At 60.9% G+C, this 57,671-nt stretch carries 48 protein-coding genes, 1 pseudogene and 4 riboswitches (2 of these 53 cut by a window edge); of the genes and pseudogenes, 31 read left to right on the top strand and 18 right to left on the bottom strand.

The genetic code is table 11. From position 1 onward, the window contains the following. Positions 1-926 carry the 5' portion of an ABC transporter substrate-binding protein gene (locus M2368_RS11975; RefSeq protein WP_388024584.1) on the bottom strand. 706 nt of this gene lie to the left of the window's left edge, so the window shows 926 of its 1,632 coding nt (coding positions 1-926); the start codon lies at positions 924-926; the stop codon falls past the left edge of the window. 123 nt (positions 927-1,049) lie between these two features. Further along, positions 1,050-1,141: riboswitch (SAM riboswitch) on the bottom strand. Between the two features lie 285 nt (positions 1,142-1,426). Here M2368_RS11975 and M2368_RS11970 point away from each other — a divergent pair. The 3 genes from M2368_RS11970 (at position 1,427) to M2368_RS11960 (ending at position 5,580) form a co-directional block, all read left to right on the top strand. Next, positions 1,427-2,290, top strand: a complete 864-nt coding sequence (locus M2368_RS11970; RefSeq protein WP_498724535.1) for an NAD(P)H-binding protein — start codon at positions 1,427-1,429, stop codon at positions 2,288-2,290. Between the two features lie 215 nt (positions 2,291-2,505). After that, positions 2,506-4,329 carry a gamma-glutamyltransferase gene (ggt, locus tag M2368_RS11965; RefSeq protein ID WP_426735751.1) on the top strand — a complete coding sequence of 608 codons (1,824 nt, stop codon included), beginning with the start codon at positions 2,506-2,508 and terminating at the stop codon, positions 4,327-4,329. A 144-nt stretch (positions 4,330-4,473) separates the two neighbouring features. After that, positions 4,474-5,580: an IS110 family RNA-guided transposase gene (locus tag M2368_RS11960; protein ID WP_498724534.1), complete on the top strand. Its 1,107-nt coding sequence runs from the start codon at positions 4,474-4,476 to the stop codon at positions 5,578-5,580. Between the two features lie 291 nt (positions 5,581-5,871). Here the strand turns inward: M2368_RS11960 and M2368_RS11955 are convergent, their stop codons facing one another. Beyond that, positions 5,872-7,275 carry an LLM class flavin-dependent oxidoreductase gene (locus M2368_RS11955; RefSeq protein WP_404598738.1) on the bottom strand — a complete coding sequence of 468 codons (1,404 nt, stop codon included), beginning with the start codon at positions 7,273-7,275 and terminating at the stop codon, positions 5,872-5,874. A 57-nt stretch (positions 7,276-7,332) separates the two neighbouring features. After that, entirely contained in the window at positions 7,333-8,664 is a 1,332-nt protein-coding gene (locus M2368_RS11950; protein ID WP_332488315.1) for an acyl-CoA dehydrogenase family protein, read from the bottom strand. A gap of 15 nt (positions 8,665-8,679) precedes the next feature. Next, positions 8,680-8,771, bottom strand: a riboswitch (SAM riboswitch). 267 nt (positions 8,772-9,038) lie between these two features. Then, positions 9,039-9,140, top strand: a riboswitch (SAM riboswitch). A 5-nt stretch (positions 9,141-9,145) separates the two neighbouring features. On the opposite strand from M2368_RS11950, the gene M2368_RS11945 reads away from it, so the two are divergent. From M2368_RS11945 to acs, 4 genes are all read left to right on the top strand, one after another. After that, positions 9,146-9,967, top strand: a complete 822-nt coding sequence (locus M2368_RS11945) for an ABC transporter ATP-binding protein (protein ID WP_332488317.1) — start codon at positions 9,146-9,148, stop codon at positions 9,965-9,967. A gap of 85 nt (positions 9,968-10,052) precedes the next feature. Continuing rightward, complete coding sequence (locus M2368_RS11940; protein WP_404598736.1) at positions 10,053-11,075, top strand: aliphatic sulfonate ABC transporter substrate-binding protein; 1,023 nt, start codon at positions 10,053-10,055, stop codon at positions 11,073-11,075. Between the two features lie 69 nt (positions 11,076-11,144). Then, positions 11,145-11,909: an ABC transporter permease gene (locus M2368_RS11935; protein ID WP_404598735.1), complete on the top strand. Its 765-nt coding sequence runs from the start codon at positions 11,145-11,147 to the stop codon at positions 11,907-11,909. A gap of 76 nt (positions 11,910-11,985) precedes the next feature. Beyond that, positions 11,986-13,947: an acetate--CoA ligase gene (gene acs, locus M2368_RS11930; RefSeq protein WP_426735756.1), complete on the top strand. Its 1,962-nt coding sequence runs from the start codon at positions 11,986-11,988 to the stop codon at positions 13,945-13,947. 80 nt (positions 13,948-14,027) lie between these two features. Here acs and M2368_RS11925 read toward each other — a convergent pair whose 3' ends face one another. Continuing rightward, on the bottom strand, positions 14,028-15,899 hold the full coding sequence (locus M2368_RS11925; protein WP_404598733.1) for a BCCT family transporter: 1,872 nt from the start codon (positions 15,897-15,899) through the stop codon (positions 14,028-14,030). 664 nt (positions 15,900-16,563) lie between these two features. Between M2368_RS11925 and M2368_RS11920 the strand changes: the two genes are divergently transcribed. Continuing rightward, the gene (locus M2368_RS11920) at positions 16,564-16,992 is read left to right on the top strand and encodes a Fur family transcriptional regulator (protein WP_105657951.1); all 429 of its coding nucleotides are present in this window, start codon (positions 16,564-16,566) and stop codon (positions 16,990-16,992) included. A gap of 103 nt (positions 16,993-17,095) precedes the next feature. After that, positions 17,096-19,279: a catalase/peroxidase HPI gene (katG, locus tag M2368_RS11915; RefSeq protein ID WP_332488326.1), complete on the top strand. Its 2,184-nt coding sequence runs from the start codon at positions 17,096-17,098 to the stop codon at positions 19,277-19,279. Positions 19,280-19,377: 98 nt separating this feature from the next. Here katG and M2368_RS11910 read toward each other — a convergent pair whose 3' ends face one another. The 3 genes from M2368_RS11910 to M2368_RS11900 form a co-directional block, all read right to left on the bottom strand. Continuing rightward, positions 19,378-20,007, bottom strand: coding sequence for a methylated-DNA--[protein]-cysteine S-methyltransferase (locus M2368_RS11910; RefSeq protein WP_332488328.1), 630 nt, complete (start codon positions 20,005-20,007; stop codon positions 19,378-19,380). Continuing rightward, positions 20,004-20,501, bottom strand: a complete 498-nt coding sequence (locus tag M2368_RS11905) for an RNA polymerase sigma factor (protein ID WP_332595234.1) — start codon at positions 20,499-20,501, stop codon at positions 20,004-20,006. Before M2368_RS11905 ends, M2368_RS11910 begins: the two co-directional genes overlap by 4 nt. A 112-nt stretch (positions 20,502-20,613) precedes the next feature. Further along, a complete protein-coding gene (locus tag M2368_RS11900; protein ID WP_404598732.1) occupies positions 20,614-21,174 on the bottom strand; it encodes a histidine phosphatase family protein in 561 nt (186 codons plus the stop codon). A 111-nt stretch (positions 21,175-21,285) separates the two neighbouring features. After that, positions 21,286-21,380: riboswitch (SAM riboswitch) on the top strand. 115 nt (positions 21,381-21,495) lie between these two features. On the opposite strand from M2368_RS11900, the gene M2368_RS11895 reads away from it, so the two are divergent. The 5 genes from M2368_RS11895 (at position 21,496) to M2368_RS11875 (ending at position 26,889) form a co-directional block, all read left to right on the top strand. Next, positions 21,496-22,869 carry an O-acetylhomoserine aminocarboxypropyltransferase/cysteine synthase family protein gene (locus tag M2368_RS11895; RefSeq protein ID WP_133834308.1) on the top strand — a complete coding sequence of 458 codons (1,374 nt, stop codon included), beginning with the start codon at positions 21,496-21,498 and terminating at the stop codon, positions 22,867-22,869. Then, a complete protein-coding gene (locus M2368_RS11890; RefSeq protein ID WP_105657946.1) occupies positions 22,869-23,363 on the top strand; it encodes a CoA-binding protein in 495 nt (164 codons plus the stop codon). Before M2368_RS11895 ends, M2368_RS11890 begins: the two co-directional genes overlap by 1 nt. Positions 23,364-23,994: 631 nt before the next feature. Beyond that, on the top strand, positions 23,995-24,582 hold the full coding sequence (locus M2368_RS11885) for a DinB family protein (protein ID WP_404598730.1): 588 nt from the start codon (positions 23,995-23,997) through the stop codon (positions 24,580-24,582). 296 nt (positions 24,583-24,878) lie between these two features. Continuing rightward, positions 24,879-25,625: a CPBP family intramembrane glutamic endopeptidase gene (locus M2368_RS11880; protein ID WP_219844127.1), complete on the top strand. Its 747-nt coding sequence runs from the start codon at positions 24,879-24,881 to the stop codon at positions 25,623-25,625. Positions 25,626-26,619: 994 nt separating this feature from the next. Further along, positions 26,620-26,889: a hypothetical protein gene (locus tag M2368_RS11875; protein WP_404598727.1), complete on the top strand. Its 270-nt coding sequence runs from the start codon at positions 26,620-26,622 to the stop codon at positions 26,887-26,889. Positions 26,890-27,120: 231 nt separating this feature from the next. Here M2368_RS11875 and M2368_RS11870 read toward each other — a convergent pair whose 3' ends face one another. After that, a complete protein-coding gene (locus M2368_RS11870; protein WP_105657943.1) occupies positions 27,121-27,741 on the bottom strand; it encodes a TetR family transcriptional regulator in 621 nt (206 codons plus the stop codon). A gap of 90 nt (positions 27,742-27,831) precedes the next feature. On the opposite strand from M2368_RS11870, the gene M2368_RS11865 reads away from it, so the two are divergent. Continuing rightward, positions 27,832-28,473, top strand: a complete 642-nt coding sequence (locus M2368_RS11865; protein WP_105657942.1) for a hypothetical protein — start codon at positions 27,832-27,834, stop codon at positions 28,471-28,473. A 110-nt stretch (positions 28,474-28,583) separates the two neighbouring features. Here M2368_RS11865 and M2368_RS11860 read toward each other — a convergent pair whose 3' ends face one another. Together M2368_RS11860 and M2368_RS11855 are read right to left on the bottom strand one after the other, a co-directional pair. Then, positions 28,584-28,802, bottom strand: coding sequence for a hypothetical protein (locus M2368_RS11860; RefSeq protein WP_483561579.1), 219 nt, complete (start codon positions 28,800-28,802; stop codon positions 28,584-28,586). Positions 28,803-28,828: 26 nt separating this feature from the next. Next, positions 28,829-29,904: pseudogene (locus M2368_RS11855) on the bottom strand (IS3 family transposase); the annotation flags it as partial. Positions 29,905-30,015: 111 nt separating this feature from the next. Between M2368_RS11855 and M2368_RS11850 the strand changes: the two are divergent. The 13 genes from M2368_RS11850 (at position 30,016) to M2368_RS11790 (ending at position 46,123) form a co-directional block, all read left to right on the top strand. Beyond that, positions 30,016-30,492: a GNAT family N-acetyltransferase gene (locus tag M2368_RS11850; RefSeq protein WP_404598723.1), complete on the top strand. Its 477-nt coding sequence runs from the start codon at positions 30,016-30,018 to the stop codon at positions 30,490-30,492. A gap of 183 nt (positions 30,493-30,675) precedes the next feature. Continuing rightward, positions 30,676-31,509, top strand: a complete 834-nt coding sequence (locus M2368_RS11845; protein ID WP_105658009.1) for a helix-turn-helix transcriptional regulator — start codon at positions 30,676-30,678, stop codon at positions 31,507-31,509. A 117-nt stretch (positions 31,510-31,626) separates the two neighbouring features. After that, positions 31,627-32,469 carry an ABC transporter ATP-binding protein gene (locus M2368_RS11840; protein ID WP_404598721.1) on the top strand — a complete coding sequence of 281 codons (843 nt, stop codon included), beginning with the start codon at positions 31,627-31,629 and terminating at the stop codon, positions 32,467-32,469. Between the two features lie 250 nt (positions 32,470-32,719). Next, positions 32,720-33,583 (top strand): iron-siderophore ABC transporter substrate-binding protein, encoded by an 864-nt coding sequence (locus M2368_RS11835; RefSeq protein ID WP_498724533.1) that lies wholly within the window; start codon positions 32,720-32,722, stop codon positions 33,581-33,583. Between the two features lie 12 nt (positions 33,584-33,595). Further along, the gene (locus M2368_RS11830; RefSeq protein WP_404598718.1) at positions 33,596-35,737 is read left to right on the top strand and encodes an iron ABC transporter permease; all 2,142 of its coding nucleotides are present in this window, start codon (positions 33,596-33,598) and stop codon (positions 35,735-35,737) included. Positions 35,738-35,902: 165 nt separating this feature from the next. Next, positions 35,903-36,889, top strand: a complete 987-nt coding sequence (locus M2368_RS11825; RefSeq protein WP_404598716.1) for a peptidase C39 family protein — start codon at positions 35,903-35,905, stop codon at positions 36,887-36,889. Positions 36,890-38,066: 1,177 nt separating this feature from the next. After that, the gene (locus M2368_RS11820; protein ID WP_105662630.1) at positions 38,067-38,843 is read left to right on the top strand and encodes a DeoR/GlpR family DNA-binding transcription regulator; all 777 of its coding nucleotides are present in this window, start codon (positions 38,067-38,069) and stop codon (positions 38,841-38,843) included. After that, on the top strand, positions 38,840-39,817 hold the full coding sequence (locus M2368_RS11815; protein ID WP_105662631.1) for a 1-phosphofructokinase family hexose kinase: 978 nt from the start codon (positions 38,840-38,842) through the stop codon (positions 39,815-39,817). Before M2368_RS11820 ends, M2368_RS11815 begins: the two co-directional genes overlap by 4 nt. A gap of 2 nt (positions 39,818-39,819) precedes the next feature. Further along, on the top strand, positions 39,820-41,814 hold the full coding sequence (locus M2368_RS11810) for a PTS fructose transporter subunit IIABC (RefSeq protein WP_498724532.1): 1,995 nt from the start codon (positions 39,820-39,822) through the stop codon (positions 41,812-41,814). Further along, positions 41,811-43,493, top strand: coding sequence for a phosphoenolpyruvate--protein phosphotransferase (gene ptsP / locus M2368_RS11805; protein WP_105662633.1), 1,683 nt, complete (start codon positions 41,811-41,813; stop codon positions 43,491-43,493). The genes M2368_RS11810 and ptsP overlap by 4 nt, the downstream gene beginning before the upstream one ends. Positions 43,494-43,545: 52 nt before the next feature. Then, positions 43,546-43,824: an HPr family phosphocarrier protein gene (locus M2368_RS11800; protein ID WP_105657931.1), complete on the top strand. Its 279-nt coding sequence runs from the start codon at positions 43,546-43,548 to the stop codon at positions 43,822-43,824. 129 nt (positions 43,825-43,953) lie between these two features. Continuing rightward, entirely contained in the window at positions 43,954-45,258 is a 1,305-nt protein-coding gene (locus tag M2368_RS11795; RefSeq protein WP_498724531.1) for an MFS transporter, read from the top strand. 103 nt (positions 45,259-45,361) lie between these two features. Beyond that, positions 45,362-46,123, top strand: a complete 762-nt coding sequence (locus M2368_RS11790) for a polysaccharide deacetylase family protein (RefSeq protein ID WP_402741724.1) — start codon at positions 45,362-45,364, stop codon at positions 46,121-46,123. Between the two features lie 19 nt (positions 46,124-46,142). On the opposite strand, the gene M2368_RS11785 is transcribed toward M2368_RS11790, so the two are convergent. From M2368_RS11785 to M2368_RS11765, 5 genes are all read right to left on the bottom strand, one after another. Then, the gene (locus M2368_RS11785) at positions 46,143-46,574 is read right to left on the bottom strand and encodes an SRPBCC family protein (protein ID WP_166650869.1); all 432 of its coding nucleotides are present in this window, start codon (positions 46,572-46,574) and stop codon (positions 46,143-46,145) included. Between the two features lie 142 nt (positions 46,575-46,716). Further along, on the bottom strand, positions 46,717-47,091 hold the full coding sequence (locus M2368_RS11780) for a hypothetical protein (RefSeq protein ID WP_105657927.1): 375 nt from the start codon (positions 47,089-47,091) through the stop codon (positions 46,717-46,719). Between the two features lie 132 nt (positions 47,092-47,223). Then, entirely contained in the window at positions 47,224-48,852 is a 1,629-nt protein-coding gene (locus tag M2368_RS11775) for a hypothetical protein (protein ID WP_498724529.1), read from the bottom strand. Between the two features lie 23 nt (positions 48,853-48,875). After that, positions 48,876-50,159 carry a tetratricopeptide repeat protein gene (locus M2368_RS11770; RefSeq protein WP_498724528.1) on the bottom strand — a complete coding sequence of 428 codons (1,284 nt, stop codon included), beginning with the start codon at positions 50,157-50,159 and terminating at the stop codon, positions 48,876-48,878. 136 nt (positions 50,160-50,295) lie between these two features. Beyond that, positions 50,296-51,951: a thiamine pyrophosphate-dependent enzyme gene (locus M2368_RS11765; RefSeq protein ID WP_498724527.1), complete on the bottom strand. Its 1,656-nt coding sequence runs from the start codon at positions 51,949-51,951 to the stop codon at positions 50,296-50,298. Between the two features lie 368 nt (positions 51,952-52,319). Between M2368_RS11765 and M2368_RS11760 the strand changes: the two genes are divergently transcribed. The 3 genes from M2368_RS11760 (at position 52,320) to M2368_RS11750 (ending at position 56,012) form a co-directional block, all read left to right on the top strand. Continuing rightward, a complete protein-coding gene (locus M2368_RS11760; protein WP_498724526.1) occupies positions 52,320-53,849 on the top strand; it encodes a sodium:solute symporter family protein in 1,530 nt (509 codons plus the stop codon). A 593-nt stretch (positions 53,850-54,442) separates the two neighbouring features. Further along, positions 54,443-54,724: a helix-turn-helix domain-containing protein gene (locus M2368_RS11755; RefSeq protein ID WP_133834948.1), complete on the top strand. Its 282-nt coding sequence runs from the start codon at positions 54,443-54,445 to the stop codon at positions 54,722-54,724. A gap of 1 nt (position 54,725) precedes the next feature. Next, a complete protein-coding gene (locus M2368_RS11750) occupies positions 54,726-56,012 on the top strand; it encodes a HipA domain-containing protein (protein WP_133834949.1) in 1,287 nt (428 codons plus the stop codon). Here the strand turns inward: M2368_RS11750 and M2368_RS11745 are convergent. The 3 genes from M2368_RS11745 to M2368_RS11735 all read right to left on the bottom strand — a co-directional run. Next, positions 55,993-56,106 carry an NUDIX domain-containing protein gene (locus M2368_RS11745; RefSeq protein WP_286172329.1) on the bottom strand — a complete coding sequence of 38 codons (114 nt, stop codon included), beginning with the start codon at positions 56,104-56,106 and terminating at the stop codon, positions 55,993-55,995. The two genes, M2368_RS11750 and M2368_RS11745, sit on opposite strands and share 20 nt — an antisense overlap. Positions 56,107-56,121: 15 nt before the next feature. After that, the gene (locus M2368_RS11740; protein ID WP_402697469.1) at positions 56,122-56,280 is read right to left on the bottom strand and encodes a hypothetical protein; all 159 of its coding nucleotides are present in this window, start codon (positions 56,278-56,280) and stop codon (positions 56,122-56,124) included. Between the two features lie 109 nt (positions 56,281-56,389). After that, positions 56,390-57,671, bottom strand: the 3' portion of a protein-coding gene (locus M2368_RS11735; protein ID WP_133834950.1) for an adenylosuccinate synthase. The gene runs 8 nt beyond the window's last position; the window shows 1,282 of its 1,290 coding nt (coding positions 9-1,290); the start codon falls outside the window, past its right edge; it ends in the stop codon at positions 56,390-56,392.

Raw genomic sequence — 57,671 nt, 5'->3', positions numbered from 1 at the left:
GAGCCAACACGTACTGCTGCGTGGTTGGTGGTCAGGTCTACGCCTTCAGCAGCTAACACCTTGCCACCGTTGGTACCCAGCACTTGTTCGTCCACCGGTTGCAAGCCTCGGACGAGATCTACCTGCGCGGACTGAACTGCCCCGGCACGGCTAGCTACCTCAGGAAGGTATTTGATAACCAAGGTATCCAGGTATGCATCGCCCTGGTTAGAGGCAGATTCTGGTGCCCAAGCGTAGTCATCGCGGCTGGTGAAAACCACTTCTTCATCAGGCTTTTCCGATTCAAAGACAAACGGTCCGGAACCAACGATCTTGGAGATCGAGGACTGCGCGGCGTTATCCAGTTCAAGGGTTTTCGGGGACACCAATCCAGCAGTTACTGAAGAAGTCGCCCGAAGGAAATTGGCATCCGGACGCTTGAGCGTGACCTTGACCTTGTTGTCCCCAACGACCTCTGCCGACTTGTAGGCGGCAAAGTCAACGTTCGGTGCAATCTGAGCTTCCTTGATGCCCTGGCCCAGCGCGTCCAGGTTCAGTTTCACGGCTTTGGCATCCAGTTTGGATCCGTCTGAGAAGGTGACTCCGTCGCGAATGGTGAACGTGAACTCGGTCTTGGCATCGTTGGCTTCGAATCCGCTGGCGATCCAGCCAACCAGCTTGCCAGCTTCCACGTCGTAGTAGGTCAGGCGATCAAGGACGGAATTCAGTACGTTGGCCTTCTCATAGAAACGCGCTGCCTGAGTCTGCCAATTGTTGATGGGGGTAACTTCAGCAAAAGTGAAGGTACCGCCTTCTACTGGTTCCCCTGGATCGGCTGCTGCTTCAGCGGCGCCAGTAGTATTGGCGTTGTTTCCGCATGCAGTGAGTGACAAGCCCAGAACGGCAAGGATTGCAGTGGCCTTCAGGCCAAAATGTGCTGTACGCATGGTTACAGATGTCCTCTCGGTTGGTGCCCCGAGGATTACGCATAGATTCCCTGTACGTTCTGCCTTGATTCCGGGACTACCCACGGCGAGTTTCTTCCGGCAGACCGTTGAGAAATTTAGCAATCTCCATCGGTCCTGGCCTTAGCACCGCTCCCGTTTACGGGTGGTTGCTGCGACTTCAACGAGCCAGGTCTCTCGGTCGCTCTGGATGGGGTGTCCGGCTGTACCGGCCGAACAGTTCAAGTCTGCAACCCCTGAATTCAGCAGACAAGCGTTACGTAAGCAGGGGTCATGAAGTCGCAGAACGCGTCCTGAAACAGCCGATACACGTCATGCTGCGCGTCATAAAATGCAATGCGCCGGACATAAAACGCTTTGTGACGCCAACTGTGGACAGATCCATGCGAATCCTTGCTTAATCGGCATTCCCATTCGATGGTTCCGGGAATTACCTCACGTCCTCGCCGGTTGTAGCAGATGCAGACCAACGAGAGGACCCCATGAAGATCGCAATTACCGGTGCCACCGGACAGCTTGGAAATCTAGTCATCGACGCGCTGCTGGCGCGCGGGGCGAATGCCGCTGATCTGGTCGCCATTGGCCGCTCCGAGCAGAAGCTGGAACCACTGGCAGGCAAAGGCCTGGAAACCCGCGTTGCCGATTACAACGCCCAGCCAACTCTCGTGTCCGCACTCGAAGGCATAGACAAGCTGCTGCTGATTTCGGCCAGCGAGGTGGGCCAGCGCGTTGCCCAGCATGAGAACGTCATCAACGCGGCCAAGCACGTGGATGTCTCGCTGATCGCCTACACCTCAATTGCCAACGCCCTGTCCGGCGGCATGAAGCTCGCCGACGAGCACATCGCCACCGAACGGCTGCTGGCCGGATCCGGCATCGACTACGTGCTGTTGCGCAATGGATGGTACATCGAGAACTACACCGACCAGCTGATGGGCTACCTCAACAGCGGCACGGTGCTCGGTGCCGCCGGCGATGGCAAGATCAGCGCTGCCGCCCGTGCAGACTATGCGGATGCCGCTGCGACCGTGCTGCTTTCCGAGGAGGACCAGAACGGCAGGATCTACGAGCTGGGCAGCGATAAGCCATTCACCCTCGCCCAGCTTGCTGGCGCGGTTGGCGCTGCCGCCGGCCAGGACATCGCCTACCAGGAAATGGATCCAGGGCAACTGGAAAAGATCTACGCTGATGCCGGCGTCCCCGGACCGTTCGCGCACATCCTCGTCGATACCGACATGCGCATTCGAGAAGGAGCGCTGGAAGTGGACTCCGGGGAGCTGGCTCAGCTGATCGGCCGCGCCCCGGCTTCCTTGGGCAAAGTCATCAAGGACAACCTGGACAAGTAGCCCAGGTGCACTAGGGTTCCAGCGGGCAGGCATTGGCGGCGATCGAGGCCGCGGTGCCTGCCCGCCGCTTTAACGCGTCACAACCCGGAATATTCGCGCGGCAATGCCGAAATTGCCGCGCAAACCCATGGTGCTGCGTGTCACAACCGCGCGGCGAGTTCCCGCTCCCGTAAATTTGCGCATACTTCATCCCCACCTGCAGAGGAGATCAAAGCATGCCACGAGTACGTTTAAGATCAGTTGCCTGCGCGGCAGCCATCGCCTTGGGCCTGGGAGCTTTCTCAGCGCTTCCGGCGAGCGCCGAACCACGGCACACCCAGAAGGACCCGACCGCCATCGGCACTGGAGGCGCAGTCTCGTCGGTCGATCCGGAAGCCACCGCTGCCGGCATCGAAATCCTGCGCAAGGGAGGCAACGCTGTCGATGCGGCTGTGGCAACGGCGGCGGCACTGGGCGTCACCGAACCCTATAGCGCAGGCATTGGCGGCGGCGGATACTTCATGCACTACGATGCGAAGTCGGGCAAGGTCAGCACCATCGACGGCCGCGAAACCGCCCCGGCAGGCATTGGGCATGATGCCTTCATCGATCCTGGAACCGGCGAGCCGTATAACTTCACCCCGGAACTGGTCACCAGTGGTGTGGCCGTAGGCGTGCCCGGGACAGTGGCCACCTGGCAGCGCGCACTGGATAATTGGGGTTCGCAGAACCTGAAACAGGTTCTGCGGCCGGCAACCCAGATCGCTTCACGCGGCTTTGTCATCGACGAGACGTTCCGCGAGCAGACCCTGGACAACAAGGAACGGTTCGCCGCGTTCACCTCCACGAGCGAATTGTTCCTGCCCGGCGGAGATGCTCCGGAAGTCGGGAGCATTTTCAAGAATCCGGATCTCGCACACACCTACCGGATGCTGGCCAAGCAAGGCATTGATGGATTCTATGAGGGCGAACTGGCTGCCGACATCGCCCAAACGGTACAGGCGCCGCCAAAGAGCGAAGACACCACCCTCCCGGTTCCCGCAGGGCAGCTGGGCACCGCCGACCTGGCCGGCTACGAAGTGGTGGAGCAGGCACCGACAAAGGTGGACTACCGGGGCTACGACGTCTTCGGCATGGCTCCTTCTTCCAGTGGCGGAACGACCATCGGCGAATCTCTGAACATTCTGGGCGAATTCGATTTGCCAGCCATGGAAGAACCCGATGCCTTGCATCATTATTTCGAGGCAACTGCGCTCGCCTACGCTGATCGCGGCAAGTACGTCGGCGACCCCGCGTTCACCAGCGTCCCGACCCGGACCTTGACGGACAAGTTATTCGGCGCGGATCGTGCCTGCGCCATTGATCCGGATCAGGCCGCAACGAAGCCGGTCGCTCCGGGCGACTTGGAAAACTATGATGGCCAATGCCCTGCGGCCACCAGCGAACCGGTAGTGGAGCAGGATACGGAGAACATCTCCACCACCCATCTGTCGGTCGTGGACCGTTGGGGCAATGCCGTTTCCTACACGTTGACCATCGAGCAGACCGGCGGCTCGGGCATGGTGGTCCCCGATCGCGGTTTCCTGCTGAACAACGAGCTGACCGACTTCTCCACGGTGTACGACCCGCAGGATCCGAACCGCATTGAACCTGGCAAGCGCCCGCGTTCCTCGATGGCTCCGACCATTGTCCTGCAGGACGGCGAGCCGGTGCTGGCCATCGGCTCCCCCGGTGGTTCAACCATCATCACCACGGTGCTGCAGACCCTGGTGAACCGCATTGATCTGGGCATGGACATCAGCGAAGCCATCGCCGCTCCACGTGCTTCCCAGCGCAATACGGCAGTGGTCACCGCGGAACCGGAGTTCATCCAAGTCCATGGTTCGGCGCTCGAAGCCTTCGGGCACAAGCTCGCGCCAGCTGGGGATTCCTTCACTCCGCAGGCGGAAATCGGGGCGGTTGAAGCGGTGGAAATCGCTGCCGACGGCACACTCACCGCCGCGGCCGAGCCCACGAGGCGCGGCGGCGGTTCAGCCATGGTGCTGCAGCCAACCGAATAGGCCCGCAGGCAGACGGCGATGCGCCTAGACCCTATGAGTAAGAGGTTTTTCGCCAGGCCTCTTGCGGATCAGGGCCTCACGGTGCAGATTCGTGGATCATCCCCGAGAACGGCTCGGGGATGCCGACATGCAGCGGAGGCCCTGATGTTTACCCAGCGTACTGCGATCGGACTGGATGTGCACGCACGATCCATCCGCGCAACAGCCCTCGACACCCGCACGGGTGAAGTCCTCGAAGCGAAACTCCCCGGCGGGAACGAAGCCGTCACGACATGGATCACCGGGATCGCTGCCGACCACGGACCCGTCGCGGTCGCCTACGAAGCCGGTCCTACCGGATTCAGCCTCGCACGCACCCTCGCGGGCATGAACTACCCGGTGACCGTCGCGGCCCCGTCGAAGCTCCTGCGCCCTTCCGGGGACAAGGTCAAAACCGATGCCCGCGATGCCCTGCTGCTGGCACGACTGATCAAAGTCGATGAACTCGTGGCAGTGCGCGTGCCGACGCTCGTCGAGGAATCCGCCAGAGACCTCGTCCGAGCACGCGAGGACGCCAGAGTTGAGCTGATGATGTGCAGGCATCGGCTCTCGAAGCTCCTGCTGCGCCATAACTTCATCTATGACGGCAGTACGTGCTGGGGCTCCAGGCATGAGGCATGGCTGCGGCGTATCAGGAAAAACGAGCTCGCAAGCCTTGGCACCGGAACGTTGGCGGCCTTCGACGCTGCCTTCGATGCGGCCACTTTCGGTCTTGCCCGGCGTGACCGGCTCGATGAGCAGATCAGCCAGATGGCTGCCGAATCCCAGTTCACTGCCGTGACCAACAGGCTGTGCTGCCTGCGTGGCATCAACACCCTGACCGGGTTCGCTCTCGCAGTCGAGCTCGGTGACTGGGAACGATTCACCGGCCGCACCATCGCGTCCTATCTTGGCCTGGTGCCCAGCGAATATTCCTCGGGGACCAGCAGGTCCTTGGGCGGGATCACGAAGACCGGGAACACCCATGCCCGCCGGCTGCTCGTCGAGGCTGCATGGCATCACAAACCGCGGTACCAGCCGGGGAAAACCATGACCGACCGGTGGGCCAAGGCATCGGCCCAGGCAGCGGCACGGGGCGATGCCGGGAATCGGCGCCTGAACCAGCGGTGGAATACCCTGGCCAGCCACAAGAAGAAGCACACCGTCGCGTGCACCGCGATTGCCCGTGAACTTGCCGGTTGGTGCTGGTCATTGGCCGTGATGGACGAATAATTCTGCAAGACTCGCCTCTCATATCATGCTAAGTGGAGCATGCAGCGTGAAGAGCGCATCAGCGGAAGGCCTATGAGCAGCATCCCAAGAGGTGCCACGCTCGATCCTAGACAAGCTGGTTGCTCTCGCCGAAACAGGGTCATGCGGTAACCAACCCGCGTATGCCAGACTGACCACGCGTCACCAAGACACGCCGCACCACCGGGTCGATCAGGGAGGTGAAAAGCACCCGCTCGGCAATCCAGCCGAGCGGGTGCTAACCCATGCCTACTTGACAATTACGGGCACATATCAGGCCTGCGCGGCCATCCGGTTGGAGATCTTGTACCGGGCTGCGCGGTGGGTGTCCTTCACGCGGTCGCCGGCGCCGAACATCTTGTGGCGCAGCGAGCCCTCGGTGTATTCGGTCTTGTAGACCCCGCGCGCCTGCAGCTCGGGAACCACGTACTCGACGATGTCCTCGAAGGTGCCCGGAGTGACAGCATAGGCGAGGTTGAAGCCGTCCACGTCGGTGTACTCCACCCAGTCGATGAGCTTCTCGGCTACCTCGGCGCCGGAACCGACGGAGACCGGGCCGAATCCGCCCACGCCGATCCATTCGGCCAGCTGGCGGATGGTCCACGGCTTGCCGGTATCGCCGCTGGCCTTCTTGAAGGTTTCCACCGAGGACTGGATGGCGTTGGACTTCACGTCGTCGCCGATGACATCGTCGGGGCCGTAGACGGACATGTCGATGCCGGTCCAGCCCGACAGCAGTGCCAGCGACCCCTCGATATCCACGTAGGAGCTGTAGTCCTGGAACTTCGCCTGGGCCAGTTCGGTGGTTTCGGCGGTGATGATGGTCTGCATGGCGAAGACCTTGATGTCGTAGCGGCCACGCCCGGCGGCCTCGGCAGCGTCACGGATCTTGCTGACCGCTTCCTTCAGCAGGTCGCGGGTGGGGCAATTGACGAAGATCGCTTCAGCGTTCGACGCGGCGAACTCGGTGCCGCGCTTGGAGGCACCGGCCTGGTAGATCACCGGGGTGCGCTGGGTGGACGGCTCGGTGATGGCGATGCCCGGAACCTTGAAGTACTTGCCTTCGTGCTCGATCGGGTGCACCTTGGCCGGGTCGGTGTAGATGCCGGTGGCCTTGTCATTCTGCACCGCGTCGTCTTCCCACGAGCCTTCGAGCAGCTTGTAGACCACCTCGAGGTACTCATCGGCGTGGTTGTAGCGCTCGTCGTGCTCCATCTGGTCTTCCTGGCCCATATTGCGGGCCGCCGATGGCAGGTAGCCGGTGACGACGTTCCAGCCCACGCGGCCGTTGGTCAGGTGGTCCAAGGTGGCCAAGCGGCGGGCGAAAGCGTACGGGTGCTCATAGGCGGTACCTGCGGTGACGCCGAAGCCGAGGTTCTCGGTCACAGCGGCCATGGCGGAAACCAGCATCATCGGGTCGTTGACCGGTGCCTGCGCGCCGGAGCCCAGCGGGGTCACGTTGGTGCCCTTGTACACGTCGTAGGTGCCCAGCACGTCGGCGAGGAACAGTCCGTCGAACTTCCCCTTTTCCAGCACCTTGGCCAGGTGCGTCCAGTAGCCCAGGGTGTTGTAGGTCGAGGCCTTGTCCTGCGGATGGCGCCACAGGCCCGGCGACTGGTGCACCACGCAGTTCATGTCGAATGCGTTGAATAGGATCTCGCGCTTGTTCTCGCTCATGGCTTTGCCCCCATAGGTCGGTAATCGTGGAAAGTTGCTGGTTTGCGTCGCAGGCCCTCAAGCCCGCTGGGTTGAATCTTCGCCGGTGACGGACAGCCGCTGCGGCTGGACCCCGTTGATCTCGTAGTCCCCGACGATGCGCGCCTTGTAGATCGCCGGGTTATGGGTGGCGATGGTGCGCGCATTGCGCCAGTGCCGGTCCAGGTTGCAGCCGCTTCTGGTGGACGAGGCTCCCAGTCCGTCGAAGAGCTTGCTGGTCACGCCGATGGCCAGTGGCTGCACCACGGTTTGCGCGCGGTTGGCGGCCAGCTCGCATACGGCGTAGCGTTCCTCGTCGTTCAGTCCCGGATCGCCCAGGGCCGCCTCGACTTCGAGTACCGCGCCGATCACCACGGAGTCGGCAGCGAAGGACTCCGCGGAAACTTCGCCCACCAGCTGGAGGACCTGGGGTTCCTGGTATACCGGCACCCCGGTTCCGGTGGTGAAGATGCGGGTGCGCGCCTGCACCGCGTGACGCAGGTCGTTCAATGCGGCGCGGGCGATGCCCGCCTGCACGGCCATGAGAACCAGCTGGAAGATCGCCGCTTCGGAGTCATTGGTCTGCTGCGGCATGAAGCAATCCACCGGGACCTGGTGGAATTCGGTGGTGCCGGTTCCGGTGAGGCCCTGGCCGAACCCATCCCAGTCGTCGAGGATCTTGACGCCGCTGCGCTGGGTGGAGACCACGGCGATCTGGCGGCCGGCGAGCTCCGGGTGGGCCACGGCAACGGTGGTCCAGTCGGCAAAAATGGTGCCGGTGCAGTAGTACTTTTCACCGTCGATCACCCAGCGCCCGTCCACGGTGCTGGCCTTGGTGTTCAAGGTGCCCAGGGCGTTGCCACCGCGTTCGGTGTAGGCGTTGCCGATAATCTGCCCAGCAGCGATGCGAGCGACCCACTTCTTGCGCAGCTCTTCGTCCTCCAGCGCCAAGACGTTCTCGACGAATGCGATATGCGCACGCCACAGCTGGCCTACGTGGGAGTCCGCCTCGGACAGCTCGATGAGCAGACGGAAGACATCCACCAGCCGTGCGCCGTAGCCCCCGTCGGCAACGGAAAGGCGCAGCGCACCGAAACGCTCGCGATTCAGCAGGCCTACCTGCTCGAAAGGAAGCACGCGGTTCAAGTCGCGGTCCTTGGCTGTCGCGGCGATCTGCGCAAAAACGGGACGGAAAATTTCGGCCAGCCGGTCGTATTGCTCATCCGCACTTGGTCCGGGGGTGATTTTCAGCAATTGCCTGGTCGGCAGCTGTTCTTCAAACTTGTCCAGGTCCATTGTGGTGGCCTGCGAAGGGTCACTGAGCTGGTTGAAGTCCAGTCCGAGGGCATTGTGCGATTCACCAATAGGCATCAGGGTTCTCAATTCTTTCCATCGGTCCTGGCGGTAGCACCGTCCCGCTATTGGGGTGGTTGCTGCGGCGTCGTGGAGCCAGATCTCTCAGCCGCTCTGGATGGGTCGTAATTCATTTGTAACGGTAATAAACCGGCGTTTCCAACCCGCGAAGTCACATTTCGTCCCAGTGCCGGCAGTGCCCATCTTCAAATTTCACAGCCTAATCCGCGTCCTGCCGAAGATGAGTTGCAAAGTTTTGCTTAATGTCGAGCAAACCGGCCTGCAATAAAATAAATAACGAAATTTCTGGGCAATGTGACGTAGTTGTCGAAGATTTTTTCATATTACGCAAGATTTGCGTTCAAATCGTTCGACTCGTTGTAATGGACACGTAACCATCCCGAGCGGCCGAGAGATCTGGCTCCACGACGCCGCAGCAACCACCTTTGGAGTTTTGCTCTGCAGGCCGGTGCTACCGCCAGGAACGATGGAGATGAACATGACTCTTTCCTTTGCAGCGCCCGAGGCAGCTCCCGTTGCCTCAGCTTCAAGCGCCCTGGACGTGCAGTTCAGCAACGTGTCGCGAACCTTCACCACCAAGATGGAAAGCCGCACCGTTCTGACCGATATCAACCTGCAAATTCCAGCAGGTCAAGTCGTGGCCATTCTTGGAGCCAGCGGTTGCGGAAAATCCACGCTGCTGCGTTCAGTATCGGGCTTGGACCACCCCACCACCGGCACCATCCGCACCGGCACCCGCGAGGTCACCGGCATCAACGAGTTATGCGCCGTTGCCTTCCAGGAGCCCCGGCTGCTGCCATGGCGCTCGGTTCGCCAGAACATTGCACTGGGCCTGGCACCGGAAACCGATAAGCGCGCCGGCAACTCGCTGATCGATGAGTTGATCGAGCTGACCGGTCTGAGCCATGCAGCCAGCTTGCGCCCACGCGAGATCTCCGGAGGCATGGCGCAACGGGTTTCGCTGGCTCGCGCGCTGGCTCGGCGCCCGGGTGTATTGCTTCTTGATGAACCCTTCGGCGCCCTCGATGCGCTGACACGCTTGAAGATGCAGGATCTGCTGCTCTCGATTCACGCATCGTTCCCCACCACTGTTCTCATGGTGACCCATGATGTGGACGAGGCGTTGACTTTGGCTGACCGCGTGATTGTTCTGGGGCGAGGCGCTGGGCATAGTGCAGCGGGCGTCATCGAGGATCTGTCCATCTCAGCTGTGCATCCACGCCGGCATACCGATGAAAAGTTCGTTGCAGATCGCCTGCACCTATTGCGCCTGCTCGGCGTCGACCCAACCAACCATTAGTCCCGGCCACGCCGTGGGTCCCGAACCATTCGTCCCCTTTGCCTTTTCACCTACACCGCTTGCACGCACAATTCTAGGATTCTCCATGCTTTTGAACCGTCTCACCCGCCGCACTGCATTGTCCGCCGCCGCCTTGATCGTTGGCGCAGTTGCCCTGACCGGCTGTGCTGGCGAAAACGCTACAGCCTCCTCGGATGGTCAGACCCTGTCCATCGACTTTGCCACTTACAACCCGCTGAGCCTGGTACTCAAGGAAAAGGGATGGTTGGAAGCAGCCGCCAAGGAGCAGGGCGTAAATGTCGAATGGATCCAGTCCGCTGGTTCCAACAAGGCCAATGAAGCTCTTCGCGCCGACGCAATCGATGTTGGTTCCACAGCCGGTTCCGCTGCGCTCCTGAACCGTTCGAACGGTGCACCCATCAAGACCATCGCACTGTATTCGCAGCCGGAATGGGCGGCCCTGGTAGTGGATAAGGACTCGAAAATCGAGTCCGTTGAAGATCTCGCTGGCAAGACCGTGGCCGCTACAAAGGGCACCGACCCATACTTCTTCCTGCTGCAGGCGCTGGAATCCGCGGGCTTGAGTGAAGCTGACATCAAGCTGCAGAACCTCCAGCATGCCGATGGACGTACCGCCCTGGCCAACGGCTCGGTTGATGCCTGGAGCGGTTTGGATCCGATCATGGCCGCTGCCGAAAAAGACGGCGCGCAACTGGTTTACCGGAACTTGGATTTCAACACCTACGGTGCGCTGAACGCTCGCGAAGACTTCATTGAGCAGAGCCCCGAACTCGCCCAGCTCGTTGTCGATGCCTACGAAAAGGCTCGTGGCTGGGCAGCTGACAATCCCGAGGAAACCGCAGAAATCCTGGCCGACGTAGCAGGGCTCGAACCAGGAGTTGCTGCCACCGTCATTGAGGAACGCTCCAATCTGGACGTTCCGGCAGTTCCCGACGCCAAATTCACTGGAGTCCTGAGCAAGATTGCTCCCACGCTGGTCGCTAGCGGCGATGTCTCGGAGCAGGAATCCGTTGATGAAGCTCTGGAAACCCTCATCGATGACCAGTTTGCCGTCAAGGCAGACGCAACAAAGATCTCCGGAGAGTAACCAGCCATGAGTCCCTCTAACGTGGCTGGAACCCGCGGAAGCCAAACACCTGCCAAGCAGAAGGCCAGCATGGCCGCAACGATCCTGCGTGCCCCGAAATGGCTGCTTGCGCTGGTCTTGCCGCTGACCACCCTGGCTGTGTGGCAATTTGTCACCGTTACCGGAATCGTTGCTCCGTGGACACTGCCAACTCCGGGTTCAGTGGTTTCTGCTGCCATTGAGCTCTTCCAGGATGGCGAACTCGGAAAGCACATCGGCATCTCCACTCAGCGTGTTCTTCTCGGTTTCGCCTTCGGATCATTGCTGGGCTTGGCGCTGGGTGCGCTTGTCGGACTGTCCAAATTGGCAGATGCATTTCTGGGACTGAGCATCAGCGCCCTGCGTGCAGTCCCTTCCTTGGCTTGGGTTCCGCTGCTGGTGCTCTGGATGAAAATGGGTGAAGATTCCAAGGTCACACTCGTGATCATTGGTGCCTTCTTCCCGGTCTTTACCACCGTCGCCTTGGCGTTGCGCCATGTCGATGCCCACCTGGTCGAAGCAGCCCGCTCCTTCGGGTTGAAGGGATTGAAGCTGCTGCGCACCGTCCAGCTGCCCGCAGTGGTCCCTTCGATCTTCTCCGGCCTGCGTTTGGCACTAGCCCAAGCTTGGCTCTTCCTGGTCGCAGCCGAACTCCTCGGCGCGTCAATGGGCCTTGGCTTCTTGCTCACCGACTCGCAGAACAACGGCCGATTGGACCGCCTGATCATGACCATCGTGCTGCTGGCCGTCTTTGGAAAGATCACCGATGCCCTGCTGTCGATAGCAGAACGCTGGGCTATCAAGCGCTGGACCTGAAACCGGACCCGCTAATACCCGCTAGTACCCGCTAGTACCCGCTGACAAAGCTACCCCTCACCAAAGAAAGTTTGCGATGACCACCGAATTGGCAACAACCTCAACTCAAGTTTCAGAGGCAGCACGCCAGGAATTCTGGGACGAAGCGGCGAACCTCTTGGATTGGGACATCCCGTGGCACACCACCAGCCGCATCATTCCGGCCGATCCGGATGCCAAGCGCGGACCGGAAATTTCTTGGTACCTCGGCGGCAAGCTGAACGCCGCAGTGAACTGCGCCGACCGCCATGTAGCTGCGGGACGCGGGCAGAAGGTCGCACTGTATTTCGAAGGCGAGCCCGGAGACCGGGTAGCCGTCACCTACAAGAATTTGCAGGAGCGGGTCTCCCAGGCAGCCAACGCCTTGGAATCCCTGGGTGTGGTGAAGGGCGACCGCGTGGTCATTTACCTGCCGGTGCTCATTGAAACAATTGTCATCACCTTGGCTTGCGCCCGCATCGGCGCCATCCACTCGCTGGTCTTCGGCGGGTTCTCCGCCGAAGCGCTGAGGTTCCGCGTGGAGGACACCAAGGCAAAGGTCCTGGTCACCACCGACGGCCAGTTCCGCCGCGGCACTTCGGTTCCGGTCAAAGGCAACGCCGATGCGGCCGTTGCCGGCGAGAACGAAATCGAAAAGGTCCTGGTTATCCGCCGCACCGGCGACGAAATCCCGTGGACCGAAGGCCGCGACATCTGGTGGCATGAGGTGGTTGATACCCAGTCCACCGAGCACCACGCGCAGGCATTCGATGCGGAAACACCGCTGTTCATCATGTACACCTCGGGAACCACCGGCCAGCCGAAGGGCTTGGTGCACACCACCGGCGGGTACCTGACGCAGGCGGCCACCAGCTACAACCTGCTGTTCGCCAACCCGGACGAATCCCAGCGCGCCAAGGACGTGCACTGGTGCACCGCCGACCTCGCCTGGGTCACCGCGCATACCTACGAGATCTACGGCCCGTTGGCCAATGGCGTCACCCAGGTAATCTACGAGGGCGTCCCCAACGCCCCGCACCCGGGCCGCCACTTCGAGGTCATTGAACGCTACAAGGTCACCAGCTACTACACCGCTCCCACATTGGTCCGCTCGTTGATGGGCTGGTTCCCGGACGGCATCCCCGCTCAATACGATCTGTCCTCGGTGAAGATCGGCGGCACTGTGGGTGAAGCCGTCAATCCCGAGGCATGGAAATGGTTCCGCCAGCAGATCGGCCGGGACAGCGAAGCAGGACTGCCGATGGTTGACACCTGGTGGCAGTCCGAATCCGGCGCGACCGTGCTTTCCCCCCTGCCGACCGATGGACATTTCAAGCCAGGCTGCGCCGCACGCGCGCTGCCGGGCATCTCGGTGGACATTGTTGACGATGGCGGCCTGAGCGTGCCGGCCAACCAGCAGGGCAATATTGTCATCACGCGCACTGGCCCGTCGATGGCCCGTACCGTATGGGGCAACCCGACGCGCTACTACACCAGCTACTGGGAACAATACGTAGAGCAGGGCTGGTTCTTGGCTGGCGACGGTGCCCGCTTCGATGAGGACGGCGATATCTACATCCTGGGCCGCACCGACGACGTGATCAATATTTCCGGCCATCGGCTTTCCACCATTGAAATCGAATCGGCATTGGTCACCCACCCCGGCGTGGTGGAAGCCGGCGTCTGCCCCACCCCGGATTCCAAGACCGGACACGCTGCAACTGCCTTCGTGGTACCGCTGGACAAGACCCTGGTTGCCGAGTCGCCTGACGAGCAGCTCGTTGCACGGCAGGCCGAATTCATTGCTGAACTCCGCAATACCGTCGCGGTGCAGATCGGCCCGATTGCCAAGCCGCGGGAAATCGTCTTGGTTCCAGATGTGCCCAAGACCCGTTCGGGCAAGATCATGCGCCGCCTGCTCACCCAGCTGTTCGAGGGCACCACGCTCGGCGACACAACGAGCCTGCAGAATGAGCCGTGCATTCCGGAGATCAACGCGATCTGCCGCGCGCGCGGCTAATCGCTGCTCCCAGGCCCCTTGGGGTTAAACAAATGAAGCTTCTTCCCCGGCGGGGGAAGAAGCTTCATTTGATTTGCCGGTTAGGAATCCCCGGTCGTTGGCTTCTGGCTCTGGCCATCGGCCGCAGTGTTCTTGCCGTCCTGCACCGGGTCAGCGGCGGCTTCGGTGGCGAAGAGCTTCCCTTCGGAGGCCTTGCCCTCGGCACTGACCAAAGGAATTTCGGTGGTCATCAAGCTGAACTGGCTGCCCTCATGGCGGTCAACCGCTTGGCCCACGGACTGCTCCAGGACCTTTCGAGCCACCTTGCCGCGAAGCACCAGCGGATCCTTGCTCAGGTCCTTCCACAACGCCACGCAGAGCAGGAGCATCACAATCACGAATGGCAGCGCCGAAACAATGGTGATGTTCTTCAGCCCGGTCAATGCCTCCGCCGGATGATCGCCGCCAGCCAGCAGCATCACCGCGGCCACAGCGCCGGTGGCCACGCCCCAGAAGATCACGGCCTTCTTGGATGGCTCTTCAGCGCCGCGTTCGCTGAGCGCACCCATCACGATCGAGGCCGAGTCTGCGCCGGTCACGAAGAAGATTGCAATCAGCAGCACGGTGACGACCATCAGCACGGTAGCCATCCAGCCCGACAGCGGGAGGCGCCCAAGCATGTCGAAGAGGATCAAATCGAAGTCGATATCTGGTACGCCGTCAACAATGCTGGCCAGCTTTTCCCCGGTTTCCCCGGAGCGTTCAGCGCGTTCCTGAATACCGATTGCGCCACCGCCGAAGATTGCAAACCAAATCAGGGTGACACTGGATGGAACGAGCAGCACGCCGGTGACGAACTGGCGAATAGTGCGGCCACGGGAAATGCGGGCGATGAACAAGCCTACGAATGGGCTCCAAGAGATCCACCATGCCCAGTAGAAGACAGTCCACGAGGACAGCCAATCAGACATTGCGCCATCGCCGGCAGCCGTACGCGAAGCCATCTCCGGCAAGTCGCCGATGAAAGCGCCAATGGCATTGGGAATGACGTTCAGGATGAACAGAGTTGGGCCGCCAATGAAAACGATCAATGCGATGATCAATGCCAATACCATGTTGGTGTTGGACAACCACTGGATACCTCGCTCGATGCCGGAAACGGCAGAAGCGACAAACAATGCCGTCAGAATGCCAATGATGATAACCAGAACGCCGGAGCCGACCTTCTCCATCATCCCGGTGGCCTGGATGCCGCCGCCAATCTGCAATGCGCCCAGACCCAGCGAACAAGCCGAGCCGAAGAGGGTGGCGATGATGGCCAGGATATTGATGGTGCGCCCGCCCCAACCATGGATGGCGCGGTCGCCGAAGATCGAGCTGAACATGGCTGAGAAAAGCTGGGGGCGTCCCAGCCGGAAGCTGCCGTAAGCCATGCCCAAACCAACGATGGCGTACATGGCCCATGGGAATAGGGTCCAGTGGAAGAGCGTGGTGCCCATGGCGGTGCTCAGGGCATCACTGGTGGAACCTTCCACCGTTCCCGGAGGAGGCGACATGTAGAAGTACAGCGGCTCGCCTACGCCGTAGAAGACCAAGCCGATGCCCATGCCGGTTGCGAACATCATCGAGATCCACGAGACCGTGGAGAACTTTGGCGTCTCGCCGTCCTTGCCCAGCGGGATGCGTCCGAAGTTCTTGGCCGCTACGACGATGGCGAAGACCGCGAAAACCGCGGCAGCGATGACAAAAAGCCAGCCAGTGTTGGTGATAACCCAATCAAGGGCCGCACTGGAGGCCTTGCCCAGCCCTTCCGGGGTAGCGAAACCCCAAATGATAAATGCCAGCGCTAGAACGCCGGCAATTCCGAATACCCAGTAATCCGTACCGGAAAGTGAGTACTTCTTAGGTCGTCTGTGACGAACTGAATGCAGTTCCTCGACGAGGTCTACGATTGATTGATCCGTCTGCTTCATTGCGTTCTTCCTTCACTGGTGAGATCCCGCGGAGAAGATCCGGGCGGAATCTGCCGAGCCATCGCCTCTCGAGTAAACGATCGCCATGCAGTGTGATTGATTGCGAATTGCTTTTCGGGTGTCGGTCCGTTGTGTCTAAATCTAGCGTTGGAGCAGCCTGAAAGAAACAGCTATTCTCCGCTGATATCCCGCGAATTATTTCTGCGAGTTGACCCGATTTAGCACGAATTTGACACGATAAATCCCAAAATGGGCCTTTTCCAGCATGGTCGACATCTCATCAAGGGTCAAATCTGTTCCTTGATTTCTCGCCATTTTCGGACCTCCGCCGCCCCAGGATCACGTTGTTTACGCTGGCATCACCATCTATGTGAGCTTCCTCGCCCCATGGAGTTTTCCACTCCTTGCCCCCGCGAAATCATCAAATGACCGGAAATATTCTTGGAGTCAAAATCGCTCATTATTGCCTTTCCTATTCCTGGTGAAATCTCTATGATTCCGCAATTTTTCTCCCCGGAAGCACGTCATGCCTGAACATGTCGGTTACGGAATACTTACTAATGAGCCATTGATCCAACCAGCGAACCGGGGTCCACCAACTTTTAACGTGAAATACACTGAAACTTATCTTGACTGATTCAAAATAAGCAGGCATGCTGGGTACATGACATCACAGGCAGGGATCGAGCAGGTGCTGAAGGCGGCATCGATGCGGGTCACGCAACCGCGCGTTGCGGTACTTTCCGCCGTCGCAGCGCACCCGCACGCGGATACCGAAACCATCATTTCGGCTGTCCGTGAAGATCACCCCAATGTGTCGCACCAAGCTGTCTACGATTCACTCAGGCTCTTCACGAAGCTGGGTGTCATTCGGCAGATACAGCCACAGGGCCATACCGCCCGCTATGAAGCCCGCGTTGGCGACAATCACCACCATGTGGTGTGCCGCCAGTGTGGAAAGCTGGCGGACGTCGACTGCGCTGTCGGCGGCGCCCCGTGCCTGCATGCTTCCAATGACCACGGGTTCAGCATTGATGAAGCCGAAGTGATCTATTGGGGCACCTGCCCGGGTTGCCAGGCTGCGAACGCATAGTTGCTGTCTAAGTAAACCCCTAGATTTGCCATCGTCATCAGCGCAGCTGCTGTGCGATGGATAAAACCAGATAAACCCTAAACAATCCGGAAGGAAAGAGCACATGTCTGAGATGACTGCAGGTCAGTGCCCAGTAGTTGGCGGCGCGGGTCGAATTCACCCTACCCAGGGCAATGCCAACACCGAATGGTGGCCGAATAAGCTGAATCTGAGGATTCTGGCCAAGAACCAGCAGGTTTCCAACCCGCTGGACGAGAACTTCGACTACATTGAAGCCTTCAATGCCCTCGACTTGTCGGCAGTAAAAGCCGACCTGACCGAAATCATGACCCAGTCGCACGACTGGTGGCCAGCAGACTTCGGCCACTACGGCCCGTTCTTCATCCGCATGGCTTGGCACTCCGCAGGCACCTACCGCTCGCACGACGGCCGTGGCGGCGGCGGCGCAGGCCAGCAGCGCTTCGCTCCGCTGAACTCGTGGCCTGACAACGTTTCGCTGGACAAGGCTCGCCGCCTGCTGTGGCCAGTGAAGAAGAAGTACGGCCAGTCGATTTCCTGGGCCGACCTTATCCTGCTGGCTGGCAATGTGGCTCTGGAAGACATGGGCTTCGAGACCTTCGGTTTCGCCGGCGGCCGCAAGGACGTTTGGGAAGCAGATGACGATGTCTACTGGGGCCCTGAAAAGGTCTGGCTGGACAGCGAACGCTACACCGGCAAGCGAGACCTGGATGCTCCTCTGGCAGCAGTGCAGATGGGCCTGATCTACGTGAATCCTGAGGGTCCTGACGGAAATCCGGATCCGCTGGCCTCGGCCGTAGACATCCGCGAAACCTTCCGCCGCATGGGCATGAACGACGAGGAGACCGTCGCGCTGATCGCCGGTGGCCACACCTTCGGCAAGACCCACGGCGCGCATGCCGATGACAAGATCGGCCCGGATCCAGAAGCAGCTCCGCTCGAAATGCAGGGACTGGGCTGGAAGAACGGCCACGGCACCGGCAAGGGCGCGGACACCGTCTCCTCGGGTCTTGAAGTCACCTGGACCTACCACCCAACCCGCTGGGACAACGAGTTCTTCCACATCCTCTTCGCCTACGAATGGGAACTGTTCGAATCCCCAGCAGGCGCCAAGCAGTGGCGCCCGGTCAACAATGGCGGAGCCGGCTTGGTCCAGCCTGCATTCGAGACCTTGGAACACCGCGAGCCACGCATGCTTACCAGCGACCTGGCCCTGCGCTTCGACCCGGTCTACGGCCCGATCTCCAAGAACTTCAAGGAGAACCCAGACCAGTTCGCAGACGCCTTCGCCCGCGCATGGTTCAAGCTGACCCACCGTGACATGGGCCCGAAGTCCCGCTACTTCGGCCCAGAGGTTCCTGCTGAGGACCTGCTCTGGCAGGATCCACTGCCAGCAGCTCCGCAGACCACCTTGGGTGCAACTGAAGTTGCCGCACTTAAAGCCCTGATCAACGATTCGGGACTGACCGTCCAGCAGCTGGTATCCACGGCTTGGAAGGCCGCTTCGACCTTCCGCAGCTCGGATAAGCGCGGCGGCGTCAACGGCGGCCGCATCCGCCTGGAACCACAGGTCTCCTGGAGCGTGAACCAGCCTGAACAGCTCAAGCCGGTAATTGCCAAGCTGGAAGAGATTGTTGACAACTTCAACGCCACTTCCGGGATCAAGGCTTCCTTCGCGGACGTCGTTGTCCTAGCCGGCAACGTCGGAGTCGAGCAGGCAGCCCTGGCAGCTGGCCAGCAGGTCGAGGTTCCATTCACCCCGGGCCGCGTAGACGCAACCCAGGAGCAAACCGACGTTGACCAGTTCGCATGGCTGGAACCAGTTTCCGACGGATTCCGCAACTACGACTCGGGCTTCGTCAAGCTGCCTAGCGAGTACTTGCTGATCGACCGCGCGAATCTGCTGGGCCTCTCGGCACCGGAAGCTACCGTACTGCTCGGTGGACTGCGCGTCATCGGCAATAACTGGGACGGCTCCAACTTGGGCGTCTTCACCGACACCCCAGGCGCGTTGACCAACGACTTCTTCGCGAACCTGCTGGAGCTGGGGTTGGAATGGACCCCGTCCGCTGACGAACAGACCTACACCACCACCGATGGCCGCTGGACCGGTAGCCGCGTGGATCTGGTCTTCGGTGCCAACTCCGAGCTGCGTGCACTGGCCGAGGTTTACGCTTCGGATGATGCCAAGGAGAAGTTCGTCAATGACTTCGCCTCCGCTTGGGCCAAGCTCATGGACGCAGATCGCTTCGAACTGCGCAGCAAGTAGCAGCTGCTGGGCTGCAAGCCCGTAGCAATTAGTGCTGGGCTGCTGCTTCCCGCAAGGGAGGCAGCAGCCCAGCACTTGTTTCATGCGGGAACTGCCCGTCAGAACAGCGTCGCGGCGCCGCTGGCGAAGTCCGGGTTCTCCAGCTTCAGCAGCTCGGACTTGGCTTCCAAGCCTCCCAGGTAGCCGCCCAATGAACCATCGGTGCGCAGCACCCGATGGCAGGGCAGCACGATGGGAATCGGGTTGGTGGCGCAGGCTGAACCGACGGCCCGCACCGCTTTCGGCTTGCCGATCTGCTGCGCCAGCTGGGCGTAGCTCAGGGTACGCCCGTAATCGATATGACCCAGCTCCAGCTGCACCTGGCGGCGGAACTCGGTGGAGAGCTGCAAGTCCACCGGAAGATCGAAGCCATGCCGCTGGCCCGCGAAATACTCATCCAGTTGCCGGACGGCACCATCCAAGCTCGACTTGTCGCGCAGGATCCGCGGGCTGAGCCTTTCCGAGAGCACCTCCAGAATCCGGTCATGGCCTTCGGATTCAAAAGCGACCCGGACCAGCCCGGCATCGGTACTGGCCAGCAGCAAGGCCCCCACGGGGCTATCGACCACGCGATAGGCAACATCAACAAGTTCCCGTGCACGGGCCCGTTCAACGAGCCGGTCCTGCAGCGAGTCGAGGACTTGCGCTTCAGCGGCCGTAGCCTGCTGCCGATAATTTTTTCCGTTCATGGCTGCTCCCGCCATAGTTCTTGGTCATCCATCCGGGCCCGCAGATTCTTGATCCCATCGGCGCCCGAACGCCGGGCGGCAGCTTCGGTGCCGGAAAGGATTCCGGCAATTTGCGCGTAGCTCATTCCGCCCAGGTAGCGGTAGGCCACCACCTGCCGCTGCTTGCCAGGAAGCTGGTTCACCTCATGCCACAGCTGCAGGTTTTCCAACTGCAGATCCGGCCGTTGGGCCGATGGGGCCAGGCTGTCCACGTCTTGGCCGATGAGGATTTCCGGCTTGTTCCTGCGCAACTCGTCAATGGCTTTGTTCCGGGCAATACGCACTAGCCATGCCAGGACATTGGCGTCCTCCGGCAGTTGCGGGTACGCCTTGAGCGCGGCAAGGAACGTTTCGGACCAGGCGTCTTGCGCGCGATGCTCATCAAGCAGGGCACGGCAAACGCGCAGGACGTTCAGTCCATAGTCCTGGACTATCCGCTCGAACGGTGCTTGCATGGCTCTCCTGGAATTTTGCGCCTTCATGGCTTCTCACCATGTAAACGTACGAGGAGACCATTTTGTGAGGCGTGAACGAAAAAAATTCCTTCACGCAGATACCCATGGATTCCTAGAATGCCACCAGATCCAATTCGCTGGCGATCTGCTCAAGGCGGATCAATTCCAGGTGGAGCATTTCGCCATTTTCCACGCCTTGGGGATCCGTGGTTCCGGCCAATGCGTCGCGGATGGTGCGCATGGTGGCCCCATGGCTGACAATCATGACCTTGCGCCCGGCATGCCTGCTGGCCAAGTCCAGCAGCGCTGGCACCGTACGGCTCAAGATCTGGGCACGCGGCTCACGCAGGTCCTTGGCAGCAGCCGATTCCGCTTCGCTGACCTCGGCCATGATCCGGCCTTCCAGCGGGCCGAAGCCGCGTTCAATGAGTTCCGGAACGGCGTTCCCCGTCTCGGCCCCGATCTGCTGGGCAATCAGCGAGGCAGTTTCCCGGGCACGTTCCAAGGGCGAAGCAAGTACCAGCGACCAGTTCTGGCCGATCAGCTGGCGCCCGACCTCGCGAGCTTGTTCGCGCCCGGTATCGTTCAACGGGATATCGGTACGCCCCTGCAGGCGCCCTGCAAGGTTCCAATCGGTCTGCCCATGTCGCACCAGTGCCAGCGAAGTATCCATGACTCCAGCCTAACCGGGGTAATAGTTATCGAAGAATCTCCGATAACAGCTCCAATACGCAACGTTACGACTCATAGTTGGGTCACGAACGGTCATGTTGCGAAGATTATTACACCATCCCGAGCGGCTGAGAGATCTGGTTCGATGACGCCGCAGCAACCTGCCACATCCGGTGGTTACGGTGCTACCGCCAGAAACGATGCAGCCGCCTACCCGTTGGACCACAGCAGGAAGCGACATTGATTCCGGGATTCCTGCCTCGATCGCGGCCCGCCCTGCGGTGCCCGCGAAACCCCAATCGACAAGGAGTCGTAAGCCACCATGGCAGATCACAAGTTTGGATTCCGCACCCGCGCATTGCATGCCGGAGGCACCCCCGATGCCGAGCATGGCTCACGCGCAGTGCCGATCTACCAGACCACTTCGTTCGTCTTCAAGGACGCTGACGATGCGGCCAACCTCTTTGCCCTGCAGAAGTACGGCAACATCTACTCGCGTATCGGCAACCCGACCGTGGCGGCTTTCGAAGAGCGCATGGCTTCGCTGGAAGGCGGCATCGGAGCGGTAGCCACCGGCTCGGGCATGGCCGCGGAATTCGTCACCTTCGCGGCCTTGGCCCAGGCAGGCGACCACATTGTGGCTTCATCGAAGCTCTATGGCGGCACCATCACCCAGCTCGATGTCTCGCTGCGCCGCTTCGGCATCAACACCACTTTCATCGACTCCAATGATCCCGCCGACTTCGAAGCGGCGATCCAGGAAAACACCAAGGCCGTCTACACCGAGGTGGTGGCCAACCCGTCCGGCGACATCGCTGACCTGAAGGGCCTGGCCGAGGTGGCGCACCGCCACAATCTCCCGCTGGTAGTCGATTCGACGCTCACTCCCCCGTACATCCTGCGCCCTATCGAGCACGGCGCGGACATCGTGATCCACTCGGCCACCAAGTTCATCGGCGGGCACGGCACCACCCTGGGCGGCGTGGTCATCGAGTCGGGCAAGTTCAACTGGGGCAATGGCAAGTTCCCCACCATGACCGAACCGGTTGCCAGCTACGGCAACGTCTCCTGGTGGGACAACTTCGGCGAGTACGGCTTCCTGACCAAGCTGCGCAGCGAACAGCTGCGCGACTTCGGACCGGCTCTGCCGGCCCAGTCCGCATTCCAGCTGTTGCAGGGCCTGGAGACCTTGCCGCAGCGCATGGACAACCACCTGTCCAACGCGAAGCAGGTCGCTGCCTGGTTGCAGGCCGATGAGCGCGTGACCTACGTGAACTATGCCGGCCTGGAATCCCACCCGCAGCACGCGCAGGCCAAGGAGCTGCTGCCCATGGGCGTCGGCTCGGTCTTCAGCTTCGGGGTGAAGGGCGGGCGCGAAGCCGGCTCGAAGTTCATCGAAGCCCTGCAGCTGGCCAGCCACCTGGCCAACATCGGCGATGCCCGCACCCTGGTGCTGCACCCGGCCTCCACCACCCACCAGCAGCTGAGCGCCGAGCAGCTGGTCTCCGCTGGCGTGCCAGAAGATCTGATCCGGCTGTCGGTAGGACTGGAAGATGTCGAGGACATCCTCTGGGATCTGGACCAGGCGCTGGCCGCTTCGCAGGAAGCGATTGCCGCTTCCGCCGCAGGGTTCGAGGCTCCGGCCTATGACGGTTCCGCCTGCGCATTGCCAACCGCTTCGAAGGGAGCAATCTAATGACTGCCGTTGATACCGCTTGGGAAGGCCCTGGAGCCGCACAGCGCCTGGAGATCCTGCGCGACACCAAGTCCATCGCCATTGTCGGTGCCTCGAACAAGCCATCGCGCGCCAGCTATTTCGTGGCTACCTACCTGCTCTCCTCCTCCAAGTACAAGGTGTATTTCATCAACCCGGTACTCGATGAGATCCTGGGCCAGCCGGTGTACAAGTCGCTGGCCGATCTGCCGGAGACCCCGGATCTGGTCGAGGTTTTCCGCAAGCACGATGACCTGCCTACCGTGCTGGACGAGGCCCTGGCCGTAGGCGCGAAGACCCTGTGGCTGCAGCTGGGATCCTGGCATGAGGAAGTGGCCCGGCGCGCCGAGGCCGCGGGCATGAATGTGGTCATGGACCGCTGCGTGAAGATCGAGCACGCCCGCTTCCACGGCGGCCTGCGCCTGGCTGGATTCAATACCGGCGTCATTTCCTCCAAGCGCCAGGTACTTGCCTAGGGAGTCCAAGATTCCAGGAAATGGGTGCATGCAACATTGCGTTGCATGCACCCATTTTTGCCGTCGCTACCGGAGCTCTTCTTCGGGAGCTGTGCGTACTAGGCCACCTGCCCAGGGGCATTGCTGAGTTTTGCGGCTCGGCGGACTGCTCACGACAACGACCGGCCGGCTACGGCCAGTTATTAGAAACCATCTGGTGCCAGCTCTCCAGGTGTCCGGCACTCGGCCCGAGAACCGCAATCGCAAATAGCCCTTGAATTACTCGTTGGTATCCTCCCACCGCCTTGCCTAGCAGCAACGGCTGCTTTGCAATGCATTTGCATGGGCTGGAGAAAATGGGACGCGGCAAGATCTTTTGGAGGCCGGAGGTACTGGCGACTGGCAATTGCCTAGCCAGATGAACTCGAAATTTCGGCGGACCCGTACGTTGCTTCCTATGCATGCCCTTCACGAAAACGCTATCGATCGCTCACCCGGATATGCCCCCTTGCCCGAATTAGGCGAATGCCTCTCCGTGGGAACCTGCGGTGCGACTGCCGTTTATTTCCCGTCAAACAAGCCGGGCGGAATCTTGGGCATTCGGTCCAGCATCCTTCGGGGCATGACCCCTGCGCGGCATTAGACTCAGCACATGGCAATTGGCAATAGCGGCACTGGGGCCCATCTACGCGAATATCTGAATGATGCCCGCGAAGCAATCTTGTGGAAATGCGAAGGCTTGAGCGACACCCAAGCGCGTACGCCCTTGGCACCCACAGGAACCCATGTCATGGGGTTGCTGCTTCACCTAGCCGTCACCGAATCAGAGTATCTCGTCGGATGCCTCGGACAGAAAATTGAGAATCCCATTATCCGAGACATTTCCGAAGACGAAGACGCCCAGGCCGACTTCCGCCCGCCACCGAACATGACCTTAGCTGATGCCATGAATATCTACCGCGAGGCAACCACCGCTGCCGACGTAGTTTTGGATTATTTGGATCTGGATTCCCCTGCCGTTGTTCCCTGGTGGGGAACGCATCGGCATACGACAGTGGAACGTCTCCTGATTCATATGATCGCCGAGTCTCATCGCCATGCAGGACACATGGATATCGTACGCGAGCAATTGGACGGTTTCGTCGGGTTACGCCCCTCAGCACCCAACATTCCAGATCTGACGCCCGCGCAGTGGGAAGAACAACGCCTGCGCATAAAAGAAATAGCCGACAACGCCTAGCGCATCATCTACTTTCTAAGCCTGTCAGAGGCCAGAGATACCCAAGAAGAAGTTGATGGATCGCTCGGTATGCCCGCGTCACGCAGATGATTTTCAGATTGGACCGCTGACAACTCCCTGATTGTCCGCTACGTTTATAGGCCGAGACCCGCGGCTGACCGTGACGAATTAGCTGTTCTTGACTGCAATGCTCGACTAACGGAGGCACCCCCACGATGACAGGGCCTGAACCGAAAACCGCACAAGAGCAACGGATACCGCTACCACTCTGGTCGGTTCTAGTTCGCATCGCTTTCATGATCGGAGTCCTAGTAGGTACGCTTCTGCTCGCGGTGGCACTTAACAACTCGACCGACCCGACCGCACACGGAACCCTCTGGACGCGCATCCTGAGCGGCTTCGCCATTTCTGGCCTCGTGATCGCCGTCCTTGTGATCCTCGTTCGCTGGTCAGGGCGACGTTCTCTCAGCGCTGCCGGCTTCACGACAGCCTCCGGCGATCTGCGAGCGTTTGCCCTGGGCATCGCCTCGTGGTCTGTACCTGCGGTCGCCACTTTCTTTGTTCTCAGGCTACTTGGCAATCCGTTACAGATTCCCGTGGCCGCCGCCGAATTTTGGCTTGTATTCGGCCTGATCTTTTTCGCGGTGCTCTTAACTGAGGCGATTCCCGAAGAGCTTGTGTTTCGCGGCTACGTGTCCGCGGTTCTTGCAGAACGTCTGCCATCGTGGTGGGTCATCGGCGTGCAGACTGCACTCTTCGTTGCTACTGCGGTCTTCCTCCGTGGCGGAGTCAGCCCACTCGACGTATCACTGTTCGCGGCCATGGGAATTGTACTGGGCTACGTTCGACTCGTCACTGGCAGCGTGTGGACCGCTGTCGGCATCCACGTCGCTTTTCAAAGCGCATCCCAACTCGTCTTCACCCATGGCATCATCGAATTCGGCGGTTCACCGGAACTCGCCATGATCGCTCTCGGCGGGGTGCCATTCACAGCGGCCGCTATCCTGGTCTCAGTACTTGACGTCCGGAAAACCCGCGACTGAGGAACCAACCTCCGGCGCGACTGTACCTAAGCTATAGACGAAACTGGGCGGATCCATATTTGAATCTCCCCTATTCCCCTCTCGAGAAAATATCTGGCGTAGGTACTTTGAATGGGCTTCATCCCGGATGTTCTTCATCGGATGATCACTTCTAGTACGTGAATATTGAGCCGGGCTTGCGTCCCACTCAGTACGTTCGGTCTCCGAGCTGCATCTTTCCGGGGACGGATAGCATTGCGATAAGCCCGCCACTCCACCCTCACATTAGGAGCTACCTTCAAGGATTCCCCGACCAAGCTAACGAGATGCACTTGCATATTAGCCCAAGCTCACGGAACCTACAGCAAAATCCAAGACATTCTCAACGCGGGGCCCGAATTGATGATCTCTACATTTATCAGGAGTTATTTGATGCGCTGGACCGACGGCCCGGGTTGGATGAAGCACTCGACTTGTTCCACCCAATGATGCTCTGGTGATCACCAACTTGTATCGGCTGGGATGCTCTACTTTAAAAAGCTCGAACTCGCCGACGAGCTGCTCGAACGCACCACCAGTCTTAGCACCAAGCGGCGAAGAAAGCTTTGGCGGATGCCCCCTATTACGAGTGTACCGGCTGGCCTCAGCCCGTCCCACGCTGCTCTGGCAGAATCCATCCTTTTGGCAGAGTGATATCCGAGGAGAAAAGGAATGCACAAAGGACTGTTGAATGTCAGCCAACTCGCCCGAATGCATTCAGGCACGGAGAGCGGCATGAATGGATCCGGGAATTTTGTCCTGACGCAAATCACTCGCGAAGCTGCCTGGGATTCCTGTCGAATTCAAGGCATTCTCGCCCCGGGCCTTTGCCGTACCGACGCCTTGCTCCTTAGTACGGTTTCCCGTCAGCTGAGGCCGCACAGATGGCGAATCACGGAGGACAGACTCGAGTCGTACGCTGCTTCGGTTGCGCGTATCTCCCACCATCAATCCGGCATAACCCCAGCCGCTTGCATTGGAAGATCCGGCCTGGTGGTGGACTACGCTCTCGTACGTTACTGGCGAAGTGCGCGCGGCCAAGCTGGCCGAGCAGTTCGCTTCTGGCTCTCATGACCCCGGTGCTGAGACCAGTTGCTATTTCGACTCGGCAGGCCAGGACCTCTCGGCCGGCCTGCTGCTGGCTGCGGCTTTGGATCACCGGGCCATTGCCCACGTGTACACGTGGCTGGCTCGTCCCACCGATGACACGGCGGTGGGGGCCTCGGCAAACTTGGTTTCCGGTTGACCTCCGATCCGGCGGCTGATGTGATCGAGGCTCCCGCAAAGCGTCGTGGCGGCGTGCCTGGCGCGGCGCGGCTGATACACGGCCGTATTCCAACGCTCAACAGCCTGCAATCAAAGTCGGCAGTCCTGGCCTTGCCAAGCTCCGACACTTGCCAGAACCTGGCCGGAGGCATGCGCCTTCACGCCGGAAGCTCCGCTTGCTGACGATTAAGTATTCCCGCACTGGAGCCGCTTAAGCCGCATTCCATGCGGTCGTCACTGCGTGTACGGCAAGACGGAGCGTTTCCGCTTCAGCTTCAACCCGTACCGCTTCGGAGGGCAGAGCACGCTCCGTCATGAGGCCGCTGATTACGGTCGCGAGGAATCGTGCCCGCTGCTCAATCTGGCCGGCGGGAATTGCGTCTTCCTCAATAAGCGCACCCAACCACCGCTCCACACGATGACGCCCCATCCGCTCGAGCGCGAGGTAGGTTCTCGTCTCATCTTCGGACGGTGCGGAGGCTACGTACGCGTCATACAAGAATCCCCATTGCTCCCGGGCGCGATCGCCGGCACCGAACTGCGCGAGGAGCAGCCGCAAACATGCGGTCAGGCGCTCGGCCGGCATGAGAGCCCGATCGTTGATCGGATCGTCGGGAATGTCGACGTCGTAGATTCCGGCGACGACAGTGTCGACGAGGGCACGCTGCGTGGGGAAGAAATGCCGCAGCGAACCCGTACTCACTTCAGCGCGAGCGGCGACCGCCCGAACACTCAAGCGCGCGGTTGGATCCTCGCCGAGCATCGTCGCCGCAGCGATCAGGATCTTCTCACGCGTGCCCACTTCTCTCGATGCATCAGGCTGGCTGCCCATGGCGTCCTCTCGTTACAAAACTATTACAGTGTGCTAGTCTATCCCATTATTGACTATTACGGCGTACTAGTCTGGAAGCGAGGACGGAAAATGAAGTTCAAAAGGTGGTTGAACCATCGCGTGCGTGCCGGATCCGGCGAGCCGGTGAAGCGCTTGCGCTGGTGGCAGATATTCAGCAGGTCCTTGCGCACCATCGCCCTACCCTCTCCCGATGGGACAGCATCCACCTACACGGTTGATGTCCGCCACGGCGGCGACATGGCTGATGGCGTGATCAGGGCCCGCCTCTATGTGAATGGATCGTTGCACTCGTACTCGAAGATGCCCGCGCGCTTCCCAGTCCCAGGCGGCCACATCGAAGTCGCTGCCAACGGCTTCGGACTCAAGCGCTGCCACTATATGCCTGCAGGCGGCAGCGAACTGCAGCTGGCCCCAGATCCCGCATCCGCGGAAGGGTGCCGTGCCAGACTGCATCACAGGCATCCGGGCCTGAGCCGATTCATCGGCATCGTCTCGACCGCGCTGGTCCTCGCCGGCCTGTGCATCACGGTGCCTCAGATCCTTGAATCGATATCCCAGTTTCCTCCCATCGCCGATTCGATAGGCACCTTCACTTCTCCTGTGCAACTCCCGCTCCAGGGCAACCTTTTCATCGGATTCGCGGCCGTCCTTGGCAGCACGGAACGTGCCTTGCGGATGCGATCGAGCTGGATCGACGAACTCGCCAGCTAAGCCCGCGAAAGGAAAACAACTATGCCGAACGCCGCCTCAAACTGGCTCCTCCAAATCGACGAACCGATATCAGCTTCCCGTGTTCCGCCCGCCGCCGAATACCACCGCGTCTACGCGGGCGAAAAACGCAGGATCCCGCGCGGGATCCTCGCGATCGCCTGATTCTCGTGGGCTTTGCAGGTTTCGCGCAGCTGTCCCTCATCGGCGCCCGTCATATCGACACCGAAATCCTCGGGCGTGCCGGCTTCACGCCGCTCCAACAGGTCGCCGGCTCTCTCTCCCTGGCCTTGCTCACCCCTTACGGTGAGCTGGTCAAGTTTTTGGGACACGAACTTTGATCTTTTTGTACATTTCCTCAAGCCGTCAAAGCTAGAGGATCCCTTTCCTGATACGAGTCCAGAACCGCCTGGGGGCTAACTCCGCCATTTGCCGTATACGGGCGCTTCCGGTTGTACCAAACCGCGATGCACTCCTTCACTGCGGCACACGCAACCACCCTGCTGCTGAAGAACCTGTGGTGGAACATTTCCTTCTTGATCGTCAAGAAGGCTGACTCGGCGACGGAATTATCCCAGGGACACCCCGGCGCGTCCCGTCGACTACTGCACCCTGTGCGCAGCACACCACCTCTGGAACGCGCCGAGGTACATTGGGGCCTCGGTCTGAATGGAACACACTACCAAACTGGATGAACGCCTGCGACGCAGCAAGCCCCCTCGCGTCAATGGCCAACTACGTTTACATGTTCTTACCCATTGACCAGCCCACGATCTGTCGCGAATTCAAATCGATCACCGTCGCCAAATACAACCAGCCTTCACCGGCGCGCAGGCAGGCAATATCGCCTAACAGTTTCGCCGCAAGCCGCGAGGAGCGGAAGTCACGCATGCCGAGATCGTCGACCCTATGGTTTTCTATACGCACCGTCCGGGATTGGCGCTCACGCACGGTCGTGGTTTTGAAGGCGCTCATCCGCCTGGCCCGGATTCTCAGCTCTTTCATGAGCGACATCACCGTGGATGTCGAGATGTCTTCCTCATGGTTTTTGCGGATCAAATCCACTGATTGTCCGCCACCGGCGACCTGGTTGGACGCCTCACACTCGTCCTGGAGCAGTTTCGTGCGGTGTGCTCGCAGGACTTAGGCTTCGCTCAGCTCTTGGCAGGCGTTCAGACATCGGTAGTGACTGCCCCTGGAATTCTGGGTTTCCTGCCCATCCAGTTCACTGGATACTCGCCTATGTGGGCTTCGATGAAGTCTAAGACCGCGCTTACTCCTTACTGTTCGAGGCGCGATAGGCTCCGACAACTTTTATGAAGTCGTTCTCCCGTTTCACCTTCAACAGTTCTTTGCGCAGGTTCTCGTTGTGGACCGTTTCACTGGGCCGTGTTCTTCGGTTTCCGCTATGGGACGCTCGGCGCGGTCGGCGCGGGATTCTGAGCGCTCATTGACCTCTATTTGAAATAAGAGCGCCATAGGTAGGTCTAGTACTGTTTAATGCATTTAAGAGTTTTTTAAATTTACGACATCGAAAGGCTTTGGATGTCGCGCTCACAATCAATTACCCTGCGTCCATTTCGCAGCGCAGACACCGAATTCTTTGCCAGCATGGCCTCGGATGAACGTGTAGCTCGTTTTATTGGGTATGGGGAGCCATGGGACCGGCAAACCATCAACGCCTGCGTTAAGCAATCCCTCCAACATGAACCACTCGACACTGTGGGGGGCTCTCGATGGTTCCTAGCTACTGAAGCAAATGCAGCAGTGGGCCTCGTGTTTTGCACCCGGCAGGAAAGTTGCGTGGAGGTCGGTTACTGGGTATCTCCAGATCAATGGGGGCGAGGAGTTGGTGGAGCCGTGCTCGATAGCACCCTGATTTCAATTCCCAAGATATACGGAATTACGAAAATCAGTGCCCGCGTAGCTCCGGCTAACACTGCTTCAACCCGACTGCTCACCAGTCGAGGATTCAGACTGGAAAAACGTGATGACATGCTTGAGTACTACACACTGGAATAGCCTTCTGTGGGTAACCGAACGCAGCCTAGATTCCTGATTGAACCAGTTGGGGGTGAAATGTATTTGGTTTAGTAGCCGATCCGTAGAATTTTGGCACGCGATTATTGAACCGTTCTTCAAGGGGTTCGGTAGATCTAACATGAAACCTGCTATGTCATGCTGAATACTTTCTATACTGCAAATATGACTTCCCCTCCTACCTCGACCATCGGGCTTGGTACTTGGTCCCGTGAACCAGGTACTGCTCTAGTGCAAGCAACTGCCTTGCCTAGCGATGCGACCTCATCATTTGTGATTCTGAGCGAAACGCACACCATTGAGGTCTCTACGGAGTGGGAGCCTCATTCGCACCTGGCCCATGAGCTCTTATGGACCCAAGATGGGACACTCACCGCTCAAATCGAAGGACAGATTTTTACGGTCTCCGAGGGTCATGGTCTGTGGATTCCGTCCGGAGCGCTGCACGGTGGACGCCTGACCGCACATGTAGAACTTTTCAGCGCGTTCTTTTCCCCTGAACGAACCACCACCCCATTCAGTACCCCTACAGTGATCGACATGAAACCGTTGCTTAAGTCGTTGCTGGTCCATTTATCCAGTCGGGAACTGAGCCAAGAAGCCAGAGCGCGTGCGGAGGCTGTAGTTTTCGACGTACTCAAACCATCAGCTCATCAGCTAGCGCTGCGCTTGCCCGATGACCCTCGTATCCATGGCATTGCCAACCGTCTACTAGCCAACCCTGCGGATAACCGATCTCTCGAGCGATGGGCGGTAGATGCTGGAATCAGCTCACGAACCATCACGCGAGTCTTCCGCGAAGCAACCGGCTTATCCTTTGCCCAGTGGCGTCAAGCGGTGAAAATTCATCGCGCCCTGGAGCTGCTCACCAACGGTGAAGGCGTCCAAGACATCTCTGAAATGCTGGGCTACGCGCAGCCGAGTACTTTTATCGACGCTTTTCGACGCACCATGGGCTCCACACCTGGCACATTCACCTTAGCAAATGTGAATAGGTGACCGAAAAGCCGGATGCACTGTCAGAAATCATCGATTGCTGACATCGATTAGTTAACTTAGACTTACCTAAGTGAAAATACCTATTCAAATCGGACGTATTCAATCCGTTCCTTACGCATGCTAGACGTGGCGTCCGGAGCAGCATCCGCCGCAGCCGGAACGATGCTCGCCCACGAGGTAGTGCTGCGCTACGGCAAAAGCACTGTAGTGGACGGTGCTTCCATCCGTTTATCCCCGGGTGAAGTCACCGCACTCATTGGACCCAATGGCAGCGGGAAATCCACACTTCTCCGTTCCATGGCAAGGTTGCATGAGCGCGCCGCGGGGGTGATCACGCTCTCCAATTCTCACGGGGAGGCCCGCGAAATTAGCACGCTGAATGGACGAACATTCGCCCACGAAGTTACGCTCTTCGCGCAGTCCCACGCCACCCCGGAAGGGTTAGCCGTGGCAGATATCGTCGCCTTCGGTCGCCATCCATATCGGCGCGGTATCTCGGGGCTATCCGATGCGGATCATGCGGCGATTGCCTCGGCCATGGAACTGACTGGCACTACCTCGATGTCCCGGAAGGCAGCTGGGGAACTATCCGGTGGAGAACTTCAACGTGTCTGGTTGGCCGTGTGCTTGGCACAGCAAACCAATGTGGTGCTTCTCGACGAGCCGACCAATCACCTCGACTTGAGATATCAGGTCGAGACCCTAGATCTGGTCCATGATCTAGCCCGTCAAGATCGGCTAGCCATCGGCATCGTCCTGCATGACCTGAATCAAGCCGCCGCGTTGGCTGATCGGCTGGTGCTGATGAAACACGGCCGGGTATACGTCTCAGGAACCCCCGCTGAGGTCCTCACCGCAGATAACCTCTCGGAGGTCTATGAGATCCCTGTGCAGGTCCTCTCTGATAAGCAGAATGGATTGTTGCGCATCGAACCGGTTAGCCGCCACCGGATGAGCTAACCACTTTCTTTCTACCACCGAAACATATAATTACAAGGGAAAACCTATGCCTACACTCGCTCGAAATGCAGTCACTTCAGCGGCCGCTCTAGCACTGTTGTTCTCAGCCACCGCTTGCGGTACCACGGACATTAGCAGCGCTGGTGCCGAACGGAGCCCCGCTGCCGCATCCGCAAGTTGCGCGAATGACACCACCGCCACTAGCACAGATCCGGTATCTATGACCGATGATCTGGGCCGCACACTTGAATTGGATAAACCAGCCGAGCGCGTGGTGGTGCTCGAATGGCAGGAAATTGAAGATGTACTAACCTTGTGCGTCACTCCGGTGGGCGTCGCTTCCCCAGATGGATATAGCACCTACGTCACTGCAGAGGAGCTGCCTGAGGGTGTTGCTTCGGTGGGTGAACGTGGCGAGCCAGATCTGGATTCGATCTACGCGCTGGACCCCGACTTAATCATCGTGGACGCTTTTAGTGAAGAAGACCCCGTGCTGTCGCAGCTTGATAAGGGCGACGTTCCCGTATTGGCGGTCAAGGGCAACGATTCTGCGGATCCCATCGGCAACATGAAAAAAGTCTTCTCACAGGTCGCCGAAGCCACCGGCCGCACCGAGCGTGCTGCGTTAGTGCTCAACGAATTCGACGCCCACTTGGCGCAGAAAAAACAGGAAGTCTCCGAGGTGAAGTTGGAAACCACCGACTTCCTCTTCTTCGACGGTTGGGTTGACGGCTCCAACCTGACGATTCGCCCATACACTGACGGGGCTCTGTTCACAGAGCTTGGCAAGGAACTGGGCCTGAGCCCAGCTTGGAACGATGACATCAACAAGTCCTTCGGATCCGGCGGCGTGAACAAAGAATACGGGCTGGCCCAGACGGACATAGAAGGCCTAGCGGGCGTTGGCGACGTCAACCTGTTCTACTCCAACGACGCAGGCACCGGGTGGACCACCGAGCTGGAATCCAGCGAGATCTGGAACAACTTGACCGCAGTCAAGGAAGGCCGGACCTTCCAGTTCCCAAACATCTGGGGTGCCGGCGGGCCGAAATCCACCAGTCAAGCGGTAGATGCCTTCACCGATGCACTGACCTCCGCCTCGGAAGCCAAGTAGCGTACAACTGAAATGAAAACCGCTGAAGAATCAGCAGAGCGACACATCGTGGACAGCGGGGTCGGCATCCAAATGACCGGCCTTGGTTATTCCCCCGCGCCGGTCACCGGTACCCGTCTCGCCACTGGCCTAGGTCTGCTAGCCGCCTTAGCGGCAGCGGTACTGCTGGTGGGTGCTTGGCACCTCACCCAGGGGACCTCCGGTATTGGTTTGGGTGAACTGCTACGCGCACTCACCGGAGATGACACCCGTATCGGAGGGGTGGGAGCCGCCGAGATCTTCACCGGCTCCCGGCTACCGCGCCTCTGTGCGGGTGCCGCCGTTGGTCTGGCTTTGGGGGTGGCAGGTTCATTGCTCCAATCCGTCACCCGCAACCCGCTGGCCTCGCCGGACACATTGGCTGTCACCTCAGGTGCATTCTTCGCGTTGAGCGTGGCTGCTGCCTTGGGAATAAGCATGTCCACGCTGGCTTCCAGCACTCTCGCATTCGCTGGCGGGCTGCTCGCCGCCGGGATCGTATTGGCTATCTCTGGGCGCAGCGCGGGAACCGCCACCACCCGGTTGATCCTCGCTGGCTCAGCCATCGCCATGGCGTTGGAAGCAGGCAGCGGAATCATCTTGCTGCTGTTCAAGGAAAATACGACTGGACTGTATGCCTGGGGTTCAGGGTCGCTGGCCCAACTAAATCTCGATGCATTCTTGCGCAGTCTGCCAGTGATCTTGGTGGTGCTGGCCATCTGCCTCTTGCTCTCTCGCCGACTGGATGTCCTGTCCTTGGGTGATGAAAACGCTGCGGTGCTCGGCATCCCGGTGCGCTCAACCCGCACTCTGGCCGTCCTGTGTGCTGTGCTGCTCACCGGCGTTTCCGTTTCGCTGTCCGGCCCGATTGCTTTTGTAGGGCTTGGCGCCCCCGTGCTCGCCCGACTGCTGTCGCGCCGCCTGGTAGTGTTGCGCCGTCAACTGTTCTTGCTCCCCGCCACCGGCCTGATTGGTGCGCTACTGATCCTGCTGGCCGATGTTTCGCTTCGTGCCTCGCTCGGTGCGCAAGGTGCGGCTTCCATTCCTACTGGAGTTCCCACCGCGATCCTGGGCGGCGTGCTGATCATCATCTTGGCAATGCGACTGCCCGAAGCTTCCAGCTCTCGCAACCCGTTACAGGTAGCAAGCAAATTGCGTAGCAACCGCCGATTCATTCTCACCATGACGCTGGGATTCAGTTTGCTGTTGGGAGCGGTGATTCTAGGCCTTTTGGCCGGGAGCATGTTACTCAAGCTGGGAGATCTCGCCTTGTGGTTCCAGGATGATGCGCCCAAGCTCATTGCCCGCGCCTTCTCCGAACGTGCACCACGGACCAGCGCGGCGCTGGGTGCCGGAGCCGCCTTGGGACTGGCTGGTTGTTTGGTGCAGGGCGCCGTGCGCAACCCATTGGCCGAGCCCGGAATCCTGGGTATTACTGCGGGGGCAGGGCTGGGCGCGGCTGTAGTGGTCACCGCCTTTGGCGGTTCCCGCTCGCTACTGGTGATTTTTGCGGTGATTGCCGGGCTCGCGACCTTCGCTGCCATCACCGCCCTAGCCTGGCGTCGAGGATTCTCCCCTGAACGTTTTGTGCTAATCGGCATCGGTGCAGGCTACACGCTCTCTGCGGTCACCACCTACCTGCTGCTGAGCATTAATTCGTGGGAAACTCCGCGCATCTACACCTGGCTGTCTGGCTCAACTTATGGACGTCAGTTCGCAGACGTGTTACCTGTTCTGACGGTGTTGGCATTAGCTCTTCCGGTCGTACTGCTCATGGGACGCAAACTGGACCTGCTAGCCATCGACGAAGACCTGCCCCGGGTGCTGGGCGTCAAGACCGTTCGCATCCGATTAGTCTCATTGTCCATTGCCGCGCTGCTTGCGGCACTCAGCGTCGTGGCCGTAGGTGTGGTTGGCTTTGTCGGACTCATCGCCCCGCATCTGGCGCGGTCGTTGGTGGGTTCCCGCCATCACCGGGCGATCCCGGTGTCCATGGTTTTCGGAGCCTTGCTAGTTTGCCTGGCCGATACCTTGGGCCGTACCGCAATCGCGCCGGCACAGATTCCCGCCGGTCTGATCGTGTCGTTACTCGGCTCCCCGTACTTCATTTGGCTTTTGTACCGATCACGCGGCTAGGTGTTAAGCGAGGATCCTAACCGACGCCGCCTCCACCCCACCTAATAGTAAGGAATCATGGCGAAACGCTCTGCCCGGCAAACGAGAATCCAGGCCTTTGACCCCGAGCAGCACCCGGCGCAACTACGGCATCTGGGTTGCATATCAGGTCCGTGGGAAAGTCTCATGGCAACGGTCAACGCTCGGCTGCTCACGATACAGTCATCAGATGCCACCATACTCGGTGCCGCATTGCTTACCGCCCGTTCGGCGACTGCATACGTGAAGATCTCTGGGGTTCTTGCCCGCGACACAGCTGCATATGAAGAGCTCGTCCGTGCGGTGCTGGACTACGCCAGGGAAAAAGATCTGGCCTGCGTGAAATGGGAAAGCTGGTCGGAAGAACCGTGGCTCGCAGACCTGGCTGAACAAATGGGTTTCCAGTCGTTGCCTACTCCACGCTTCACCACAGATGCGTCGGTATCGATTCCAAAATTCGGCTATGTGCACTGGTCACATCCAGCCCGATATCTGCGTACCTCGCACTACCAGCAAAGCGAGAACTTCACCTGCGCGGCGGTTTCCGCGCTGGCCGCGCACGGGGAAACGATGAGCATTGCAACGATGGATCGCCTGCGTACCGCCGAGTTGTTACTGTGGCGTCAAGCGACTAATTTCATGGCTTGCGAACCCGTGGGGCTCGGGCTGGCCATCGCTGAGCGCTGGCCAGCAAGCTCAGTTCAGGTGTCTTTGGATACCGATAAGCCAGTAATCGTCGACTATTATCCCGAGGTTGAACGTGGTTGGCGGGGCATCTTGCAGGCTGACTCGCGCCGCCGTGCAGAAGCTACCGGGTTGCCGGTGACCTCTATGCGTATGGAAATCTCACAGATTCACAAAGTATTAAGTCAGGGTGCCCGCGTCTTGTTGCTGGTGTCATTGCAGCAGATGCTCGGCTACGATGTTCCGCACTGGCTACTCTGCCATGGAACGGCTGGTTCCACGGAACGTCCCGTCATTCTCATCGAGGACTCTTGGGTCGATGTTAGTAGCGGGGAGAGCTGGGTGGATGCTACCTGCCTACCGATAGCTTTCCAGCAACTAGAAGCCATGTCTTGTCTCGAGTCAGATGGCTATCGAGCTGCGCTAATTCTGACTGAGAGTGCTCAGTAATCACCAATCAAGTTCGTCAATGACAAAAGAATTCGACACCCATCCAGAGACATCTTGCAACTCCATGGTTGCGAGAAGTCTCGCCGGGCACCGCTCCCCAGCCGAGAATCCTTGAGAACTCACTAGTCCTAGAATCTCCCAACTATGTGTCGCACTAATATCGTTGGATCATGCGGGCCCCATTAGTCGCGAGAGGCTTTTCAAGGACTCCATAACCAGTCTCTTCGGATCCCCTCGCGGATCAATCAAGGCTAAGGCCGCCGATCGCCAAGTCCAGGGCTTCCTCGTCATTCGATTCCGCTGCGATGACCACTGGATTCATCACGAGCTATTCGGTGCTCTAGTAGGCCGGCCCGAATTCGATACAGCCCTCGACGCGATACTTCCCCGATGCTACTCCGGTGATCATGTACTTGGTTTGGGAGGAACGCTCGAACTAGATAACAATCGAACTCTCCGACGAAGTTCGCGAATACAACCTCGAGCTGCGGGCCTCTGGCTTCGACGGCAGTGACGCCGATCCGAGATTGCCGGTGGGCCCCATGGTTTTCACCGTCATGGTAAATTCGACCCCAATGCAACTAGGAAGCCTGCAAGAACGCAATAACGAATCCATCGCCAAATGCCAATCCAACGGAAAGACTTTAACAGACGCCCACTAGTGCAAATATCAGAGCTGACCTCAGATCGCCCCCACGCTGTTCCGGTCGAAGTTATACCTTGGCAGAGTAACATCCGAGGAGAAAAGGAATGCACAAAGGGCTGTCGCATTTCAGTCAACTCGACCGAACGCATTCAAGCGCGGAGAGTGGTATGGCTTGATCCAGGCACGTCGTCCTGACGCAACTCATTCGCCCAGCAACCTATGATTCCTGTCGAATTCATGAACTGCCCGCCCTGGTTCCTGGCCGTACAGACGTCTTGCTCATTAGCTGGGTTTCCAGTCAACTGAGGCCGCACAGATGGCGATTTCCGGAGGACAGAATCAAGTCGCACGCTGCTTGGGTTGCGCGTATCTCCCACCGTTGATTCTGCATAACCCCTAGCAAACCCACTCAAAACCAACTAAAGCCAAATATTCCCCGGATTTTCACTTGACGATGCCACACAATCGGGCATAAAGTCATGGAAACACAGATCAATGTGTTGCAGGTCATGAGGAATTGCGGAGGCAAGAATGTTCGCCGAAGAACGACACCGGCTGATCGTTGAGCAGCTGGAAGCTGACGGGAAAGTAACCGTCGCCCAGCTCGCGCAGCGCTTCGATATCACCCGGGAAACCGTGCGGCGGGATCTGGCCCAGCTGGAATCCGAGAACTACCTGCGCCGCGTCCACGGCGGAGCGGTCACCATCACCGAAGCCAGCACCCGCGAGGAAAGCTACGTGGTGCGCACCGCCATCCATTCAGAGTCCAAGGCCCGCATCGCCCAGCGCGCGCTGAGCCTGCTGCCGGTCTCCGATGCCTCGGTCATCATCGACGCGGGAACCACCACGGAAATCCTGGCCGAACGCATGCTCAAGAGCACCGCGGGCACCGGACTGGTGGTCATCACCCACGCCCTGCCCATTGCCTCGGTGCTGGTCCACAGCCCGGATGTCGCCTTGGAGCTGATCGGCGGGCGGGTCCGCGGCATCACCGGCGCCTCCAGCGGAGCCCGCACCGTGCAGGAGTATTCCCAGTACCGGGCCGACATCGCCTTCATCGGCACCAACGGGCTGCATGCAGGATTCGGCCTGAGCACCCCGGACCCGCTGGAAGCTGCCGTCAAGCGCGCCCTGGTCGCCAGTGCCCGCCGCGTGGTGCTGCTGGCCGACGGATCCAAATTCGACCAGGAAACCCTGGTCTGCTTCGCCCGGCTCGAAGACATCGACACCCTGGTCACCGACCAGCAACCCGGCACTGAACTTGCCGCTGCGCTGGAAGCGGCGGATGTCGAGGTGGTGATCGCATGATTATCACACTGACCGTCAACCCGGCGCTGGACAAGACCATCGAATTGGTCGCCGCATTGCAGCCCGGTGCGGTGCAGCGGGCCGCTGGCAGCCACCTGCAGGCCGCAGGCAAGGGCGTGAATGTTGCGCGGGCCATCCTCGCCGCCGGGCAGCGGACCCTCGCTGTACTCCCCGGAGCCGGAAACGATCCGCTCATCGCCGCCCTGGCCGCCGACCAGTTGCCCTACCGGGCGCTGGAAATCAATGCTGCGCTGCGCACCAACACGACGCTGACCTCGCCGGATGGATCGACCACCAAAATCAACGAGGCCGGTCCTGAGCTGGACGCGGCCACGTTGGAGCAGCTCTCGGAGCTGGTGCGCGATTCCTGCGCTGGCGCCGATTGGCTGGTCATGGCAGGGTCGCTGCCACCCGGGGTGCCGGCGAACTACTACGCTCTGCTTACCGCGTCGTTGCGCGAGCAGCTGGGCTCGAAGTGCCCGAAGATTGCGGTGGACACCTCTGGGGAGCCGCTGCGCCAGCTCTTCGCCCACGACGAGATCCACATCCCGGATCTGGTCAAGCCCAACGCCGAAGAGCTTGCCGAGCTGCTGGGCGAGGACCTGGGCGAAGCCCAGCTCGAAGCGGACCCCGGGCTGGCCGCTCGCGCCAGCTCCAAGCTGCTGCGCCGCCCCGGGGCCGCGGTGCTCACCACCCTGGGTGCGCACGGCGCGGTACTGGCCACTGCCGAGGGCTGCTGGCACGGCTGGCCGCAGCCGATCACCCCGCGCAGCACGGTAGGTGCCGGCGATTCCTCGCTGGCCGGCTATCTGCTGGCAGACACGGCAGGCCACTTGCCGGCGTTCAAGCTGCGCCAGGCCATCGCCTACGGAACCGCGGCGGCCTCGCTGCCCGGCTCCGGCATCCCAACCCCAACCGACCTCCGCATCGATGCGGTCAGCGTCATCGAACTCACCCCAAGGCAAGGATCCTGACCATGAGCGATCTGATCGAAACCCGGCTCGTCACCCTGGATGCGCATCTAGGTTCCACGAGTACCGACGTCATCCAGTACCTGGCCCAGCAGATCACGCAGGCCGGGCGAGCCGCCAGCGCTGCCGAATTGGCCGAGCATGCCTTGGCCCGCGAGGCGAAGACGGCCACCGGCGTGCCCGGCGGCATCGCGATTCCGCATTGCCGATCAGCAGCGGTCACCGTTCCCACCCTGGCCATGGCCCGGCTGGGCACCCCGGTGGACTTCGGTGCCAAGGACGGCCCGGCAGATCTGGTCTTCTTCATTGCCGCCCCGGAAGGCGCCGACAAGGAGCACCTGAAGCTGCTCTCCAAGCTGGCCCGCGCACTGGTGAAGCAACCCTTCACCGCGGCCCTGCGTGCAGCCAGGAGCAACGAGGAAATCGTCGCGTTGGTCTCCGAAGTACTCTCCGATGCCCCCGCCGCACCAGCTGCACCAGCAGCTGCACCCGCTGCCACGGCGCGGCCGAAGATCGTGGCCGTCACCGCCTGCCCGACCGGCATCGCCCACACCTACATGGCCGCCGATTCCCTGGCACAGGCCGCCGAAGAACTCGGCATTGACTTCGCTGTGGAAACCCAGGGGTCCTCGGGGTCCAAGCCGTTGGATCCGGCATTGATCACCCAGGCCGACGCGGTGATCTTTGCGGTGGACGTCGACGTGCGCGACCAATCGCGGTTCGCCGGCAAGCCAGTGATCCAGGTTCCAGTCAAGCGCGGTGTGGATGAACCCGAAAAGCTGCTCAAGGATGCCTTGGCCGCGGCCAAGGATCCGGCGGCCCGCAAGGTACCAGCCGGCAACGAAACGGCAAACGAGCGCTCCACGGATTCTGCTTCCGAGGGCTTCGGCGCTGGCCTGAAGCGCGCGCTGCTCACCGGTGTCTCCTACATGATCCCATTCGTCGCCGGTGGCGGCCTGCTGATCGCTCTGGGCTTCCTGCTCGGCGGCTACGCCATCACTGATGCAGCAGACCAGTACTTGACCGAAAATACGCTGTTCAATCTGCCGGAAGCTGGCTTGCTGGCCTACCTCGGCGCGGTGGCGTTCAAGATCGGTGGCCTGTCCATGGGCTTCCTGGTCCCGGCGCTGGGCGGTTACATCGCCTATGCCTACGCCGACCGTCCGGGCATCGCCCCGGGCTTCACCGCGGGTGCCGTGGCAGGCTTCATGGGAGCCGGGTTCATTGGCGGCATCGTCGGCGGCGTTATCGCCGGCCTGGCCTGCCGCTGGATCAATTCCTGGACCGTGCCACGCTGGCTGCGCAGCCTGATGCCAGTGGTCATCGTGCCGTTGCTCGGTTCCATCATCGCTTCGGGCCTGATGTTCCTGTTCCTTGGCGGGCCGATTGCCCAGCTCACCGAAGCCCTCAACGGCTGGCTGGCGGGCATGTCCGGCACCGCGGCGGCGATCCTCGGCCTGGTCCTGGGCCTGATGATGGCCATCGATTTGGGCGGGCCGATCAACAAGGTCGCTTATTCCTTCGCGGTAGCAGGCTTGGGCGCCGGTTCGGTGGCCGAGAACCCGGCCCCGCTGATGATCATGGCAGCCGTGATGGCTGCCGGCATGGTTCCGCCGCTGGCGATGGCCCTGGCCACCGCGGTGTCCCCGAAGCTGTTCACCGGGGCGGAACGCGAAAACGGCAAGGCGGCCTGGCTGCTGGGTGCCGCGTTCATCTCCGAAGGCGCCATCCCCTTCGCCGCGGCCGACCCGCTGCGCGTCATCCCGGCCTCCATGGTGGGTGCCGGGGTCACCGGCTCGCTGATCATGAGCTTCGATGTGCTCTCCCAGGCACCGCACGGCGGCATCTTCGTCTTCTTCGCGATGGACAGCACCTGGCCGATGTTCCTGGTGGCCACCGTGATCGGCACGCTGGTTTCCGCGGCGCTGGTGATCATCCTGAAGAAATATGTCCGCAAGGCCCCCGCACGGGCCGCTGAAGAGGCAAAGGCCGCAGCATGAGCCAGAAATTCACCGGAGTAGGCGTCAGCGCCGGACGGGTCATCGGATCCGTGCGCCGCATGCCCGACCCCATCCTCCCGCCCGCCGACGGCGCGCCCCTGCCAGCAGGTTCCAGCGCGGAAGCCGAATCCCTGCGCCTGGCCGAGGCCACGCAGGCGGTCGCCGCGCAGCTCAAGGAACGCGCGGCGCAGGCCACCGGCGATGCCCAAGCCGTGCTCAAGGCCACCGCGCTGATGGCCAGCGACCGCACGCTGCTCAAGTCGGCCACCAGGCTGGTGGCATCGGGCACCTGCGCCGAATCGGCCATCTGGGAGGCCGCCGACGCGGTCGCCACGCAGCTGTCGGCGCTCGGCGGCTACATGGCCGAACGCGCCGGGGATGTGCTCGATGTGCGCTCGCGCATCGTCGCCGAGCTGCGCGGCGTACCCGCCCCGGGCATCCCGGACTCGGACCAGCCCTTCATCCTCGCCGCGGTGGACCTGGCTCCGGCCGATACCGCGACGCTGGATCCGGCCAAGGTCCTGGCGCTGGTCACCTCCGATGGCGGGCCGCAATCGCATACCGCCATCATCGCGCGCTCGCTGGGCCTTCCGGCCATCGTGGCCGCTGCCGGCACCACAGCGCTGGCCGACGGGGACCATGTCTTCGTGGACGGCATCGACGGGCTGGTCATCACCGGTCCCGGCGAGGCCGAAGAGCACCTGGCCGCCACCTACGCCAACCGCGAGGCGCTGCCGGAGTTCTCCGGCACCGGGCAGCTGCGCGACGGGCACCGCGTGCCGCTATTGTCCAATGTCGGCAGCGGCGACGACGCGCAGCTGGCCGCCGCGGCGGGCGCCGAGGGCGTGGGCCTGCTGCGTACCGAGTTCTGCTTCCTGGGCAAGGACAAGGAGCCCTCCCATGACGAGCAGGTGGCAGCCTACGGTGCGGTCTTCGCCGCCTTCCCCGGCCGCAAGGTCGTGGTGCGCACCTTGGATGCGGGAGCGGACAAGCCGCTGCCCTTCCTGACCGATGCCAGCGAGCCGAATCCGGCCCTCGGCGTGCGCGGCTACCGCACCGACCTGTCCAGCCCGGGCGTGCTCGAACGCCAGCTGCAGGCCATCGCGCAAGCCGCCGGCGAGCACCAGGCCGAAATCTGGGTGATGGCGCCGATGATTTCCACTGCGTCCGAAGCGCAGGAATTCGCGCAGCTGGCCAAGGCCGCTGGCCTGGCCACCGCCGGGACCATGATCGAGGTCCCTTCGGCGGCGGTGCTGGCAGGCCAGATCCTGCAGCGCTGCGATTTCGTCTCCATCGGCACCAACGACTTGACCCAGTACACCATGGCCGCGGACCGCCAGCTCGGTGCCCTGGCCGAGCTCAACGACCCCTGGCAGCCGGCAGTGCTGCACCTGGTGGCCGCCACCGCCGCCGGTGCGCAGGCGGCCGGCGGCAAACCCGTCGGGGTGTGCGGCGAAGCGGCTGCCGACCCGGCGCTGGCCGTGGTGCTGGTGGGCCTGGGCGTGGACACCCTGTCCATGAACAAGCGGGCGTTGGCACCGGTTGCCGCGGTGCTGCGCACCGTAGACCTGCCCACTGCGCAGCGCCTGTCCCAGCTGGCCTTGGACGCCGAGTCGGCCGAGGCGGCACGCACTGCCGTGCGCGCGCAGCTGGGCGAGCTGGACCGATTCGGCCTCTAGGCCCCCCGAATTTACCGCAATCAACCGTTCAATAGATCCCGAAGGAGCCATCATGGCAGAACGTACAGCAATCATCGGCAGCCGCGTCGGCCTGCACGCCCGCCCGGCAGCCATCTTCGCCGAGGCCGCGGCCGAGGCGCCGGTCGAGGTCACCATCGCCCTTCAGGGCGAGCCCGTGGACGAGGCGCTGGACGCGTCCAGCATCCTCTCGCTGATGGGCCTGGGCGCGGAATACGGAACCACCGTAGTGCTGCGCGCCGAAGGCGAAGGAGCCGAAGCTGCCCTGGAGCAGTTGGCGGCCATCCTGGAAACCGACCACGACGCCGAGTAGCACGAAGCCGAGCTCCGGGGACCACGCGCCATCGCGTGGTCCCCGGAGTTCTTTAATTCCCATCCACTGATTGACAAAGCCCAATCAGTGGATGGATGATAGTTCCTACGCACTACCGCAGGAGCTTCCATGAGCGCGCTCAAAACCTCTGCACTGCGCCTCATCAAGCCGTTCGCCTACCGCGACTACGCCCTGCTGGCCAGCGCACTTGTCCTCTCCACCTTCGCCACCGGCATGTGGGCCGTGGCAATGGTCTACCAGGTGCGCCAGCTGGGCGGCGGGCCCATCCAGCTTTCTGCCGTGGCCACCGCCAGTGCCGCCGGGCTGCTCTGCTTCGTGCTGCTCGGCGGGATCATGGCGGACCGCCATTCCTGCCGGCGGATCGTGATGCTGGTCGAGGCGCTGTCGCTGGCAGTCATGGGCATCACCGCGGTGCTGGCCATGGCCGGTGCCCTGGAGCTGTGGCACCTGATGCTCGCCGGCTTCTGCGGCGGGGCCGGGTCGGCCTTCTTCTACCCCGCCTACTCCGCACTGCTGCCCAAGATGCTGCCCGCCGAGCAGCTGCTGGCCGCCAACGGATTGGAAGGGACAGCCCGGCCGGTGGTGCACACCGTCCTGGGCCCGATGGCCGCCGGATTCGTGGTGGCGGGACTCTCGCCGGCGCACGCCATCGTCGGCATCTGCGTAATCCACCTCGCGGCGCTGCTGATGCTGCGCCGGATCCCCAACCGCCAGGCGTACAACGCGCCAGGCCCCGTTGACGGCCAGGGACAGCCCGGGATGTTCCGGCAGCTGCGCGAAGGCATCGGCTATACGGTGCGCACCCGCTGGCTGCTGTGGACGCTGCTGTTCTCGGTCATTTCGGTGTTCACCTTCATCGGGCCCTTCGAGGTGCTGCTGCCCTTCATCGTCAGCGGCAACCTGCACGGGGACGCGAAACTGTTCAGCTTCGCACTGGCCTTCTTCGGCCTCGGTTCGGCGATCGGCTCGCTGCTGGTCGCGTCCGCGAAATTCCCGCGGCGCTACTTGAGCTTGATGACCGCCTGCTGGTGCCTGGGCACCTTGCCCCTGGCCCTGGTGGGCTACGTCGATGCCGCGTGGATGCTCTTCGCGATCCTGCTGGCCTTCGGCATCACCGACGCCGTGGGCATGGTCATCTGGGGCACCTTGCTCCAGCGCCGGGTTCCCGGACACCTGCTCGGGCGGATCTCCAGCCTGGATTTCTTCGTTTCGCTGGCGCTGATGCCGCTGTCCATGGCGGCGGCGGGACCTTTGACCCAGGTGCTCAGCTTGCAGGCGATATTCGTCATTGCCGGCCTCGCCTCGCCGCTGTTCGGAATCATCGCATGGTGGGCCGGGAAATTTGCCCGCGACGAAATAGCGCATCCGCTCTCGGACCCCGTTCCGGCGGAGCTGGACGGCGAGCGCAGTTGACCGGTTGCGACCAGCTGGCGCTGGGCCGGCACTGATCAAACTCCCAGCAGATTTTCGCGTGTAGTTCCCGGGCACGGACCGGGCATGGCGGGAAGGTGGAAGGATGACTTCTCGATTGCCCGACATGGCGCACCTGGCCCTGTTGGCGCTGTTGGCGCTGGGCCCGGCATTCCTGGTTTCCTGTTCCCCTGCACCAGCGCCTGCTCCCGATGCGCAACCCACGGGCTCCGCGGCAAGCGAGCAGGTGGATTGCGCCGTGGCTCGATGCGTGGCGCTGACCTTCGATGACGGACCTGGCCAGTACACCGGGCGGCTGCTCGACGAGCTGAAGGCCGCGGATGCGCCAGCCACCTTCTTCATGGTCGGGAAGAACATTGCCAAATACCCCGACGCGGTCAAGCGCATGGCCGCCGAAGGCCACCAGCTGGGCAGCCATACCTGGGACCATGCGGATCTCACGACGCTGACCAGGGAACAGATCCAGCATGAGCTGGGATGGACCAGCGAAGCGGTAGAAAAGGCCTCCGGCCACGAGCCCACCGTCTTCCGCCCGCCCTATGGGAATCACGGTGCCGTCTATGACCGGCTGGTGCCCTACCCGTTGGTGCTGTGGGATGTTGACACCCTGGATTGGAAGCACCACGATCCGGAGAAAACGGTGCGCATCGCCATGGACGAAGTCCATCCGGGCTCCATCATCTTGATGCATGACATCCATGAGAGCTCAGTCAAGGCACTGCCGGATCTCGTGGAGAAGCTGAAGGCCGAGGGCTACACCCCGGTCACCGTGGACCAGCTATTCAATGGCCAGCTGGAGAATTCGACGGCCTATGCTTCGGCTCCTGCTCCCGGCGCGACGAAATAGTCTTGCGCCGCGCAGGTGCTCAGGGGGCCTGCTCTGCGTACAGCCGCAGCTGGTCCAGCTTGTCACCTTCGCTTTCGCGGATATTTGCCGCCAGCTCCTCGCACTGCTCCACCGTCAGATCCGGGTTGATGATTGCCACCTGCAGCACTACCTCGGTATGCCCCGCGTCGTCCTTCAGGTCGTAGCGGTAGGAGAGCCCATCGGGATTCTCCGAGGTGTGCAGGATCAGCAAGCGGTTCTCGATCAGGTCATGGACGCGATACACGCGTTCATGGCCGGCAACGCGGTATACCAGCTGGGTGCCGACCTTGAGCTGCGGGTCGTCCGAATGCATGGAGCCGATCCCATGGATCCACAAGGGTGTTGCTGCCCAATCGGTAAGCAGCTCCCAGACACGGTGCACCGGCAGGTGAATGACCACGGTGCTCTCGAAAACGCTGAACTGGCTCATATCCGCATAGTGCCACCCTCGGCGGCCAAATGGAATAGCTTCATGGCTGTTGGCATGCAATCCGGTTTCCGGCCGCCTGCAGCAAAGGCCGGCACCCAGCGCGCGTACGCTGCTGGGTGCCGGCCCCTGGGCGGCAGAAGGCTTACCAGTCTTCTTCGTCGTCGCCATCCGCCTCGGAGATACCGAGTTCCGGCTCATTCTCGAGGTCGAAGTTGTACCAGGCCTCGGTGAAGTCAACCATCGCATCCAACGCGTCCTGCGCATCGGAATCCAGGGCTTCCAGCGCCTCTGGGCTGTTGAGCACTGCGGTCACCGCGAGGAATGGGTGATTATCGAAGTAATCGGTGGGGGTGGCCTCCCCATTGAACGTCAAGTTCTCGCTCTGCGCGAAGAGGTCGACGTACTGAGCCACTGCCTCGGGCAGACGGCTCAGATTAATGCCAGTCAGGGACTCATTGTAGATTTCAGCAGTTGCGTCAGCCCACTGCTCAATGAGCTCTTCGCTCATCTGTGCCATCAGATTATCCACCTCGTGGTTGGGGTTCTAGTGCTCACGGGAATCGGTAGCAATTCATCTTATTTCTTCAGCGGGCGCGTGCCAAGACAGAAAGGCCCACGGCGTTGTGATCTTTTCCGCGTAGGTTCCTGCTCACTGGTTCGGGACGCCGAGGGACGGGATATCGGGCATGTCCGGCAGCGAAGGGATCGAGTATTCACGGGGCTGGGAATCCGGCGTTTCCACATCCTTGAGCTGATTCAGCAAGTCTTGGTCGAGGACGCTATCCTGGCTTGGATGACGGGGCTCCGGTGGCGAATCCAGCGAACCCTCCACTCCCGATATGAGCAGCCCCAGCGAAGCAGCCGCGGCAAACAGCCCGGCGAACAGATGCACCCCGATGAAATACAGGCCGCCGATATTGCCGCGAAGCATGGCCAAGTTCCGGTTTTTGGCCGAGGAGCTGACAGCCAGCCCGTAGGCAAAAGCATTTTCCTTGAATCCAAGACGGACTTGCGCTGCCAGCAAGGAAATGCCAGGCACCAGCAGTCCGGCGGCCACCGATCCGGCTGGCACGGCAGCGATCCTGCTTTCATTGGCCAAGCAAATCCCTAAGAGCACTAGCTGGATGAGCGCCAGGCACGCCCGCTTCCAGAAGCCAGCCACGTGCAAGCCGCTGCACCGGACCAGGTACCGGCGTTGCTCGTGGCGGTCGGAGCCCTTTCTTGGCGGGCCAGCATTTTCTTGCAGGATCCACAGTGCTCCTAGCTGGCTTGCCAGCACACCGAGCAGCATCACGATGATGCCAGCCACCGGCAGGAAACAGCCCAGGACCGCTCCGCTCGTGCTCAGGAGCCAACCAATCCGGTAGGAGCGAATGGCTCGGGGCAGTTTGGGGAAGCGCGCATCAATGTCCTTGGCGTAGCCGGCGGGCAACGACCTGGCCGCCTTGCTGTACGCCTTCTTGTTCCACCATCCAAAGTGCCCGGCCACGATGGCAATGGCGGCAATCGCCAGCAGCGCCCCGGTTCCACCAGCCCGCTGCCCCAAGGCAGCGGCAACTGCCAGCACCGGAGTGAAAAGCCAGAACCGATTAGCGTAGGCAGTTTGCTTCGCAACGAAGGTTTCCGCGTAGTCCTGATGCAGGCCTTCGTTCATCGGATCCATGGATATCAATCCACGCAGCACATCGGCTTGTTCCCCAACGATTTTTTCGCCATTGCCGATACTGCCGGCCGCACGCAATAGCCCCTGATCGTTGGGGTCGAGCTGCAGCCCGGTCTGGAGGAACCCGAGAGCCGCCCGATTGTCATCCTGGGCTTCGGCAACAAGCGCTGCGCCCTGGTAGTAAGCGGGGTTCCCCGGCTCCAGCCGAATCGCGTGCTCGATGACTTGGCGGGCTAGCACCCGGTCATCATTGCTCCGAATATCGCTGAGCGTGATCATGCTCAGCCAGTAGTGCCCGTTGCCGTATTCCGGTTCCGTTTCGATTACTTGCCGGATTGCCAGCAGTGCCTCGCCCCGGCGATGCTGGCGCATCAGGGCGACGGCCAGGCACTCCCCGGCTACCGGGTTGGCAGGATCCAGGTTCAGCCCGGCTCTGGCAGCGGACTCCGCTTCGGTCCACTGCTTGAGGTTCAAATGGCATGACGAATAGAGAATCCAAAACGCAGGGACCTGATGGTGCTCGTTGAGATTATCCTTCAGCAACGCGATCGCTTCGGCTTCACGTCCGATAGCCAGGTTGTGAGTGATCCGGTGATGCAATCGCTCGAATTCCATGCGGTGTACTCCCCCGGTGCTTTCTAGAGCATGTTCTGCGAAACCAGATACTCGGATAAATCATCGTAGCGGCCATGCTGGTTGCTGAAGCGCACCACATTTCGCGCGGATTCCAGCCACGGCAAAGTCGACGCCTTGATTTCCGCCAGGGCAGTTCTGATATGGCTCATGTCCAAGGGAAGAACCTCGTTGCGCTCGATGGATTGCATCATTGCCTTCTCGGCGGCAGTGGTGCATACGTGCTCCAGATCCGCACCCGAGAACCCGTCGGTCTGTGCCGCAATCCAATTCAGGTCGATTCCGGCAATCGGGCGGTTCTTCAGGTGGTACCGCAAGATGGACTCACGTGCCGGCGCGTCCGGCGGAGTCACCAGCAGGGTCCGGTCCAACCGGCCTGGACGCAGCAGTGCTTCGTCCAGATCCCATGGGTGGTTGGTAGCCCCCAGAACGTAAAGGCCATCGTTGTTTCCCGCAAGCGAATCCATCTCGATCAGCAGCTGATTGACCATCTGGCGCATCCACGCGCCGGATCCAGTCAGCGAACCGCGGCGGATGCCGATGGCATCAATCTCATCGATGAAGAGAACCGTTGGAGCATTCTTGCGGGCCTGGTCGAAAATCGCCTTGAGCCGCTTTTCCGTTTCACCGATGTAGGAGTCAACCACATCGGTAATGGTGACAGACATGAAATTGGCTTTCAGCTCACCGGCCACCGCGCGAGCCAGGAAAGTCTTGCCGCATCCCGGTGGCCCATACAGCAGTAGCCCGCCGCGCAATGATTTGCCAAAAGCCTTGGCAATTGCGGCGTTGCGCATCGGTGCCAGGAAGGATTCGTGCAGGCGGTCCTTGACCGCCTGCAAGCCACCCACATCATCCAGGGTGACTCCCGGTCCGGCCGGGTTCTCGATGGGAACATCCGGGGCATCGGACCCCGCATTTGATTCCAGTGGGACCCGTTCTTCAATAAAGGGCGCCGGCAGCGAACTTCCGAGTTCCTTGGAACCTGCTTCCCAGTCGTAGCCTGGTGGCGTGTCGATCTGCTGGTTTCCAGCGGGCGCGGCATCCGCTGCGGGTACGACGGGCGCCTGCGGGGCCATCGTTGCGGCCATCGACGCGCTGATCGCTCCAAGCATTCCCAGCGCGGACGCGTTTCCCGGATCCTGCTGCAGCACGGTGCTGACATGCGACAGCGCTTCGGCGGATCGGCCGGCGCCGTTCATCTGCTCAGCCAGATGCAATCGCAGGGCATGGTCGTCCGGAGCTGCTTCGACCGCCCGGAGGAGGCTAGCAATAAGGGCATCGTTCATTTTAGGGCCGCTCCACGATTGAAGGTCTCGGTCTGTTGCGCTCTGCCGGTTAAAGCATCCAGCGGGTATCACTAAAAACGATACCCGCTGGAATCATACGTCGCAGACCCGACTGTTCGCTAAGCGCTCCCAGTGCCTAGTAGGCTTTGACGCCCTGTTCTACCACCAAGTGGATCAACGCAAATTTCTTGTTTTCGTCGATAGCCTTCAGCGCACTTTCCAGGGCTGCCGGAACATCTGAATCATTCTCGACGCGAACGCCGAACCCGCCGAAGGACTGCGCCATCAGCGCGAAATCGGGGTTAGCCAGCTGGGTTCCGGAAACCCTTTCCGGGTACTGGCGTTCCTGGTGGGTGCGGATGGTGCCGTACTGCTGGTTGTCCATGACGATCACCAGCGGGGTGGCACCGTATTGGGCAGCGGTAGCCAGTTCCTGGCCGTTCATCAAGAACTCGCCGTCGCCTGCGATGGTCACCACGCGGCGCCCCGGGTAGTTCAGCGAAGCGGCTACGGCGGAAGGAATCGAATAGCCCATGGAACCGTTGCGGGCCGAGAGCATTGAAGCGTAGCCGTTGGTCGGGAAGTAGCGGTGGGCCCAGTTGGTGTGCTCACCAGCGCCAAAGGTCACCAGGGCGTCTTCCGGCAAGGATTCGACCAGATTAGCCATCATGGTTGCCATCTTCGCCTGCCCCGCGGACGGCTGGGCTGGTGGAAGTTCGGCGAACTTCTCCTGCTCGCCGCGCATCCGGGAAGTCCATTCCTTCCAGGATTCCTTGACCGGCAAATCCATCAGCAGCAGGTCGCGAACGAAGACGTCGGGCTTGGCGACAATCTGGTGCGAAACCGGGCCGGAACGCCCACGCAGCGATGGGTCGATGGTCACCAGGAAGTTCTTCTTGTCCCAGTTCTGGCGGACGTTGAAGCCGTCGGTGATGACGTCGCCTGGGACCGTGCCGACGAAGATCAGCAGATCCGTTTCTTCCAGCAGGTCGTAGGTTGGCTTGGGGCGTCCGTAGCCGATCGGCCCAACATAGGATGGCGAGTTGAAAGGCACGGTACCCTCGCAACGCCATTCGGCAGCGGCCGGCAGGTCGTGTTCCTCGAGCCAACGGGTGAAGTCCGCAGCACCCTCATGGGACCAGTCGTTGCCGCCGAAAATGAACAGCGGCTTATCCGCGTCCTGCAAGGCGGCATTCAGCGCCTTCCAGTCGGTCACGGTCATGCCACCGGTAGCCACCGGGATTTCTGGATGAATTTCGGCAGAAACTTCGTTGCGGATGATGTCTTCTGGCAGGCCGACAACCACCGGGCCCGGGCGTCCGGACATGGCAGCGAACATTGCCTCGGCAACGACTTCGCTGGCGCGATCGGCGTGGTCCAGGATCATGACGCGCTTGGCGCCGGTGCCGAACCATGCCTTGGGATCGAATTCCTGGAAGGCTTCCTTTTCGCGGTGCTCGAACGGGATCAGTCCCACGAACAGCACCAGCGGGGTCGAGTCCTGCCATGCGGTATGCAGGCCGACGTGGGCGTTGGCAGCCCCCGGGCCACGGGTCACCATGGCAATGCCGGGGCGCTGGTGCATCTTGCCTTCGGCTTCGGCCATGTAGGTGGCTCCGCCTTCGTGGCGGCAGACCACGGTTTCGATGGGCGAGTTGTGCAGCCCATCAAGGACATCCAGGTAGCTTTCACCCGGCACCACGTAGGCGCGTTCCACGCCGTGCGCGGCAAGCGTGTCGACAATGACGTGTCCGGCCGACTTCTTTGTCAGGCCCTGACCATTTTCACTCATCTTCTAGGCGTCTTTCTGGTTTCGAGAAATCGTCTGACGCAACGGCGGGGAAAACGGCCCTGCTGGCCAATGATGCAACGCTGCGTCAACGTGAAACAGTACTAAACAAGCTGCGATTGCACACATTGCCGATCGAATGCTACGCATATGTGACACGATGCCGTATGTGAATCATATTTGAACGCAAAATGTCTAGAAAGTTTCACTGAATGGAACGGTTTGCTTCGTCACATTGCGGCTGGCTAGAGCAGTGCGGTGGGCAATGTTCGCGATTTCCATTGATCGGCAGCGCCAGCGCTAGTAGCCTGTGATGCAACAAAAGTTTACTTACAGTAAGCGCTGCCTTCATCCGGACATCGAGGTTCTCCATGGAATTCATCAACGGCGCGATTGTCGCCGCCTACCTGGCCGCAATGCTGGCCTTTGGCTGGTGGGGCAAATCCCGCACCAAGAACAGCAGCGACTACCTGGTGGCCGGCCGGCGCCTGGGCCCCTTCCTCTACACCGGAACCATGGCGGCAGTTGTGCTCGGCGGAGCCTCGACCGTGGGCGGCGTTGGCCTGGGCTACAAGCACGGGATCTCCGGCATGTGGCTCGTGGTGGCTATTGGCGCAGGCGTGATCCTGCTGTCGCTGGCTTTCGCCCCGACGCTGCAGAAGCTCAAGGTCTTCACCGTTTCGCAGATGCTGACCCTGCGCTACGGCAGCGCGGCGGCAACCAATACCTCCGGCATCGTCATGCTGGCCTACACGCTGATGCTCTGCGCCACCTCCACCAGCGCCTACGCCACCATTTTCGTGGTGCTCTTCGGCTGGGAGAAATGGCTGGCCATCGCCATCGGCGGCGCCATCGTGGTCATCTACTCGACCATCGGCGGCATGTGGTCCATCACCCTGGCCGACCAGGTGCAGTTCATCATCAAGACCATCGGCATCTTCGCCCTGATGCTGCCCTTCTCCATGCATGCCGCCGGCGGCCTGGATGGCATCCGCGAGCGCATGGGCGCCGAATTCTTCAGCTTCACCGGCATGGGGCTGCAGTCGATCATCACCTACTTCGTGGTCTACACCTTGGGCCTGCTGATCGGCCAGGACATCTGGCAGCGCGTCTTCACCGCCAAAACCCCGAAGGTCGCCCGCTGGGGCGGGATGACTGCTGGCATCTACTGCATCTTCTACGGCGCTGCCGGCGCACTGATTGGCATGGCCGCGAAGGTGGCGCTGCCGAATATCGCGGGCGCGGCGGAGAACAAGGACGTGGTTTATGCCGAGGTCGCCACTCAGCTGCTGCCAGTTGCGGTGGGCGGATTGGTCATGGCCGCAGCCGTGGCCGCGATGATGTCCACCGCCTCCGGAGCGCTGATCGCCGCCGCAACCGTGGCCCGCACCGATGTCACCCCATTTGTCGCCAGCTGGTTCGGCAAGCGCGTGGAAGTGAATACCGATGAGAACCCCGAGCATGACGTGCGCGCGAACCGCATCTGGGTGATGGCGCTGGGCGTCGTCACGGTCACCTTGGCGATCCTGGTGGACGACGTGGTCGCAGCACTGACCATTGCCTACGACATCCTGGTGGGCGGATTGCTGGTGGCAATCATCGGCGGCCTGCTGTGGAAGCGCGGCAATGGCGCTGGGGCCACAGCCTCCATGGCGGCAGGATCAATAGCTACTTTGGGCACGATGATCATCTTGGAGATCCAGGCTGAGAACAAGTTCGACGGCGTCTACGCCAATGAGCCGATCTACTACGGTCTGATCGCTTCGGCAGCAGCGTTCATTGCTGTTTCGCTGTTGACCAAGTCGACGGACCGACAGGTGATTGAGCACTGGAACCTGCGCGTTGCGGGCAAGATCCAGGACGCTCCGGTCAATGCCACGGCACAAGAGCCTACGCTCTAGTCCGCCAAGAATACCGAGTGGAGCATATAAGATTCGAGCCCTGTGCCCAGCGGTGAAAACCGCTGGGCACAGTACTCGTTTTCTGTTCGACATCCAGCGCCCCAGAATAGGCTGCGCAGGAATCCAAGCGGAACATGAAATTATGAGTTCACAATTCAGCAGGACGCGTCTTTGCCGCACGGGAACTTAGAAACGGCAGTATTGCAGCGTTGGCATCTCGGCTTCTTTATCGCTCCCGCAGACTTGAAACCCTTTATTTCTGATCTGTCGTTGATGCTCATATTTTCATCACCCGAAATAGATGGTGTGGCAGCTGACCCAGGCCGATCATGATGATTGCCAGCACCACCAGCACGACCAGCTTGCTGGTGGTGCTGGCCTTTTGGCACCTTAGCGGTAATGCGCAGTTTTTTGGTCTTTAGTGGCACACAGTGATTAAAGATCAAATTTCTGGGCATTAATGCTCACCATGCGCTAATGCACAAGATTCTGCTCATTAAAGCCACTGACCTACTAAAGCGCAAAAATCAGTACATTATGATGTCATCGGGGTTAATTCACGATAAAATGGGCTTTAAGAGAAAGGCGGGCGCATGCGAAACGACCCCAAAGCCATAGGAAGCACCTTGCGCAAACAGCGCATCGACCTCGGACTGAGCCAAGAGGACGTCGCCGACCAGCTCGGCATCTCCCGCAACACCATCAGCGCGATCGAAAACGGCAAGCTCGGCAACGCCAACATCCTGCTCGAAATCATGTCCATCCTCGGCCTGGATCTGCTCATCGCCCCGCGCCACTCCGGCGAGACCAACGCCATCCGCAACAGCATGGCCCACAACGCCCGCAGCATCCACCACCGAGTCAAGAGGAGCTGAGGTGGCGGACCCACAGCTGGCACTATGGTTCGATGGAGTGCACACGGCCACCATCACCGATCACGGCTTCGGCACCATTTCCCTGCAGTACACCCCCGAAGCTCAAAACAGCAGCGCACTGCTGTCCACCAAGCTGCCCATCCGGGAAGAACCCTACCCCTGGGTCGAATGCGTCCACTTCCTGGACGGCCTGCTGCCAGAAGACGACATCCGCAAAATGCTCGCCGACAAGGCGAGAATCGCTCACGTGGACACCTTCATGATGCTCGGCGCCTACGGTAAGGACTGCGCCGGCGCCGTCCAAGTGCTCCCCCTGGGCGAAGAACCCAACAACGAACCGCACAATATCCGCTGGACCACCGCCGAGGAACTGGCCAAAGCCATCACCAACCTGCCCACAGCACCCCTGGGCATCGGCATCGACAGCTCCATCCGGGTGAGCCTGGGAGGACTCCAAGGCAAGCTGCTCGTAGTCCGCGACGGACCCCGCATCGGCATGCCCCTGGACGGCAGCCCCACCACCCACATCCTCAAACCCGCGCGGCTGAACGAAGACGGCACCGAACAATGGCCGTCCATCGCCGAGCTGGAACTGTTCGGCCTGAGGCTGGTCGAAGCCTCCGTGCGCCTGAGCCGCTCCAAACGCCAAATCGCCGCCGCCGCCGAAGTCATCACCGTCCAAGGCCGCAAAGCAATCCTGGTTGAACGCTACGACCGCGACGCCCAATCCGAACCTGTGCGGCGCATCCACCAGGAGGACTTCTGCCAAGCGCTCGGCATGAAGCAGAAGTACCAGAAACCCGCAGAGAAATCCCCCACGCTGAAGCTAATCGCCCAGGTCCTCACCGACAACGCTTCAAATCCTCCGCGAGAGCGCGAACTCCTGCTCAAATACCTGACCGTGAACTTGGCCTTGGGGAACTGCGACATGCACGCCCGGAACATCGGGCTGACCATCGACCGCGGAACCGTGCGACTGGCGCCGGCCTACGATGTGGTCCCCACCGCAGCATGGGAGCACGCCGACCGCGAGCTGTCCCTGCACGTAGGCGCCGGCGTGCACATCGACGAAGTCAACGGCAGGCACCTGATGGACGAAGTGTCCTCGTGGGGTATCCCAGCGAAAATTGCCGCCAGGCAGATCCGCGCCACTCTGGAAGCGATGCTGGATGCGCTCCCGGCGCTCATCGAGCAATCGCGCGCAGAAGGCTGGTTCACCCCCATGATCCTCGACGTTGCCGCTGACACCAGAAAACGGATCGACCGGCTCACCCCGCCAGGTACATAACAAGACACGGGGTTGTCCGTAGCTCCTCACTCACTTCTCGCACGGCCGCATCGATAGGAGGTCCGTCCGGCTCCGGCTTGCCACCCGGAAACATGAAAGATGCCGTGCCTCATTTGCGGCCTGTCAGAACCTGCCCGGCCTCATGCACGGCAATGCCCGCTGACAAGTAATCTGTTCCGGCATTCGAGTTTCTTCGTGATCCATCCACGTGCTGGTTGTGCATGTCCGAAGAAACCGCCATGCCCGCCATCCAGTCCGAGAATTTCATCTTGGGGTGCCTGAACCGCACTACCAGCATGTCTTAGGTTCTAGTGCACGAAAAGGAGCCGCCGCAGTTCATCAGCTGATGAACTGCGGCGGCTCCTTGGCTACAGGAACTAGTCCTTGATCAAATCGTGGCGCACGATCGTCTGATCGCGGTCCGGGCCTACGCCGATGGCGGAGATGCGGGTTCCGGAGATCTTCTCCAGGGCCAGGATGTAGTTCCGGGCGTTCTCCGGAAGATCTTCCATGGTCTGTGCGCCCGAGATGTCCTCGGTCCAGCCCGGGAAGTACTCGAAGATCGGCTTCGCGTGGTGGAAGTCGGTCTGCGTCATCGGCATTTCGTCGTGGCGCACGCCGTCAACGTCATAGGCCACGCACACCGGGATCTGCTCGATGTTGGTGAGCACGTCCAGCTTGGTCACGAAGTAGTCGGTGAAGCCGTTCACGCGCGAGGCGTGGCGAGCCAGCACGGCGTCGTACCAACCGCAACGACGCGGGCGTCCGGTGTTTACGCCGAATTCGCCACCGGTCTTCTGCAGGTAGAGGCCCATGTCGTCGAACAGCTCGGTAGGGAACGGACCAGCACCCACGCGGGTGGTGTAGGCCTTGATGATGCCGATGGAGCGGGTGATGCGGGTCGGGCCGATGCCCGAACCCACGGACGCGCCACCAGCAGTCGGGTTGGAGGACGTCACGAATGGGTAGGTACCGTGGTCCACGTCCAGGAAGGTGGCCTGGCCGCCTTCCATCAGCACGACCTTGTCCTCGTCCAGAGCCTTGTTCAGCTCGTAGGTGGAGTCGATGACCAGCGGGCGCAGGCGCTCGGCGTAGGAGAGGAAGTACGAGACGATTTCCTCGACCTCGACGCTGCGGCGGTTGTAGATCTTGACCAGCAGCTCGTTCTTCTGGCGCAGTGCGCCTTCGACCTTCTGGCGCAGGATGGACTCGTCGAAGACGTCCTGCACGCGGATGCCCAGGCGTCCGACCTTGTCCATGTAGGCGGGGCCGATGCCGCGGCCGGTGGTGCCGATGGCCCGCTTGCCCAGGAAGCGTTCGGTGACCTTGTCCATGGTCTGGTGGTACGGGGCCACCAGGTGGGCGTTGGCCGAAACGCGCAGCTTCGAGGTGTCGGCGCCGCGCGATTCCAGGCCGTCGATTTCTTCGAAGAGGGCTTCAAGATTCACCACGCAGCCATTGCCGATAATCGGAGTGGCGTTCGGGGAAAGGATGCCGGCAGGAAGGAGCTTGAGCTCGTACTTCTCGCCGCCTACGACCACGGTGTGCCCGGCGTTGTTGCCGCCGTTTGGCTTCACTACATAGTCGACCTTGCCACCGAGCAGGTCGGTAGCCTTTCCTTTGCCTTCATCGCCCCATTGGGCTCCGACGATCACGATT

Origin of the sequence: Arthrobacter sp. JUb119 (assembly GCF_024807995.1) — a bacterium.
GTDB lineage: Bacteria > Actinomycetota > Actinomycetes > Actinomycetales > Micrococcaceae > Glutamicibacter.
Note: the sequence above shows the minus strand (reverse complement) of the source record. Positions and strands in the feature narration are given on the sequence as shown.

Bases quoted from the DNA above. Each gene is read 5' to 3' on its own strand.
- M2368_RS11925 (WP_404598733.1), bottom strand. From the start codon at position 15,899: ATGAAGCAGACGGATCAATCAATCGTAGACCTCGTCGAGGAACTGCAT.
- M2368_RS11760 (WP_498724526.1), top strand. From the start codon at position 52,320: ATGGAATTCATCAACGGCGCGATTGTCGCCGCCTACCTGGCCGCAATG.
- M2368_RS11790 (WP_402741724.1), top strand. From the start codon at position 45,362: ATGACTTCTCGATTGCCCGACATGGCGCACCTGGCCCTGTTGGCGCTG.
- M2368_RS11955 (WP_404598738.1), bottom strand. From the start codon at position 7,275: ATGAGCGAGAACAAGCGCGAGATCCTATTCAACGCATTCGACATGAAC.
- M2368_RS11845 (WP_105658009.1), top strand. From the start codon at position 30,676: ATGACTTCCCCTCCTACCTCGACCATCGGGCTTGGTACTTGGTCCCGT.
- M2368_RS11840 (WP_404598721.1), top strand. From the start codon at position 31,627: ATGCTAGACGTGGCGTCCGGAGCAGCATCCGCCGCAGCCGGAACGATG.
- M2368_RS11950 (WP_332488315.1), bottom strand. From the start codon at position 8,664: ATGCCTATTGGTGAATCGCACAATGCCCTCGGACTGGACTTCAACCAG.
- M2368_RS11865 (WP_105657942.1), top strand. From the start codon at position 27,832: ATGAAGTTCAAAAGGTGGTTGAACCATCGCGTGCGTGCCGGATCCGGC.
- M2368_RS11905 (WP_332595234.1), bottom strand. From the start codon at position 20,501: ATGCAAGCACCGTTCGAGCGGATAGTCCAGGACTATGGACTGAACGTC.
- M2368_RS11820 (WP_105662630.1), top strand. From the start codon at position 38,067: ATGTTCGCCGAAGAACGACACCGGCTGATCGTTGAGCAGCTGGAAGCT.
- M2368_RS11900 (WP_404598732.1), bottom strand. From the start codon at position 21,174: ATGGATACTTCGCTGGCACTGGTGCGACATGGGCAGACCGATTGGAAC.
- acs (WP_426735756.1), top strand. From the start codon at position 11,986: ATGACCACCGAATTGGCAACAACCTCAACTCAAGTTTCAGAGGCAGCA.
- katG (WP_332488326.1), top strand. From the start codon at position 17,096: ATGTCTGAGATGACTGCAGGTCAGTGCCCAGTAGTTGGCGGCGCGGGT.
- M2368_RS11770 (WP_498724528.1), bottom strand. From the start codon at position 50,159: ATGAACGATGCCCTTATTGCTAGCCTCCTCCGGGCGGTCGAAGCAGCT.
- M2368_RS11935 (WP_404598735.1), top strand. From the start codon at position 11,145: ATGGCCGCAACGATCCTGCGTGCCCCGAAATGGCTGCTTGCGCTGGTC.
- M2368_RS11830 (WP_404598718.1), top strand. From the start codon at position 33,596: ATGAAAACCGCTGAAGAATCAGCAGAGCGACACATCGTGGACAGCGGG.
- M2368_RS11785 (WP_166650869.1), bottom strand. From the start codon at position 46,574: ATGAGCCAGTTCAGCGTTTTCGAGAGCACCGTGGTCATTCACCTGCCG.
- M2368_RS11795 (WP_498724531.1), top strand. From the start codon at position 43,954: ATGAGCGCGCTCAAAACCTCTGCACTGCGCCTCATCAAGCCGTTCGCC.
- M2368_RS11885 (WP_404598730.1), top strand. From the start codon at position 23,995: ATGGCAATTGGCAATAGCGGCACTGGGGCCCATCTACGCGAATATCTG.
- M2368_RS11920 (WP_105657951.1), top strand. From the start codon at position 16,564: ATGACATCACAGGCAGGGATCGAGCAGGTGCTGAAGGCGGCATCGATG.
- M2368_RS11940 (WP_404598736.1), top strand. From the start codon at position 10,053: ATGCTTTTGAACCGTCTCACCCGCCGCACTGCATTGTCCGCCGCCGCC.
- M2368_RS11850 (WP_404598723.1), top strand. From the start codon at position 30,016: ATGTCGCGCTCACAATCAATTACCCTGCGTCCATTTCGCAGCGCAGAC.
- M2368_RS11815 (WP_105662631.1), top strand. From the start codon at position 38,840: ATGATTATCACACTGACCGTCAACCCGGCGCTGGACAAGACCATCGAA.
- M2368_RS11800 (WP_105657931.1), top strand. From the start codon at position 43,546: ATGGCAGAACGTACAGCAATCATCGGCAGCCGCGTCGGCCTGCACGCC.
- M2368_RS11740 (WP_402697469.1), bottom strand. From the start codon at position 56,280: ATGAAATTCTCGGACTGGATGGCGGGCATGGCGGTTTCTTCGGACATG.
- M2368_RS11755 (WP_133834948.1), top strand. From the start codon at position 54,443: ATGCGAAACGACCCCAAAGCCATAGGAAGCACCTTGCGCAAACAGCGC.
- M2368_RS11765 (WP_498724527.1), bottom strand. From the start codon at position 51,951: ATGAGTGAAAATGGTCAGGGCCTGACAAAGAAGTCGGCCGGACACGTC.
- M2368_RS11890 (WP_105657946.1), top strand. From the start codon at position 22,869: ATGACTGCCGTTGATACCGCTTGGGAAGGCCCTGGAGCCGCACAGCGC.
- M2368_RS11960 (WP_498724534.1), top strand. From the start codon at position 4,474: ATGTTTACCCAGCGTACTGCGATCGGACTGGATGTGCACGCACGATCC.
- M2368_RS11825 (WP_404598716.1), top strand. From the start codon at position 35,903: ATGGCAACGGTCAACGCTCGGCTGCTCACGATACAGTCATCAGATGCC.
- M2368_RS11870 (WP_105657943.1), bottom strand. From the start codon at position 27,741: ATGGGCAGCCAGCCTGATGCATCGAGAGAAGTGGGCACGCGTGAGAAG.
- M2368_RS11945 (WP_332488317.1), top strand. From the start codon at position 9,146: ATGACTCTTTCCTTTGCAGCGCCCGAGGCAGCTCCCGTTGCCTCAGCT.
- M2368_RS11810 (WP_498724532.1), top strand. From the start codon at position 39,820: ATGAGCGATCTGATCGAAACCCGGCTCGTCACCCTGGATGCGCATCTA.
- M2368_RS11970 (WP_498724535.1), top strand. From the start codon at position 1,427: ATGAAGATCGCAATTACCGGTGCCACCGGACAGCTTGGAAATCTAGTC.
- M2368_RS11775 (WP_498724529.1), bottom strand. From the start codon at position 48,852: ATGGAATTCGAGCGATTGCATCACCGGATCACTCACAACCTGGCTATC.
- ggt (WP_426735751.1), top strand. From the start codon at position 2,506: ATGCCACGAGTACGTTTAAGATCAGTTGCCTGCGCGGCAGCCATCGCC.
- ptsP (WP_105662633.1), top strand. From the start codon at position 41,811: ATGAGCCAGAAATTCACCGGAGTAGGCGTCAGCGCCGGACGGGTCATC.
- M2368_RS11895 (WP_133834308.1), top strand. From the start codon at position 21,496: ATGGCAGATCACAAGTTTGGATTCCGCACCCGCGCATTGCATGCCGGA.
- M2368_RS11745 (WP_286172329.1), bottom strand. From the start codon at position 56,106: ATGTTTCCGGGTGGCAAGCCGGAGCCGGACGGACCTCCTATCGATGCG.
- M2368_RS11910 (WP_332488328.1), bottom strand. From the start codon at position 20,007: ATGAACGGAAAAAATTATCGGCAGCAGGCTACGGCCGCTGAAGCGCAA.
- M2368_RS11780 (WP_105657927.1), bottom strand. From the start codon at position 47,091: ATGGCACAGATGAGCGAAGAGCTCATTGAGCAGTGGGCTGACGCAACT.
- M2368_RS11880 (WP_219844127.1), top strand. From the start codon at position 24,879: ATGATCGGAGTCCTAGTAGGTACGCTTCTGCTCGCGGTGGCACTTAAC.